The organism is Paenibacillus sp. LT-B23 (genome assembly GCF_059417685.1).
In genome coordinates this window covers 1-55,934 of record NZ_JBSQBM010000029.1, presented here as the reverse complement: position 1 = coordinate 55,934, position 55,934 = coordinate 1, and the positions used below count along the sequence as shown (strand labels likewise).

Annotated in this window: 72 protein-coding genes and 1 other annotated feature (1 of these 73 running past the window's edge); of the genes, 69 read left to right on the top strand and 3 right to left on the bottom strand. The window is 46.2% G+C overall.

Annotated elements, in window-relative coordinates; translation table 11 throughout:
- The 63 genes from radA to rpsI all read left to right on the top strand — a co-directional run.
- Positions 1–864: the 3' portion of a DNA repair protein RadA gene (gene radA, locus ACWXW9_RS26220; RefSeq protein WP_134912279.1), read on the top strand. 510 nt of this gene lie to the left of the window's left edge; only the last 864 of its 1,374 coding nucleotides appear in the window; its start codon lies off the left edge, out of view; the stop codon is at positions 862–864.
- Between the two features lie 12 nt (positions 865–876).
- Positions 877–1,953 (top strand): DNA integrity scanning diadenylate cyclase DisA, encoded by a 1,077-nt coding sequence (gene disA, locus ACWXW9_RS26215; protein ID WP_134912280.1) that lies wholly within the window; start codon positions 877–879, stop codon positions 1,951–1,953.
- A gap of 54 nt (positions 1,954–2,007) precedes the next feature.
- On the top strand, positions 2,008–2,754 hold the full coding sequence (pssA, locus tag ACWXW9_RS26210) for a CDP-diacylglycerol--serine O-phosphatidyltransferase (protein ID WP_494931774.1): 747 nt from the start codon (positions 2,008–2,010) through the stop codon (positions 2,752–2,754).
- A 191-nt stretch (positions 2,755–2,945) separates the two neighbouring features.
- Positions 2,946–4,031 (top strand): PIN/TRAM domain-containing protein, encoded by a 1,086-nt coding sequence (locus ACWXW9_RS26205; RefSeq protein ID WP_431086556.1) that lies wholly within the window; start codon positions 2,946–2,948, stop codon positions 4,029–4,031.
- Between the two features lie 70 nt (positions 4,032–4,101).
- Positions 4,102–4,800, top strand: coding sequence for a 2-C-methyl-D-erythritol 4-phosphate cytidylyltransferase (gene ispD / locus ACWXW9_RS26200; protein WP_494931779.1), 699 nt, complete (start codon positions 4,102–4,104; stop codon positions 4,798–4,800).
- On the top strand, positions 4,797–5,288 hold the full coding sequence (ispF, locus tag ACWXW9_RS26195) for a 2-C-methyl-D-erythritol 2,4-cyclodiphosphate synthase (RefSeq protein WP_134912287.1): 492 nt from the start codon (positions 4,797–4,799) through the stop codon (positions 5,286–5,288). The genes ispD and ispF overlap by 4 nt, the downstream gene beginning before the upstream one ends.
- A 24-nt stretch (positions 5,289–5,312) precedes the next feature.
- Complete coding sequence (gltX, locus tag ACWXW9_RS26190; protein WP_494931773.1) at positions 5,313–6,773, top strand: glutamate--tRNA ligase; 1,461 nt, start codon at positions 5,313–5,315, stop codon at positions 6,771–6,773.
- 218 nt (positions 6,774–6,991) lie between these two features.
- Entirely contained in the window at positions 6,992–7,249 is a 258-nt protein-coding gene (locus ACWXW9_RS26185; RefSeq protein WP_494931772.1) for a hypothetical protein, read from the top strand.
- A gap of 10 nt (positions 7,250–7,259) precedes the next feature.
- Positions 7,260–7,940 carry a serine O-acetyltransferase gene (cysE, locus tag ACWXW9_RS26180; protein WP_494931771.1) on the top strand — a complete coding sequence of 227 codons (681 nt, stop codon included), beginning with the start codon at positions 7,260–7,262 and terminating at the stop codon, positions 7,938–7,940.
- A gap of 24 nt (positions 7,941–7,964) precedes the next feature.
- Positions 7,965–9,368 carry a cysteine--tRNA ligase gene (gene cysS, locus ACWXW9_RS26175; RefSeq protein ID WP_494931770.1) on the top strand — a complete coding sequence of 468 codons (1,404 nt, stop codon included), beginning with the start codon at positions 7,965–7,967 and terminating at the stop codon, positions 9,366–9,368.
- Positions 9,365–9,823, top strand: coding sequence for a Mini-ribonuclease 3 (locus ACWXW9_RS26170; protein WP_494931769.1), 459 nt, complete (start codon positions 9,365–9,367; stop codon positions 9,821–9,823). The genes cysS and ACWXW9_RS26170 overlap by 4 nt, the downstream gene beginning before the upstream one ends.
- A 59-nt stretch (positions 9,824–9,882) precedes the next feature.
- Positions 9,883–10,629 carry a 23S rRNA (guanosine(2251)-2'-O)-methyltransferase RlmB gene (gene rlmB, locus ACWXW9_RS26165; protein WP_494931768.1) on the top strand — a complete coding sequence of 249 codons (747 nt, stop codon included), beginning with the start codon at positions 9,883–9,885 and terminating at the stop codon, positions 10,627–10,629.
- Between the two features lie 4 nt (positions 10,630–10,633).
- Positions 10,634–11,155 (top strand): NYN domain-containing protein, encoded by a 522-nt coding sequence (locus tag ACWXW9_RS26160; RefSeq protein WP_149096353.1) that lies wholly within the window; start codon positions 10,634–10,636, stop codon positions 11,153–11,155.
- 177 nt (positions 11,156–11,332) lie between these two features.
- Positions 11,333–11,977, top strand: coding sequence for an RNA polymerase sporulation sigma factor SigH (gene sigH / locus ACWXW9_RS26155; RefSeq protein WP_016324748.1), 645 nt, complete (start codon positions 11,333–11,335; stop codon positions 11,975–11,977).
- Positions 11,978–12,309: 332 nt separating this feature from the next.
- Positions 12,310–12,459, top strand: a complete 150-nt coding sequence (gene rpmG, locus ACWXW9_RS26150; protein WP_023990562.1) for a 50S ribosomal protein L33 — start codon at positions 12,310–12,312, stop codon at positions 12,457–12,459.
- A gap of 20 nt (positions 12,460–12,479) precedes the next feature.
- Complete coding sequence (secE, locus tag ACWXW9_RS26145) at positions 12,480–12,671, top strand: preprotein translocase subunit SecE (protein ID WP_013312170.1); 192 nt, start codon at positions 12,480–12,482, stop codon at positions 12,669–12,671.
- Between the two features lie 22 nt (positions 12,672–12,693).
- Positions 12,694–13,227: a transcription termination/antitermination protein NusG gene (nusG, locus tag ACWXW9_RS26140; RefSeq protein ID WP_014278324.1), complete on the top strand. Its 534-nt coding sequence runs from the start codon at positions 12,694–12,696 to the stop codon at positions 13,225–13,227.
- Between the two features lie 73 nt (positions 13,228–13,300).
- A complete protein-coding gene (gene rplK / locus ACWXW9_RS26135; protein ID WP_014278323.1) occupies positions 13,301–13,726 on the top strand; it encodes a 50S ribosomal protein L11 in 426 nt (141 codons plus the stop codon).
- Between the two features lie 88 nt (positions 13,727–13,814).
- Entirely contained in the window at positions 13,815–14,507 is a 693-nt protein-coding gene (gene rplA, locus ACWXW9_RS26130; RefSeq protein WP_014278322.1) for a 50S ribosomal protein L1, read from the top strand.
- Between the two features lie 68 nt (positions 14,508–14,575).
- Positions 14,576–14,727: a sequence feature (ribosomal protein L10 leader region), on the top strand.
- Positions 14,728–14,799: 72 nt separating this feature from the next.
- The gene (rplJ, locus tag ACWXW9_RS26125; protein ID WP_134912299.1) at positions 14,800–15,303 is read left to right on the top strand and encodes a 50S ribosomal protein L10; all 504 of its coding nucleotides are present in this window, start codon (positions 14,800–14,802) and stop codon (positions 15,301–15,303) included.
- A 69-nt stretch (positions 15,304–15,372) separates the two neighbouring features.
- Positions 15,373–15,738, top strand: a complete 366-nt coding sequence (rplL, locus tag ACWXW9_RS26120) for a 50S ribosomal protein L7/L12 (protein ID WP_025685943.1) — start codon at positions 15,373–15,375, stop codon at positions 15,736–15,738.
- 147 nt (positions 15,739–15,885) lie between these two features.
- Positions 15,886–16,527: a class I SAM-dependent methyltransferase gene (locus tag ACWXW9_RS26115; RefSeq protein ID WP_494931767.1), complete on the top strand. Its 642-nt coding sequence runs from the start codon at positions 15,886–15,888 to the stop codon at positions 16,525–16,527.
- Positions 16,528–16,841: 314 nt separating this feature from the next.
- The gene (gene rpoB, locus ACWXW9_RS26110) at positions 16,842–20,387 is read left to right on the top strand and encodes a DNA-directed RNA polymerase subunit beta (protein WP_149096350.1); all 3,546 of its coding nucleotides are present in this window, start codon (positions 16,842–16,844) and stop codon (positions 20,385–20,387) included.
- A 144-nt stretch (positions 20,388–20,531) separates the two neighbouring features.
- The gene (gene rpoC, locus ACWXW9_RS26105) at positions 20,532–24,146 is read left to right on the top strand and encodes a DNA-directed RNA polymerase subunit beta' (RefSeq protein WP_494931766.1); all 3,615 of its coding nucleotides are present in this window, start codon (positions 20,532–20,534) and stop codon (positions 24,144–24,146) included.
- Positions 24,147–24,377: 231 nt separating this feature from the next.
- Entirely contained in the window at positions 24,378–24,629 is a 252-nt protein-coding gene (locus ACWXW9_RS26100) for a ribosomal L7Ae/L30e/S12e/Gadd45 family protein (protein ID WP_494931765.1), read from the top strand.
- A 143-nt stretch (positions 24,630–24,772) separates the two neighbouring features.
- The gene (gene rpsL / locus ACWXW9_RS26095) at positions 24,773–25,195 is read left to right on the top strand and encodes a 30S ribosomal protein S12 (protein WP_007432587.1); all 423 of its coding nucleotides are present in this window, start codon (positions 24,773–24,775) and stop codon (positions 25,193–25,195) included.
- Positions 25,196–25,245: 50 nt separating this feature from the next.
- Entirely contained in the window at positions 25,246–25,716 is a 471-nt protein-coding gene (gene rpsG / locus ACWXW9_RS26090) for a 30S ribosomal protein S7 (protein ID WP_007432586.1), read from the top strand.
- Between the two features lie 47 nt (positions 25,717–25,763).
- Positions 25,764–27,842, top strand: coding sequence for an elongation factor G (gene fusA / locus ACWXW9_RS26085; RefSeq protein ID WP_494931764.1), 2,079 nt, complete (start codon positions 25,764–25,766; stop codon positions 27,840–27,842).
- 94 nt (positions 27,843–27,936) lie between these two features.
- A complete protein-coding gene (tuf, locus tag ACWXW9_RS26080; protein ID WP_028542619.1) occupies positions 27,937–29,127 on the top strand; it encodes an elongation factor Tu in 1,191 nt (396 codons plus the stop codon).
- Between the two features lie 339 nt (positions 29,128–29,466).
- Entirely contained in the window at positions 29,467–29,775 is a 309-nt protein-coding gene (rpsJ, locus tag ACWXW9_RS26075; RefSeq protein WP_005544556.1) for a 30S ribosomal protein S10, read from the top strand.
- Positions 29,776–29,807: 32 nt separating this feature from the next.
- Positions 29,808–30,431, top strand: a complete 624-nt coding sequence (gene rplC, locus ACWXW9_RS26070) for a 50S ribosomal protein L3 (RefSeq protein WP_013312161.1) — start codon at positions 29,808–29,810, stop codon at positions 30,429–30,431.
- A 26-nt stretch (positions 30,432–30,457) separates the two neighbouring features.
- Positions 30,458–31,081, top strand: coding sequence for a 50S ribosomal protein L4 (gene rplD, locus ACWXW9_RS26065; RefSeq protein ID WP_025685937.1), 624 nt, complete (start codon positions 30,458–30,460; stop codon positions 31,079–31,081).
- The gene (rplW, locus tag ACWXW9_RS26060; RefSeq protein ID WP_013312159.1) at positions 31,081–31,371 is read left to right on the top strand and encodes a 50S ribosomal protein L23; all 291 of its coding nucleotides are present in this window, start codon (positions 31,081–31,083) and stop codon (positions 31,369–31,371) included. Before rplD ends, rplW begins: the two co-directional genes overlap by 1 nt.
- 30 nt (positions 31,372–31,401) lie before the next feature.
- Positions 31,402–32,232 carry a 50S ribosomal protein L2 gene (gene rplB / locus ACWXW9_RS26055; RefSeq protein WP_134912313.1) on the top strand — a complete coding sequence of 277 codons (831 nt, stop codon included), beginning with the start codon at positions 31,402–31,404 and terminating at the stop codon, positions 32,230–32,232.
- Positions 32,233–32,304: 72 nt separating this feature from the next.
- The gene (rpsS, locus tag ACWXW9_RS26050; protein ID WP_025685935.1) at positions 32,305–32,583 is read left to right on the top strand and encodes a 30S ribosomal protein S19; all 279 of its coding nucleotides are present in this window, start codon (positions 32,305–32,307) and stop codon (positions 32,581–32,583) included.
- A gap of 36 nt (positions 32,584–32,619) precedes the next feature.
- Positions 32,620–32,952 carry a 50S ribosomal protein L22 gene (rplV, locus tag ACWXW9_RS26045; RefSeq protein WP_013312157.1) on the top strand — a complete coding sequence of 111 codons (333 nt, stop codon included), beginning with the start codon at positions 32,620–32,622 and terminating at the stop codon, positions 32,950–32,952.
- A 13-nt stretch (positions 32,953–32,965) separates the two neighbouring features.
- Positions 32,966–33,631 (top strand): 30S ribosomal protein S3, encoded by a 666-nt coding sequence (gene rpsC / locus ACWXW9_RS26040; protein ID WP_014278312.1) that lies wholly within the window; start codon positions 32,966–32,968, stop codon positions 33,629–33,631.
- 2 nt (positions 33,632–33,633) lie between these two features.
- Positions 33,634–34,068 carry a 50S ribosomal protein L16 gene (rplP, locus tag ACWXW9_RS26035; RefSeq protein ID WP_007432576.1) on the top strand — a complete coding sequence of 145 codons (435 nt, stop codon included), beginning with the start codon at positions 33,634–33,636 and terminating at the stop codon, positions 34,066–34,068.
- The gene (rpmC, locus tag ACWXW9_RS26030; RefSeq protein ID WP_014278310.1) at positions 34,058–34,255 is read left to right on the top strand and encodes a 50S ribosomal protein L29; all 198 of its coding nucleotides are present in this window, start codon (positions 34,058–34,060) and stop codon (positions 34,253–34,255) included. The genes rplP and rpmC overlap by 11 nt, the downstream gene beginning before the upstream one ends.
- A 50-nt stretch (positions 34,256–34,305) precedes the next feature.
- The gene (gene rpsQ / locus ACWXW9_RS26025) at positions 34,306–34,569 is read left to right on the top strand and encodes a 30S ribosomal protein S17 (protein WP_025685934.1); all 264 of its coding nucleotides are present in this window, start codon (positions 34,306–34,308) and stop codon (positions 34,567–34,569) included.
- 34 nt (positions 34,570–34,603) lie between these two features.
- Positions 34,604–34,972, top strand: a complete 369-nt coding sequence (gene rplN, locus ACWXW9_RS26020) for a 50S ribosomal protein L14 (RefSeq protein WP_007432573.1) — start codon at positions 34,604–34,606, stop codon at positions 34,970–34,972.
- A gap of 36 nt (positions 34,973–35,008) precedes the next feature.
- Positions 35,009–35,362: a 50S ribosomal protein L24 gene (gene rplX, locus ACWXW9_RS26015; protein ID WP_013312155.1), complete on the top strand. Its 354-nt coding sequence runs from the start codon at positions 35,009–35,011 to the stop codon at positions 35,360–35,362.
- Positions 35,363–35,393: 31 nt separating this feature from the next.
- Positions 35,394–35,939 carry a 50S ribosomal protein L5 gene (gene rplE, locus ACWXW9_RS26010; RefSeq protein ID WP_025685933.1) on the top strand — a complete coding sequence of 182 codons (546 nt, stop codon included), beginning with the start codon at positions 35,394–35,396 and terminating at the stop codon, positions 35,937–35,939.
- Positions 35,940–36,015: 76 nt separating this feature from the next.
- A complete protein-coding gene (locus ACWXW9_RS26005) occupies positions 36,016–36,201 on the top strand; it encodes a type Z 30S ribosomal protein S14 (RefSeq protein ID WP_013312154.1) in 186 nt (61 codons plus the stop codon).
- 32 nt (positions 36,202–36,233) lie between these two features.
- Positions 36,234–36,632, top strand: a complete 399-nt coding sequence (gene rpsH, locus ACWXW9_RS26000) for a 30S ribosomal protein S8 (protein WP_014278308.1) — start codon at positions 36,234–36,236, stop codon at positions 36,630–36,632.
- Positions 36,633–36,665: 33 nt separating this feature from the next.
- Entirely contained in the window at positions 36,666–37,208 is a 543-nt protein-coding gene (rplF, locus tag ACWXW9_RS25995) for a 50S ribosomal protein L6 (RefSeq protein ID WP_014278307.1), read from the top strand.
- Between the two features lie 115 nt (positions 37,209–37,323).
- Positions 37,324–37,692, top strand: coding sequence for a 50S ribosomal protein L18 (gene rplR / locus ACWXW9_RS25990; protein ID WP_025685932.1), 369 nt, complete (start codon positions 37,324–37,326; stop codon positions 37,690–37,692).
- Between the two features lie 27 nt (positions 37,693–37,719).
- Positions 37,720–38,217 (top strand): 30S ribosomal protein S5, encoded by a 498-nt coding sequence (rpsE, locus tag ACWXW9_RS25985; protein ID WP_013312151.1) that lies wholly within the window; start codon positions 37,720–37,722, stop codon positions 38,215–38,217.
- Positions 38,218–38,229: 12 nt separating this feature from the next.
- Positions 38,230–38,415, top strand: coding sequence for a 50S ribosomal protein L30 (rpmD, locus tag ACWXW9_RS25980; protein WP_014278305.1), 186 nt, complete (start codon positions 38,230–38,232; stop codon positions 38,413–38,415).
- A gap of 43 nt (positions 38,416–38,458) precedes the next feature.
- Complete coding sequence (rplO, locus tag ACWXW9_RS25975; RefSeq protein ID WP_494931778.1) at positions 38,459–38,899, top strand: 50S ribosomal protein L15; 441 nt, start codon at positions 38,459–38,461, stop codon at positions 38,897–38,899.
- A complete protein-coding gene (gene secY / locus ACWXW9_RS25970; protein WP_025685931.1) occupies positions 38,899–40,197 on the top strand; it encodes a preprotein translocase subunit SecY in 1,299 nt (432 codons plus the stop codon). Before rplO ends, secY begins: the two co-directional genes overlap by 1 nt.
- Positions 40,198–40,287: 90 nt before the next feature.
- Positions 40,288–40,932, top strand: coding sequence for an adenylate kinase (locus ACWXW9_RS25965; RefSeq protein ID WP_134912318.1), 645 nt, complete (start codon positions 40,288–40,290; stop codon positions 40,930–40,932).
- 5 nt (positions 40,933–40,937) lie between these two features.
- Entirely contained in the window at positions 40,938–41,477 is a 540-nt protein-coding gene (locus ACWXW9_RS25960; RefSeq protein WP_494931763.1) for a M24 family metallopeptidase, read from the top strand.
- A 9-nt stretch (positions 41,478–41,486) separates the two neighbouring features.
- Positions 41,487–41,795 (top strand): KOW domain-containing RNA-binding protein, encoded by a 309-nt coding sequence (locus tag ACWXW9_RS25955; RefSeq protein WP_134912322.1) that lies wholly within the window; start codon positions 41,487–41,489, stop codon positions 41,793–41,795.
- 2 nt (positions 41,796–41,797) lie between these two features.
- A complete protein-coding gene (gene infA, locus ACWXW9_RS25950) occupies positions 41,798–42,013 on the top strand; it encodes a translation initiation factor IF-1 (RefSeq protein ID WP_006212898.1) in 216 nt (71 codons plus the stop codon).
- Between the two features lie 117 nt (positions 42,014–42,130).
- Positions 42,131–42,244, top strand: a complete 114-nt coding sequence (gene rpmJ, locus ACWXW9_RS25945) for a 50S ribosomal protein L36 (protein WP_003333770.1) — start codon at positions 42,131–42,133, stop codon at positions 42,242–42,244.
- Between the two features lie 21 nt (positions 42,245–42,265).
- Positions 42,266–42,634, top strand: a complete 369-nt coding sequence (gene rpsM, locus ACWXW9_RS25940; RefSeq protein WP_007432560.1) for a 30S ribosomal protein S13 — start codon at positions 42,266–42,268, stop codon at positions 42,632–42,634.
- Positions 42,635–42,653: 19 nt separating this feature from the next.
- Positions 42,654–43,049 carry a 30S ribosomal protein S11 gene (gene rpsK, locus ACWXW9_RS25935; RefSeq protein ID WP_013312144.1) on the top strand — a complete coding sequence of 132 codons (396 nt, stop codon included), beginning with the start codon at positions 42,654–42,656 and terminating at the stop codon, positions 43,047–43,049.
- Between the two features lie 135 nt (positions 43,050–43,184).
- Positions 43,185–44,129 (top strand): DNA-directed RNA polymerase subunit alpha, encoded by a 945-nt coding sequence (locus tag ACWXW9_RS25930; protein ID WP_014278300.1) that lies wholly within the window; start codon positions 43,185–43,187, stop codon positions 44,127–44,129.
- Between the two features lie 34 nt (positions 44,130–44,163).
- Positions 44,164–44,529: a 50S ribosomal protein L17 gene (rplQ, locus tag ACWXW9_RS25925; protein WP_013312143.1), complete on the top strand. Its 366-nt coding sequence runs from the start codon at positions 44,164–44,166 to the stop codon at positions 44,527–44,529.
- 150 nt (positions 44,530–44,679) lie between these two features.
- Complete coding sequence (gene truA, locus ACWXW9_RS25920; RefSeq protein ID WP_494931762.1) at positions 44,680–45,465, top strand: tRNA pseudouridine(38-40) synthase TruA; 786 nt, start codon at positions 44,680–44,682, stop codon at positions 45,463–45,465.
- Positions 45,466–45,648: 183 nt separating this feature from the next.
- A complete protein-coding gene (gene rplM, locus ACWXW9_RS25915) occupies positions 45,649–46,086 on the top strand; it encodes a 50S ribosomal protein L13 (RefSeq protein ID WP_354455262.1) in 438 nt (145 codons plus the stop codon).
- Positions 46,087–46,106: 20 nt separating this feature from the next.
- A complete protein-coding gene (rpsI, locus tag ACWXW9_RS25910; RefSeq protein ID WP_013312140.1) occupies positions 46,107–46,499 on the top strand; it encodes a 30S ribosomal protein S9 in 393 nt (130 codons plus the stop codon).
- 365 nt (positions 46,500–46,864) lie between these two features.
- Here the strand turns inward: rpsI and ACWXW9_RS25905 are convergent, their stop codons facing one another.
- Positions 46,865–48,565 carry an NAD-dependent malic enzyme gene (locus ACWXW9_RS25905; protein ID WP_494931761.1) on the bottom strand — a complete coding sequence of 567 codons (1,701 nt, stop codon included), beginning with the start codon at positions 48,563–48,565 and terminating at the stop codon, positions 46,865–46,867.
- A 311-nt stretch (positions 48,566–48,876) separates the two neighbouring features.
- Here ACWXW9_RS25905 and ACWXW9_RS25900 point away from each other — a divergent pair, with 311 nt between their 5' ends.
- From ACWXW9_RS25900 to ACWXW9_RS25885, 4 genes are all read left to right on the top strand, one after another.
- A complete protein-coding gene (locus ACWXW9_RS25900) occupies positions 48,877–49,569 on the top strand; it encodes a phosphoadenylyl-sulfate reductase (protein ID WP_494931760.1) in 693 nt (230 codons plus the stop codon).
- A 51-nt stretch (positions 49,570–49,620) separates the two neighbouring features.
- On the top strand, positions 49,621–50,790 hold the full coding sequence (gene sat / locus ACWXW9_RS25895; RefSeq protein WP_494931759.1) for a sulfate adenylyltransferase: 1,170 nt from the start codon (positions 49,621–49,623) through the stop codon (positions 50,788–50,790).
- Between the two features lie 69 nt (positions 50,791–50,859).
- Complete coding sequence (gene cwlD, locus ACWXW9_RS25890; protein WP_494931758.1) at positions 50,860–51,636, top strand: N-acetylmuramoyl-L-alanine amidase CwlD; 777 nt, start codon at positions 50,860–50,862, stop codon at positions 51,634–51,636.
- Positions 51,637–51,696: 60 nt separating this feature from the next.
- Entirely contained in the window at positions 51,697–52,803 is a 1,107-nt protein-coding gene (locus ACWXW9_RS25885) for an Mrp/NBP35 family ATP-binding protein (RefSeq protein WP_494931757.1), read from the top strand.
- A gap of 34 nt (positions 52,804–52,837) precedes the next feature.
- Here the strand turns inward: ACWXW9_RS25885 and gerD are convergent, their stop codons facing one another.
- Together gerD and pdaB are read right to left on the bottom strand one after the other, a co-directional pair.
- Entirely contained in the window at positions 52,838–53,587 is a 750-nt protein-coding gene (gerD, locus tag ACWXW9_RS25880) for a spore germination lipoprotein GerD (RefSeq protein WP_494931756.1), read from the bottom strand.
- A gap of 106 nt (positions 53,588–53,693) precedes the next feature.
- Positions 53,694–54,473, bottom strand: coding sequence for a polysaccharide deacetylase family sporulation protein PdaB (gene pdaB / locus ACWXW9_RS25875; RefSeq protein WP_494931755.1), 780 nt, complete (start codon positions 54,471–54,473; stop codon positions 53,694–53,696).
- 99 nt (positions 54,474–54,572) lie between these two features.
- On the opposite strand from pdaB, the gene ACWXW9_RS25870 reads away from it, so the two are divergent.
- Both ACWXW9_RS25870 and ACWXW9_RS25865 read left to right on the top strand, forming a co-directional pair.
- Positions 54,573–55,187 (top strand): stage II sporulation protein M, encoded by a 615-nt coding sequence (locus tag ACWXW9_RS25870; protein ID WP_494931754.1) that lies wholly within the window; start codon positions 54,573–54,575, stop codon positions 55,185–55,187.
- 194 nt (positions 55,188–55,381) lie between these two features.
- On the top strand, positions 55,382–55,612 hold the full coding sequence (locus ACWXW9_RS25865; RefSeq protein WP_444956078.1) for a hypothetical protein: 231 nt from the start codon (positions 55,382–55,384) through the stop codon (positions 55,610–55,612).
- The last annotated feature ends 322 nt before the right edge of the window (positions 55,613–55,934 follow it).

The following is a 55,934-nucleotide window of genomic DNA, read 5'->3' as shown; positions in this document are numbered from 1 at the left end:
CTGGTGATTGACTCTATCCAGACTGTATATTTGCCTGAGGTGACGAGTGCGCCGGGGAGTGTAGCACAGGTACGGGAATGTACTTCACGTTTTATGCGGATTGCCAAGGGATTAGGTATTGCAACGGTGCTGGTAGGACATGTGACCAAGGAAGGGGCCATTGCAGGCCCGCGTCTGTTGGAGCATATGGTCGATTGCGTGCTTTATTTTGAAGGAGAGCGTCATCATACGTATCGGCTGTTGCGTGCGGTTAAGAATCGTTTTGGCTCTACGAATGAAATTGGTATTTTTGAAATGGCTGAAAGCGGCTTGCGTGAGGTGTCGAATCCTTCCGAACTGTTCTTGTCCGAACGACCTTTGGGGGTGGCTGGTTCCACAGTCGTCGCCAGTATGGAAGGGACCCGACCTGTATTAGTTGAGCTGCAAGCGCTGATTGCGACTACACACTTTCCTTCTCCGCGCCGAATGGGTACAGGGGTTGACCATCACCGAATGGGATTGATTATAGCCGTGTTGGAAAAGCGGATGGGGATGTTTTTGCAAAATCAGGATGCGTATCTAAATGTGGCCGGGGGCGTAAAACTGGATGAGCCAGCGGTGGACCTGGCTATAGCGGTGAGTATTGCTTCCAGCTTTCGGGATGCGCCTACCAAGCCGTACGATGTGATTTTTGGCGAGGTGGGGTTGACGGGTGAGGTGCGCGCTGTATCTAGAGCGGAGCAGCGTGTGCGGGAAGCAGAGAAGCTGGGTTTTAAACGGGTGATTATGCCGGAGAAGAGTCTGAAGGGCTGGACGCATCCGAAAGGGATACAAATTGTAGGAGTAGGAACGGTGGCAGATGCATTGGCAGCCGCATTAGATTAGGGGGCAATGAGAATGAAAGAAGCGAGCCAACTGGATAAAATGAATGATTTGCTGCGGCTTGTGGCACCGGGAACTCCCTTTCGCGACGGACTGGAAAACGTGCTGCGCGCCAAAACAGGCGCTCTTCTGGTCGTTGGCTATAGCCCGGAGGTAATGGAGGTCGTGGACGGCGGCTTCTCGATTAACTGTGATTTTTCACCGAACTATTTGTATGAACTGGCTAAGATGGACGGTGCCATCATACTGAGTGAGGATTTGAAACGGATTTTATACGCAAATACGCAATTGATTCCTGATTCTTCTATCTCATCGATTGAAACGGGTATTCGTCACCGGACAGCGGAGCGGGTTGCCAAGCAAACTGGCAAGTTAGTCGTATCTATTTCGCAGCGGCGTAATATTATTACATTGTATCAGGGAACGCTGAGATATGCGCTCAAGGAAATCGGAGTTATTTTAACCAAAGCCAATCAGGCCATTCAGACGCTGGAAAAGTATAGATCCGTGTTGGGGCAAGCCTCGACGAATTTGACGGCATCCGAATTTGAAGAATTAGTGACCATGCCCGAAGTGGTAAATGTTATCCAACGGATCGAAATGGTGCTGCGCATCAAAATGGAAATCAAACGATTTATTAACGAGCTTGGGAATGAGGGCCGTTTAATTAGCATGCAGATGGATGAGCTTGTCAGTAATATCGAGGAAGAGGCTTGGCTACTGTATAAGGATTATGCCAAAGACGATAGCGATGAGAAAATTCGTGGCATTATATTGGGTCTCAAGCGTTCCACGGACGATGAGCTGCTGGATGCAAATCATATTGTGCGTTTGCTGGGATACCCGTCTTCGGCTGCGACATCTGAAGAATATATCGTGGCCCGCGGTTATCGGGTGCTGAACAAGATACCACGTCTACCGAATGTGATCATTCACAATCTGGTGGAGCGGTTTGGACGTTTTCCGCATGTTATGACAGCGACGATTGAAGAACTGGATGAAGTAGATGGCATTGGAGAAGTCCGTGCGCGTACCATTAAAGAGGGACTCAAACGATTGCAGGAACAAGTTTTCATTGACAGGCAAATGTAAATGTAATACAGTGAAAGGATTATAATGGAACAATTCATACATTGAGGTGAAGAGATGATTACCAAATCAATTCCGAACATGTGTACCTTAGGTAACTTGTTTCTCGGAATGATCGCCATTTTATTGGCCGTAGACGGAAAATACAGTCTTGCCGCTATTATGGTTATTGTCGCCATGTTGTTGGACGGACTGGATGGACGAATGGCCCGGGCGCTAAATGCCCAGAGCGAATTCGGTAAAGAACTGGACTCCTTATCAGATATGATATCTTTTGGTGTAGCTCCCGCAGTTATTATGTACATGGTTGCTTTTCATGATGCTAATTCGGCTTTGGCCTGGACGGTTACGGCTATTTTTCCGATGTGCGGAGCGTTACGTTTGGCTCGTTTTAATGTACGTCCCGGTGTACCGGGTTATTTTACAGGCTTGCCGATTCCGGCAGCAGGTGGAGTGCTGGCGACTTTATCTTTGTTTCATAATGATGTTTCTATGTTTTACATGTCGGTTGCGATGCTGCTTGTCTCTTATTTGATGGTCAGCTCGATGAAATATCCGAATTTAAAAAAGGTGGGCCTTCCGAAGAAAGCGATCTGGATCGCTCCATGGGTTGTGGTTGCTGCCGTTGTACTGGCAGTTAAATTCCCGGATCAATTATCGAAGCTGATTTTCGTACCGTTGGTGCTGTATGCATTGTATGGCATGAAACTGAATATCCGTAAGCTGTCACGTAGACGCGGGCGCGGACGGGGACGTTCCACTCAGGAAGAACAGGATGACCAATATCGTCATTCACAACATTAGAATTAGGCGAGAAAACAATAAAGCATTTATATCCTTGAATCATTTCAGGGAGATAGATGCTTTTTTTATGCATAAAAAATCAAATACATAGGGTTAGTTGCGTGAGAATTGGATCATACTGGTAAGGAAAGTGATGTATAACCAATAAATACCAGGGTGCAAAAAGAAAACAAAGGAGGTATAGAGACTCGATGTTAAGAAAGGCTATTTTAACTTTTACAGGATTGTGCGGAGCATGGTTCGGCTATACGTTATACCATCGGGTAGGAGGTATCGTATCATGGCTGCCCCAGTGGTTGAGTGATGGTTCTTTACCGGGAATGGCTGTTTGGATGATTGCGGGAGCTGTGTTATTTATGGCTGGATGTTCGCTCGCCGGAACAGCTGTGGCGAATCGTTTACAGCAGGGGATCGAAGGTTTGGTACGGATTCCAATGAACGAGATGATGGCAGGTGCGATTGGATTAGCGGTGGGCTTGATCCTTTCCTTAGCAGTTTACCCGCTCTTGTCATGGCTGGGGGCACCAGGTCAACTGATTCAAACGGCTGTTACCATCGTATGCGGATATGTGGGTGTGATGGTCGGACTGGAAAAGCGGGACGAGCTGTCCTCATTTTGGAGTTCGGGATTTTTTGGTCGAGGTACGGGTGTGGAAGAACGCAAGCTGGAGGAACATAAAATTTTGGACACCAGCGTAATTATAGACGGACGTATTGCGGATATTTGCAAGACGGGTTTTATCGAAGGCACGATTGTTATTCCGGAATTTGTGCTGGAGGAGCTTCAGCATATTGCAGATTCGTCGGATTTGCTCAAGCGTAACCGCGGGCGGCGAGGTCTGGATATTTTGAACAAGATTCAAAAAGAGTTGGATGTAAATGTATTGATTTACGAAGGAGATTTTGAGGAGATTTCAGAGGTCGACAGCAAGCTGGTCAAGCTGGCAAAGGTGCTACAGGGTAAGGTGGTAACGAACGATTTTAACCTGAATAAGGTGTGCGAGCTTCAAGGTGTATCGGTGCTGAATATTAATGACTTGGCAAATGCAGTGAAGCCTGTAGTGCTGCCCGGTGAGGAAATTATGGTGCAGATTATCAAAGACGGCAAGGAGCATGGGCAAGGTGTGGCCTATCTGGATGATGGTACGATGATCGTTGTGGAAGGCGGACGTGACTACATCGGTTCGCTGATGGAGGTGCTGGTTACAAGCGTACTTCAGACCTCTGCGGGGCGTATGATTTTTGCCAAACCGAAATTATTGGAAAAAGCTCAATAAACGCGGTATGATGAAGTAGATGTGTAATCATACGGATCGTCCAGAGGCGATCAAGGCAGGAGTCATTTCAATGAACAATCGGGTAGGAGTCGTCATTGTGGCGGCCGGGCGCGGCTCCCGTATGGGAACGCCGGAAAGCAAGCAATTTTTGCTTTTGCGGGACAAGCCCATCTTCATACATACACTTGAAATATTCGCAGCCATACCCGAAGTGGATGAAATGGTGATGGTGACGGGGGCAGAAGATGTCGAGCGCTGCCAAGAATGGATTCGTCAATACCGGATCGGCAAGGATGTACAGGTGGTGGCTGGTGGCAGTGAACGCCAGCATTCGGTATATCGCGGTTTGAGCCACCTGCAAGCAGATTGGGTGATGGTGCATGATGGTGTACGTCCACTCATTCAGCCTGAGCTTATACGTTCATGCTTGGAGACAGCTATGCGTACCGGTGCTTCTGTAGCGGCGGTGCCTGTAAAGGATACAGTCAAGCAAGTGAACGGGGATGGTATCATTACAGCAACGCCGGATCGCCGAAGTCTGTGGAGTATTCAAACGCCACAGACTTTTCGTCTTTCCGATCTGCTGCGGGCCTATGAGAAAGCGGACCAGGCGGGATTTTTGGGGACAGACGATTCTATGCTGGTGGAGCGATTAGGGATTCCGGTGACTGTCGTTCAGGGCAGCTACAAAAACATCAAAATTACCACGCCTGAGGATTTGGATATGGCGGCGTTATGGGTAAAGACAGAGGGAGAGGATATCAGATGATCAGAGTGGGACAAGGGTTTGACGTCCACCAACTGGTGGAAGGAAGGCCGTGCATTATCGGGGGCGTGAATATTCCTTATGAAAAGGGATTGCTGGGTCATTCCGATGCTGACGTGCTGCTGCATGCGGTTAGCGACGCTATTCTGGGCGCGCTCGGTCTGGGTGACATCGGGAAGCACTTTCCAGATAACGATCCCGAATTCAAGGATGCCGACAGTCTCAAGTTGCTGGAGCATGTATGGAGTTTGGCCAAAGAGCGGGGATACCGCTTGGGGAATATTGATTCTACGATTATTGCGCAAAAGCCCAAAATGGCATCTTACATCCCGCAGATGAATGAAGTTATCGCTCGTGCGTTGGAAGCAGAAGATCCTTCCCAAGTAAACGTTAAGGCAACTACGACGGAGCAGCTTGGCTTTGCCGGGCGGGGTGAAGGAATCGCGGCTCAATCGGTTGTCTGTCTTGTAAAGGGTATGCTATCATCTTGAGAACTTAGATTTGGAGGAGATTTTATGAGCACGGAAGTTCGTGTACGTTATGCCCCAAGCCCAACAGGGCATCTGCATATTGGAAATGCCAGAACGGCATTATTTAATTATTTGTATGCTCGGAACCAAGGTGGCAAATTTATTATTCGTATTGAAGATACAGATGTGAAACGCAACATTGAAGGCGGGGAAGAAAGCCAGCTTAAATATCTGAAATGGTTGGGTATGGATTGGGATGAAAGCGTGGATGTCGGAGGCGAGTATGGACCTTACCGTCAGACTGAACGTTTGGATATATACAAAACCTATTGGCAGGATCTGCTGGATCGTGGCCTGGCTTACCGCTGTTACTGCACCGAAGAAGAACTGGAACGCGAACGTGAAGAACAGACGGAACGTGGGGAGACACCACGCTACTCCGGGAAACACCGTGATCTGACGGAGGAACAGTGTCAGGCATTCGAAGCGGAGGGTCGTGTACCAAGTATCCGTTTCCGCGTACCAGAAGATCGCGAATATACGTTTAATGATATGGTCAAAGGCCAAATTACGTTTAATTCGAAGGAAAGCGGCGATTTTGTTATCGTCAAAAAAGACGGTATTCCGACATATAACTTCGCTGTAGCAGTAGACGATCATTTGATGAAAATATCGCATGTGCTGCGGGGTGAGGACCATGTCTCCAATACACCGCGACAATTGATGATCTTTGAAGCGCTTGGATGGGAGCCTCCAATCTTTGGTCATATGACACTGATCGTGGGCGATGATCACAAAAAGCTTAGCAAACGCAACGAGTCCATTATTCAGTTCATGGAGCAGTACGACAAATTGGGCTACTTACCAGAAGCTATATTCAATTTTATTGCGCTGCTGGGTTGGTCCCCGGAAGGCGAAGAAGAAATTTATGACCGGGAACAATTGATTTCGATTTTCGATCCCAACCGTTTGTCCAAAAGTCCGGCTGTCTTTGATACCAACAAGCTGGCTTACCTGAACAATCATTATATTAAAAAAGCCGATCCTGAGCGGATTGCTGGTATGGCGATTCCTCATTTGCAAGCAGCGGGGCTGTTACCAAATGAATTATCGGAGGAACAACAGAATTGGGCTAAGGCTCTTGTTCGCTTATATCAGGAACAAATGAACTCTGCGTCCGACATTGTGGCTTTGTCTGAGCTGTTTTTCCGTTCGCATCTGGAGCTTGATGCTGAAGCGGCGGCAGTGTTGGCCGAAGAGCAGGTTCCTGAAGTACTTAAAGCCTTTGCTGGCAAGGTTGAAGTGAGCGAGGAATTTACCGCTCCACAAATGGCCAAGCTGATCAAGGAAGTTCAAAAGGAAACCGGCTTTAAAGGGAAACAGTTGTTCATGCCGATTCGTGTGGCCCTTACAGGTCAAACTCATGGACGCGATTTGAACGAAACGATCTTCCTGCTCGGACGTGACAAGGTCCTGGACCGTCTCAAGGCACAAATTAAAGGCTGATATTTCTTGTCAATTTGTTGTCTTTTCGCTATAATGACTCCATTGATACGGATTGATATTTACGTGTAAAGGCTGAGAACAGGAGAAGTACACTGCATAAGGGCATTTGCCAGAGAGGACGGCCGAGGGGAACCCCGGGGCTGGAAGCCGTCCAGATGACCTGCGGAGGAAATGCGCCTGGGAGCCGTGCGCCCGATCCCAATTAGCGTCGACTGCTGATGTGGCAAGGGTGTGCCGAATCGTTCTCGTTACCGGACGCCAAAGACGGGCTTCTCTGCTTATATGCAGCAGGTATGCCCGAAGCAGAGTGGGACCACGTTCATGCGTCTCTGCAGCTTAGGCTGCGGAGACGCTTTTTCATTTTTATCAGACTCAAACATGTTAAAGGTGAAAAATGTCGAAGTGTGCTGACGAATGCGAAAATTGGCGAAAACGCGGAGTGGTGTGGAGATGCGGCAAGGAAATGGGGGAAATAGGAGGGGCGACATGTTCAGACATATCAAATCCGACATTCAGACTGTTTTGGATAATGATCCGGCCGCCCGGAGCAAGCTGGAGGTTATTTTTACTTATTCCGGCGTTCATGCACTTTGGGCACATCGAACCGCACATTGGTTTTATCTGCGAAACTGGTGTACTCTAGCCCGTGTTATATCGCAAGTATCGAGATTTATGACAGGGATTGAAATCCATCCCGGTGCTCATATTGGAGATCGGCTGTTCATTGACCATGGCATGGGAGTTGTCATTGGGGAAACCTGCGAGATTGGTGATGATGTCGTATTATACCAGGGGGTCACTCTTGGAGGGACGGGTAAAGAAAAAGGGAAGCGCCACCCTACGATTGGGAATAATGTGGTTATAGGCTCTGGGGCCAAGATATTAGGCTCTTTTACGATTGGGGCGCAGTCCAACATTGGCTCCAACTCGGTTGTGCTAAAAGAGGTACCGCCAAACAGTACGGTGGTGGGTATCCCGGGACGGGTTGTCAGACAGGACGGTAGACGTCCAGATCGACTTAGTCACCAGTTACCCGATCCGGTCGTAGATTCTATGCGGGAGCTTCAACTGGAAATAGAACGATTGCGTGCAGAAATATCTGATTTGAAGGATGGGCGATCCGCTCAGAAACATCAGGTGGCCCAAGAGAATAAAATACAAGGATGATTTTCATTAGGGAGGAACATAACGATGCCGCTTCAAATTTATAATACAATGACGAGGAGCCGGAAGCCATTTGTGCCACTCGAGCCTGGAAAGGTTAAAATGTATGTATGCGGACCTACCGTGTATGATTACATTCATATCGGCAACGCACGACCTGTTATTGTGTTTGATGTGGTGCGCAGCTATCTGGAGTATTTGGGCTTTGACGTGAATTATGTGGTGAATTTTACGGATGTCGATGATAAATTGATCCGCAAGGCTCGGGAACTGGGTATGGATGTTTCGGCCGTTGCCGAAAAATTTATTGCGGCCTATCATGAGGATTTGGCAGGATTGAATGTCCCTGCTGCCAGCATGAATCCTCGTGTAACCGAGAGTATGGATCTGATTATCAATTTTATTAAGCAACTGGTAGATAAAGGATATGCCTATGAGAATGATGGCGATGTGTTCTATCGTACTAAAAAATTCAAATGCTACGGTCAGCTGTCGGGTCAGAATCTGGAGGAGCTTCAGTTTGGGATTCGCATTAATGTGGATGAACGCAAGGAAAATGCTGAGGATTTTGTACTCTGGAAGGCTGCCAAGCCTGGAGAAATTTATTGGTCAAGTCCTTGGGGCAACGGCCGTCCGGGCTGGCACATCGAATGCTCGGCCATGGCTCGCCACTATCTGGGGGATACACTGGATATTCACGGGGGCGGACAGGATTTGCAATTCCCGCATCATGAATGCGAATGCGCACAATCCGAGGTCATTACGGGCCAACCGTTGGCCCGCTACTGGATGCATAACGGATATATTCGCATTGATAATGAAAAAATGTCGAAATCACTCGGTAATGGTATTTTGGTAAAAGATTTGCGCGCTCGTCACAAGCCGGAGGCTTTACGCTATTTTATGCTTTCGACTCATTACCGGAATCCGTTGAACTACAACCAAGAGACGATGAGTCAGGCGGAGAATAGTGTCGAACGGATTGCCAATGCAGTTACCAACGTGAAGCATCGTTTAGCCAATGCGCTGGAAGGCAACGGGGAAGTGTCAGTGGAACTGCAAGCCAAGCTTGACGGGATCTTGCAGCAGTTTGGCGAAAAAATGGATGATGATTTCAATACACCTGACGCGATTACTGCTGTATTTGACTGGGTTAGCGAAGCGAATCATCTGTTGCAGTGCGATGTCGTAAATCAGGCGGAATTGAAGGCTGTATTGCATACCTTTCATACGATGAACAACGTACTTCGTATTTATGCGGAACCGAGAGAAGAATTGTTGGATGATGAAATTGAACAATTGATTGCGGAACGTGTCGAGGCACGCAAAACCAAGAACTGGGGCAGAGCCGATGAAATTCGCGATCTGCTGGCTGCCAAAGGAATCGTGCTTGAGGATACAGCACAGGGCATGCGGTGGCGGCGAAAATGAGTGATAAGCCATTGAACACGGGAGCTTCGGAAGGTGCGGGAAACTGGTTCCCGTATCCTGCCTCCAAGCCGGCCCGCCTGATGCCGCCGATTGCGCTGGCTTACATTGGCGATGCCGTGTATGAGGTCGCGGTGCGGCAATATTTGCTGGCGCAGCCCAATCTGCGCCCGAACCATTTACATCGGCGAGCCACAGGGCTAGTCTCTGCCAAGGCGCAGAGCCGTATGCTCACGCTACTGGAGACGGTATTGACGGAGGAAGAACGTGATATTGTTAGACAAGGAAGAAATGCCAAGTCAGGGAGCCTGCCCAAAAATGCTGATGTGCTTGAGTATCGTCATGCTACTGCGCTGGAGGGACTGTTCGGTTTTCTTTATTGTGACGGACGTTTGGACAGAATGAGAGAATTGATTACGTACGGCATTGCACGAATGGAAAATACAGGAAAATCTTAATTGGGAACGAGCGGATCAAATGCATTGAGCATTGGCCGTTTCCCGGGAGGAAGCTAGATATGGAAGAAGAATGGATTGCCGGTAAGCATTCGGTAACGGAGGCGCTTCGCTCAGGCAGAACGATAAATAAAATATGGATTGCGGATAATGCACAAAAGCACCTGACATTGCCCATTACGGCTGAGGCTAAAAAAGCGGGGATCATTGTGTTACAGGTGGACAAGCGTAAGCTTGATCAAATGGTTCCGGGAATACAGCATCAGGGAGTGGTTGCACAGGTTGCACCTTTTGCTTACGTTGAAGTGGAAGAACTGCTCGCAACTGCTCGTAGCAAGGGAGAGGAGCCGTTTTTAATCCTATTGGATGAGATTGAAGATCCCCATAATCTGGGGTCTATCCTTCGGACAGCGGACTGCACAGGTGCACATGGCGTAATCGTGCCCAAAAGACGTTCGGCGGCAGTAACTGTAACGGTGTCCAAAACATCGGCGGGGGCGGTTGAGTACGTTCCAGTGGCGCGTGTGAACAATTTGGGGCAAACGATCGACCGCCTCAAAGAGGAAGGTGTATGGGTAGTCGGCACGGATGTGACAGCTACGGACCCGGTTTTTGGAAATGGTGTATTCACGGGGCCAGTGGCTATTGTCATTGGTAACGAAAATAAAGGGATAGGCCGTTTGATCCGTGAGAAATGTGACGTACTCGTTAAGCTGCCGATGGCTGGGGAAATCAATTCCCTGAATGCTTCTGTAGCCGCAGGTGTCGTGATGTACGAAGTGTTGCGCGGACGACAGGCACGGGGCTGATGATATGGCTGACACGCGGGATGTTCTGCTTGTGGACGGTTACAACATGATTGGAGCCTGGCCCGAACTTTCCGCACTGGTACAATCTGGTATGCAGGAAGCGAGGGACAGACTGCTTGAACGACTCGCGGATCATCAGGCGTATTCCGGCAGAAGAGTCATCGTCGTATTTGATGCTTACCGGGTGCCAGGATTGGGTAAAACGTATGCCCAGAGTAAAGTCCAGATTTATTTTACAAAAGAAAAAGAGACCGCTGACGAGTGTATCGAGCGATTGGTTCGGGAGCTAAGCAGCCGAAGAAGAAGCATTTATGTAGCAACAAGTGATCAGGTGGAACAACATGTCGCTTTTGGACAAGGAGCGCTAAGGGTGTCGGCGCGTGAACTTTTGATTGAGATTGAGGAATCTGAAAAGGAAGTGAAAAAGCGGATAGAGCAGGATAGTGCCAAACTGTCCCGCAATTCGCTGGATGCCAAGCTAAGCCCGGAGCTTCGAAAGCTGTTCGAGCGCTGGAGAAGAGAATAGTCCAGAGAAAGAAAATCCAGTAATTGGACAGTTCCCCATTTTGAAACCATTGACAATTTTGTTAGTGCTCTTCTTTTTTAGGCTGTTGTGGTTGACGGTATCAGGTTACATCGCGTATACTTGTCCTATATTTGAGAGAGTAACGGGTATCTTGCGTTGCAGCCGGAGGGATTGTTAGTGAGTGTGGACCTCAAGGATATCATGTTGTCAAAGTTTGATTACAAAAATGATGAAGACATTGTCGGAGCAGTCCATGAAGGTGATGGGGAGGCACTGGAGTTTCTGATTAATAAATATCGGAACTTCGTGCGGGCCAAGGCCAGATCCTACTTCCTGATCGGCGCTGATCGCGAGGATATTATTCAGGAGGGCATGATTGGTCTCTACAAATCTATTCGTGATTTTAAGGGAGACAAGCTTGCTTCGTTCAAGGCCTTCGCCGAGCTGTGCATTACAAGACAGATTATTACGGCAATCAAGACGGCCACACGACAAAAGCACATTCCTCTGAATTCCTACGTATCTCTGGACAAGCCCATTTATGATGAAGAGTCGGATCGGACGCTACTGGACGTGATTTGCGGAACACAGGTAAGTGATCCTGAAGAACTGATTATCAATCAGGAAGAGTTTGTAGGCCTTGAGGACAAAATGTCCGAGATTCTGAGCGAGCTGGAACGGAAGGTACTTATGCTGTATCTGGACGGACGTTCATATCAGGAAATTGCCGAGGATCTTGACCGCCACGTGAAATCTATTGATAATGCGCTGCAACGGGTCAAGCGCAAACTTGAAAAGTATTTGGAAGTAAGGGATAGCTGAAAGTAGAGGCTGGCAGGGAAAAGGCTCGAGTCCGAGTCTTTTTTTATTCGTTAAGGGCAGGATATGCAGGTTTATATGTGTGAAGAATGATTTATACTAAAAAGATAAATAATAGATATCGCATGGATCTTGGAGAGGTTTTTCAGAGATGATTTTACAAGGATGAACAGATGTTAAAATGCACCACAGCCGGGACTGCGAAATGTATGCAAACATTCGTTGACATGGAAAACCGCGTGTGATAAAGTGTTTTAGGTAGGCCTAAATTCGCGGTTTTTTTTAGGATCAATTATGAGACTTCCGGTGTTGGATGTCTTCGGGAGGTGCACATCATGCGGGTAATTATTACTTTGGCTTGTACAACATGCAAACAAAGAAATTACACAACGACTAAAAACAAGCGTAATCACCCCGACCGCATGGAGATGAAGAAATTCTGTAAGTCCTGTAACGAACAGACTTCTCATCGGGAAACCAGATAGTTTTTGGAGGTGTAGTCGGCGTGAAACGCAGTTTCAAGTCTCTGTTTTCCTTTTTCTCTGAAAGCTGGGCTGAACTCAAGAAGGTTCGCTGGCCCAATCGTAAAGAACTGACCAACTATACGCTGATTGTCATTGGGACGATTGCGTTTGTCACGATTTATTTTTGGGTTCTCGATATCGGCATTTCCGCTGTGATCGAAGCGATTATCTAGGAAGGGTTCCAGGTGGCTTGATATGGAAAAAAGATGGTACGTCGTTCATACCTATTCAGGGTATGAGAACAAAGTCAAAGCCAATTTGGAGAAACGCGTTGAGTCCATGGGCATGGAGGACAAGATTTTCCGCGTTCTTGTTCCAATGGAAGAAGAACTGGTAACCAAGGACGGTAAGAAAAAGACCGTTATGCGTAAAGTATACCCTGGTTATGTCTTGGTCGAAATGGTTCAAACCGACGACTCTTGGTATGTTGTGCGCAACACACCAGGTGTTACGGGATTTGTAGGATCAACAGGCTCGGGTTCCAAACCGACAGCTTTGCTTCCAGAAGAAGTTGAACAGATTCTGAAGCATATGGGCATGGTAGAGCCGAAACCGAAGATTGAATTCGATGTTAAGGAATCCGTGCGAATTAAAGTTGGTCCTTTTGCGAATTTTGTGGGCTCCGTGGAAGAAATTTTGGTTGAGAAGAGCAAGCTTAAGGTTCACGTCAACATGTTTGGACGGGAAACCCCGCTTGAGTTAGATTATACTCAGGTGGAGAAAATATAGATTTTTCTTACAGGTTTCTTGTGGGAGGATCATTAGGTCCGTCTACCACTATTGAGTCAAGGAGGTGTCATCCGTGGCAAAAAAGGTAATCAAAATGGTAAAACTGCAGATCCCTGCAGGTAAAGCTAATCCAGCGCCTCCAGTAGGTCCAGCTTTGGGTCAAGCAGGTGTCAACATCATGGCATTCTGTAAAGAGTTCAATGCTCGTACTGCTGATCAAGCAGGCCTGATCATCCCGGTTGAAATTTCGGTGTTTGAAGATCGTTCTTTTACGTTCATCACCAAAACTCCACCGGCTGCTGTGCTGTTGAAAGTTGCTGCTAAAATCGAAAAAGGTTCCGGTGAACCGAACAAAACGAAAGTTGCAACTGTAAATCGCGCTACCGTTCGTCAAATTGCTGAGCAAAAAATGCCTGACCTTAACGCAGCTTCCGTAGAATCGGCAATGCGTATGGTTGAAGGTACTGCTCGCAGCATGGGTATCACCATCGTAGATTAATTTATATTAGTCTTCGTGTGCCGGCAGTTTGACTGTCCGGCAAGTGTGGGAGGAATATCCGCTAATACCACATAAGGAGGAAAAGATTATGGCTAAACATGGTAAGAAGTACTTGGAAGCCGCTAAGCTGATCGACAGCGAAGCGACTTATGAGCCTTTAGAAGCCGTTGAATTGGTGAAAAAAGGCGCAACTGCTAAATTTGACGAAACTGTTGAAGCAGCAGTCCGTCTGGGCGTAGATTCCCGTAAACAAGACCAGGCTGTCCGTGGTGTTGTTGTCCTGCCACATGGTACGGGTAAAACACAACGCGTTCTGGTATTTGCAAAAGGTGACAAAGTGAAAGAAGCCGAAGCGGCTGGCGCTGATTTTGTTGGCGATCAAGATATGATCAACAAAATTCAACAAGGCTGGTTCGAATTCGACGTCTGCGTTGCGACACCTGATATGATGAGTGAGGTTGGTAAACTGGGTCGTTTGCTCGGTGGTAAAGGCTTAATGCCAAACCCTAAAGCAGGCACAGTTACTTTCGACGTTGCCAAGGCTGTTCAAGAAATCAAAGCTGGTAAAATCGAATACCGTCTCGACAAAGCGGGTCAAATTCATGCGCCAATCGGCAAAGCATCCTTCAGTGCTGAACAACTGAACGAGAATCTTAAAGCTTTGATCGAAGCCTTGAACCGTGCGAAGCCAGCGGCTGCTAAAGGTGTTTACCTGAAAAACATCGCTATTTCTTCGACTATGGGACCAAGTGCTCGTGTGAACGCATCTGTTTACAAATAATATTTTGATTGACACGTTCAATTGATTTTGTTATTCTGTAAAAGTTGTGAGTCCGTGTGACTGACCATTAAAGTTGAATATGCTTACCGTAGACAGTAGGGGCCTTCGGGCTTAATCTCCTACCGAGGTGTTATGATAGAACGTTTCATGTGACGGGCTTATCCCGTTCATGTAGATTTATCAAGCCTTCGTACTCTACGGAGGCTTTTTTCATGCTCATGAAGGTAGCTTTGTGCGACCGCCGGATAGGTCGGTCGAGCAAAGCGGATAAATTGATCAGGAGGTGTACAGTTTGGCAAATGCAAAAGTGATTCAAGCAAAACAAGAAGCTGTTGAAGTTGTAGCTGCAAAATTGCGCGAGAGCGTAACAACTGTGGTTGCTGACTATCGCGGTCTGAATGTTGCCCAAGTAACTGAGCTGCGTAAGCAGCTTCGCGAAGCCGGAATCGAATTTCAAGTGCTGAAAAACACGCTGCTCCGTCGTGCAACTGCGGCAGCAGAATTGACTGAACTGGACGCAGTATTGACAGGTCCTACTGCAATCGCGTTCGGCAAAGATGATGCAGTGTCTGCAGCTAAAATCTTGAATGATTTCGCTAAGAAAAACACTGCGCTGGAACTGAAAGGTGCAGTTGTAGAAGGCCGTGTTATCGGTGTTGAGGAAATCAAAGCGTTGGCAGAACTGCCATCCCGCGAAGGTCTCCTTTCCATGCTCCTCAGTGTGCTTCAAGCTCCTGTGCGCAACTTCGCGCTTGCAGTTAAAGCTGTTGCGGAAAAAGAAGAGCAAAGCGCATAAGTTAGGGATTAAAGCTGCTGTATAGCAGATTGAAAACAAAAAAATAAGAATTTAAATGGAGGTTCAACCATGAGTAAAGAGCAAATCTTGGAAGCAATTAAAGGTATGTCCGTATTGGAACTGAACGATCTCGTTAAAGCAATCGAAGAAGAATTCGGCGTAACTGCAGCAGCTCCAGTAGCTGTAGCAGGTGGCGCAGCAGGTGGCGCAGCAGAAGCTGAGCAATCCGAGTTCGACGTAATTTTGACAAGCGCTGGCGCTTCCAAAATTAACGTTATCAAAGCAGTTCGCGAAATTACAGGTCTTGGCCTGAAAGAAGCAAAAGAACTGGTTGACAACGCTCCAAAACCACTGAAAGAAAAAATCGCGAAAGAAGAAGCTGATTCCCTGAAAGCAAAATTGGAAGAAGCAGGCGCTTCCGTAGAAGTGAAATAATTGACTGCTATCTAGCAGACAATGCACTAAAACAAACCCCTTGAGGTGATCTTCAAGGGGTTTGTTGCTGTAAAACGGCAGTACAAGCATGTCTGAAACATTTTAGTGAAGGCTATGATGGTATTACAACCAAGGAGGTGGTCATGAATGTCTGATCATTATTACTCCAAACGGCCAGAGACGGCGCACGAACGGCGGAGCCTGGAAACAGTGCTGCGGGGGCGGACATACCGTTTTGCCAGCGATTCAGGCGTTTTCTCGAAGCAGGGAATTGATTACGGTAGCCGTGTGTTGATTGAGGCGATGCAGCTTCCTGCGCAGGCTTCAGTGCTGGATGTAGGGTGTGGCTATGGACCGATTGGTTTGACGGCAGCTACGCTTGTACCGAATGGTCACGTTACAATGGTGGATATTAACGAGCGAGCCGTTCAACTGGCTATAGAGAACGCGGAACGGAATGGAATTACCAATGTGACGATAAAGCAAAGCGATCTATTTGAGGAAGTAAAAGATGATCGGTTTGACGTGATTCTAACGAATCCACCTATACGCGCGGGTAAGGAAACGGTGCATACCATTTTCGAGCTTGCTTATGAACATTTAAATGAAGGTGGAGCTTTGTGGGTGGTTATACAGAAAAAGCAGGGTGCCCCTTCGGCAAGCGCTAAAATCGAGAGCCTTTTCGGACGTGTGGAGGAAGTTACGAAGGATAAAGGTTACCGTATTTTGAAGGCGAAAAAAGTTTTAGAAAAATGCAATAGGACCATTGACTTGAATCCTGGTCTGTGATATTATTATAAAATGTCAGTATTAGGATGCCCTCCATGGCTTTAGTTTGTTGAAATGTCAATAGGTTTATGCGTAGAAGGGTATAGTATTTATACCTATTACGTATAATACAATCATTTTGGGCAAATCTACAAGTGATGAAGATCTTCCGGTAAGAGGATTCTGCAGATACGTCGCTCTTTTTTCGAATGCATTCGAGTAAGGGCTTTTCTGTATTTGTGGATTGAATCTTCTGTCTGTGTCTTATTATAAGGTCACAAACAAAGGTTCGCAATGAATTTTTAAAGTGAGTAGACATGAGGGGTGAGTTTAAGTTGGCAGGACATCTTGTTCAATATGGTCGACGCACTCGGCGCAGTTATGCACGTATTAACGAGGTACTCGAGGTTCCGAACCTGATTGAGATCCAGCAAAAATCCTATGATTGGTTTTTGGAGGAAGGATTGCGGGAGATGTTTCGGGATATTTCTCCAATTCAGGATTTCACAGGAAACCTGATTTTGGAGTTTATCGATTATTCTCTCGGAGAACCCAAATATACCGTTGACGACGCAAAGGAACGCGACGTAACGTATGCAGCACCGCTTCGGGTAAAAGTCCGGCTTATTAATAAAGAGACCGGGGAAGTGAAAGAGCAGGAAGTATTCATGGGAGACTTCCCGCTGATGACTGATACGGGTACGTTTATTATTAACGGTGCGGAACGGGTTATTGTCAGCCAGTTGGTTCGCTCTCCCAGCGTCTATTTCAGCACAAAAGTCGACAAGAATGCGAAAACAACATACACCGCAACGGTAATTCCTAACCGGGGGGCTTGGCTCGAACTGGAGATGGATGCGAAGGACATTATCTATGTCCGGATTGACCGTACCCGTAAAATTCCGGTTACGGTGTTGCTGCGTGCGCTTGGCTTTGGCACTGATGCTGAGATTCTGGATTTGCTCGGCAATGACGAATATATCCGTAACACGCTTGATAAAGACAACACAGACTCTACGGAAAAAGCGCTGATTGAGATTTATGAGCGTCTTCGTCCGGGTGAGCCACCTACACTGGACAATGCAAAGAGCTTGCTCGTTGCACGTTTCTTTGATCCAAAACGTTATGATCTGGCCAACGTAGGCCGTTACAAAATCAATAAAAAGCTTCACATCAAAAACCGTCTGTTCAATCAACGGCTTGCTGAGACTTTGATTGATACGACAACCGGTGAAATCATCGCTGAAGCAGGACAAATGGTGGATCGCCGCTTGTTGGACGAGATTTTGGCCCAACTTGAGGAGTCGGTAGGACACCGTACGTATCATGTTGCTACTGGCGTGCTGGAAAGCAACGATATTCCTCTTCAAACAATCGACATATTCTCGCCGATTGAGGATGGTAAAGTTGTAAAGCTGATTGCCAACGGAAATATTGATAAATCGGTTAAAAATATTACGCCTGCCGATATTATTTCCTCCATCAGTTATTTTATTAACTTACTTCACGGAATCGGAAGCACGGACGATATTGACCATTTAGGTAACCGTCGCTTGCGCTCTGTAGGTGAATTGCTCCAGAACCAGTTCCGCATCGGTTTGTCCCGTATGGAACGTGTGGTGCGCGAAAGAATGTCAATTCAGGATGCGAATGTGATCACGCCACAGGCGCTGATTAACATACGTCCGGTAATTGCTTCAATTAAAGAGTTTTTTGGTAGTTCCCAGCTCTCCCAGTTTATGGATCAGACGAATCCGCTTGCCGAATTGACACACAAACGTCGTTTGTCCGCACTCGGACCCGGCGGCTTGACACGCGAACGCGCGGGCATGGAAGTACGTGACGTCCATCCGAGTCACTACGGCCGTATGTGTCCTATCGAGACACCAGAGGGACCAAACATTGGTTTGATCAACTCCTTGTCTACCTTCGCGCGTATCAATGAGTACGGATTTATCGAAGCTCCTTATCGTTGGGTAGATCCGAAAACCGGAAAAGTTACAGACCAAATTGATTACCTGACGGCTGATGAAGAAGATAACTACATCGTAGCCCAGGCAAATGAGGAACTGACAGAGGACAGCACCTTTAAGGAAGAAGTCGTCATTGTCCGTTACAACAAGCAGTCTGATAACATCATTCCAATGGCAAGTAGCCGTGTTGACTATATGGATGTATCGCCTAAACAGGTCGTGTCCGTGGCAACTGCACTGATTCCGTTCCTAGAGAACGATGACTCCAACCGTGCGTTGATGGGTTCCAATATGCAACGGCAGGCCGTTCCATTGTTGATTCCGAAGTCTCCTTTGGTCGGAACAGGAATGGAGCACAAGGCTGCGAAAGATTCCGGGGTATGTATTGTATCCAAGTACGACGGTGTCATCGAACGTTCTTCAGCTAACGAAATTTGGCTGCGTCGTATCGAAACGGTAGATGGTTCCGAAGTGAAGGGCGACATAGTTAAGTATAAATTACACAAATTTATGCGTTCGAACCAAGGAACATGCATTAACCAACGTCCAATTGTTAACAGAGGCGATGTGGTGAAGGCTGGTGATATTCTCGCAGATGGTCCTTCCACAGAGATGGGCGAGTTGGCATTGGGACGTAACGTTGTCGTTGCCTTCATGACTTGGGAAGGTTACAACTACGAGGATGCGATCTTGCTGAGTGAGAAGCTGGTTAAGGAAGACGTATACACTTCCATTCATATTGAGGAATACGAATCCGAAGCCCGCGACACGAAGCTTGGACCGGAAGAAATCACCCGTGATATTCCGAATGTTGGTGAAGAAGCGCTCCGTAATCTGGATGAGCGTGGAATTATCCGCATCGGTGCCGAAATCGGTGCAGGTGACATTCTCGTTGGTAAAGTAACACCTAAGGGTGTAACGGAGCTGACAGCCGAAGAGCGCCTCTTGCATGCGATCTTTGGTGAGAAGGCACGCGAGGTTCGTGACACTTCTTTGAGAGTTCCTCACGGAACAGACGGGATTGTTGTGGACGTCAAAGTATTTACACGTGAGAATGGCGACGAACTGCCACCAGGCGTAAACCAACTGGTTCGTGTATATATTGCTCAAAAACGTAAAATTTCCGAAGGCGATAAAATGGCCGGACGTCACGGTAACAAGGGTGTCGTTGCCCGTATCTTGCCTGAAGAAGATATGCCGTTTCTGCCGGACGGTACACCAGTACAGGTCGTTCTTAATCCACTGGGCGTACCTTCACGGATGAACATCGGACAGGTGCTTGAAATTCATCTGGGTATGGCTGCAATGCGTCTTGGTATTCATGTGGCAACCCCGGTATTCGATGGTGCCAAGGAGTATGACGTGTTCGATACGATGGAAGAGGCAGGCATGCAGCGCAATGGTAAGACGGTGTTGTATGACGGACGTACAGGTGATCGTTTTGAACGTGAAGTTACTGTCGGTGTCATGCACATGATCAAACTGGCGCATATGGTTGACGATAAAATCCATGCTCGTTCTACAGGTCCTTACTCTCTCGTTACGCAACAGCCGTTGGGTGGTAAAGCTCAATTCGGTGGTCAGCGCTTCGGGGAGATGGAAGTATGGGCGCTGGAAGCCTACGGCGCGGCTTACACGCTTCAGGAAATTTTGACTGTCAAATCCGATGATGTGGTTGGACGTGTTAAAACTTACGAATCCATCGTCAAAGGTGAAAATGTTCCTGAACCGGGTGTGCCTGAATCATTCAAGGTCTTGATCAAAGAGCTGCAAAGCTTGGGTATGGACGTGAAGATTCTGTCTGGAGACGAGCAAGAGATCGAAATGAGAGAGCTTGATGATGAAGATGATACAACCAGCGACAAGCTGAGTTTAAATCTGGAAGGCTCTGAGGTTGGCGTAGAGTAGTCTGTCTGCTGACTGAATCATATCAGCTTTGTTATATGCCTCGATCCATTCTCTACAGGATGGATCGAGCTTCTTGATACCGCCCGGTGCTGCCGGGCGGTATCAAACCTAAAAACTCAGGATTTGGTTAAGGAGGGTTGCTCCTTGTTGGACGTTAACAATTTCGAATATATGAAAATCGGGCTTGCTTCCCCCGAAAAGATTCGTTCTTGGTCCCGCGGAGAAGTCAAAAAACCGGAGACGATTAACTATCGTACGCTTAAACCGGAAAAAGAAGGACTATTTTGCGAGAAAATTTTCGGACCTACGAAAGACTGGGAATGTCATTGCGGTAAGTACAAGCGCGTGCGCTATAAAGGTGTTGTCTGTGACCGTTGTGGCGTAGAGGTTACCCGCGCTAAGGTTCGTCGTGAGCGTATGGGTCACATCGAGCTGGCTGCCCCTGTATCGCATATTTGGTACTTTAAAGGCATTCCGAGCCGTATGGGTCTTGCTCTTGATATGTCTCCAAGATCTCTGGAAGAGATCATTTACTTCGCATCTTATGTTGTAACTGATCCAGGAGATACGCCATTGGAGAAAAAGCAACTCCTGTCCGAGAAAGAATACCGCAGCTACCGTGAAAAATACGGCTACGGATTCCAGGCAGGTATGGGTGCTGAAGCGGTTAAGAAGCTCCTTCAAGATTTGGATATAGACAAAGAACTGGAATTCCTGAAAGAAGAGCTGCGTACAGCTCAAGGACAACGCCGCAACCGTGCGATCAAGCGTCTTGAAGTGATTGAGGCGTTCCGTAACTCCGGCAACCAGCCAGACTGGATGATCATGGACGTGCTGCCTGTTATTCCTCCGGAGCTTCGTCCGATGGTACAGCTGGATGGTGGACGTTTTGCTACCTCTGACCTGAATGACTTGTACCGCCGTGTTATTAACCGTAACAACCGTCTGAAACGCCTGCTAGATCTGGGTGCTCCGGATATTATCGTACAAAATGAAAAACGGATGCTGCAGGAAGCTGTTGACGCCCTGATCGATAATGGTCGTCGTGGCCGCCCTGTTACAGGTCCGGGTAATCGTCCTTTGAAATCGCTCAGTCATATGCTGAAAGGTAAACAAGGACGTTTCCGTCAAAACTTGCTCGGAAAACGTGTTGACTACTCCGGTCGTTCCGTTATCGTTGTAGGTCCGTACTTGAAAATGTACCAATGCGGTTTGCCGAAAGAAATGGCATTGGAACTGTTCAAACCTTTTGTCATGAAAGAACTGGTGAACAAAGGTCTTGCACACAACATCAAGAGCGCGAAACGTAAAGTAGAGCGCGTGAGCGCAGAAGTATGGGATGTACTCGAAGAAGTAATCAAGGAGCATCCGGTTCTTCTGAACCGTGCCCCTACGTTGCATAGACTCGGTATTCAGGCGTTTGAACCGATTTTGGTTGAAGGTCGTGCAATCCGTTTGCATCCGCTCGTATGTACGGCATATAATGCCGACTTTGACGGTGACCAAATGGCGGTTCACGTTCCGTTGTCTGCGGAAGCCCAGGCAGAAGCACGTTTGCTCATGCTGGCCTCCGGTAACATTTTGAATCCGAAAGATGGCAAGCCCGTTGTTACTCCTTCCCAGGATATGGTCCTTGGTTCTTTCTATCTGACTATGGATAACAAAGAAGAAGAAGGCAGCAACATGATCCTTCGCAATATGAACGAGGCTATATCGGCTTATCAGCGCGGTACAGCGGGTCTTCATGCTCGTGTAGCTATTCCGGTTAAAGCTTTGAATAAAACGAGCTTTACGGAAAAACAACAGGATGCAATGCTGATCACAACGGTTGGTAAAATTATCTTTAATGAAATTTTCCCGGCCAGCTTCCCGTACATCAATGATGCTACCCGTGCCAACCTGCTTTATGGTACTGCTGAGGAGTTCTTTGTTTACGAGAAGGGTGTAAACCTTACAGAAGCGATTCAAAATGCTCCGCAAGCTGGCGGGGTGGGTAAGGATTATCTTGGTAACATTATTGCCCGTTGCTTTGAAACTTACCATACAACAGAAACAGCTGTGATTTTGGATAAAATCAAACAGCTTGGCTTTACGTATTCTACTCGTGCAGGTGTAACTGTTGCTGTATCGGACGTTATCGTGCCAGTGGAAAAACAAGAAATTCTTAAAGGTTCTGAGGACAAAGCGCAAGTCGTAACGAATCAATACCGTCGTGGTCTGATTACGAACGAGGAACGCTATGACCGGATTATTGATATTTGGTCCAAAGCGAAAGATGATATTACCGAAGTGCTGATGAAGTCTATGGATCGCTATAACTCCATCATGATGATGGTAGACTCCAAAGCGCGGGGTAACAAATCACAGATTACCCAGCTCGGCGGTATGCGTGGTCTGATGGCCAATCCATCCGGTCGCATTATCGAGCTCCCAATTAAATCGAACTTCCGTGAAGGTTTGACAGTACTCGAGTACTTCATCTCCACTCACGGAGCGCGTAAAGGTTTGGCGGATACAGCGCTTCGTACGGCTGACTCAGGTTACCTGACTCGTCGTCTTGTCGATGTGGCGCAGGATGTTATCGTGCGTGAAGAAGATTGCGGAACTGACAAAGGCTTTACAGTAAGCCGTATTCAGGACGGTAAAGAAGTTATTGAGGATCTGTATGACCGCCTGGAAGGTCGCTATTGCTTTGAAACGGTACGTCATCCGGAGACTGGCGAGATTTTGGCTGGCCGTAACGAATTGATCGATTCCGACAAAGCTGAAGCAATTGTTAAAGCCGGTGTACAGAAGGTTCAAATTCGTTCTGTACTGAGCTGTCGTGCCAAACATGGCGTCTGCAAGAAATGCTACGGTCGCAATCTGGCTACTGGCAAACACGTTGAGATTGGTGAAGCAGTTGGTATTATCGCGGCACAATCCATCGGTGAACCAGGAACCCAGCTTACAATGCGTACATTCCACACAGGCGGTGTAGCGGGCGACGATATTACACAAGGTTTGCCGCGTATTCAGGAGCTTTTCGAAGCACGTAATCCTAAAGGTCAGGCAACCATCAGTGAAATTGACGGTACAGTTAAAGAAATTCGTGAAGGTAAAGATCGCCGTGAGATCGACATTCAGGGTGAAGCTGAAACGAAAACTTATTCGGTTACGTATGGTTCTCGTCTGCGCGTAAGCGAAGGCATGACTGTTGAAGCTGGGGATGAACTGACAGACGGTTCAATCGACCCTAAAGAAATGCTGCGCATTAAAGGTATTCGCGGAGTACAGAACTATATCCTTCAAGAAGTTCAACGCGTATATCGGAATCAGGGCGTAGAAATCAATGATAAGCACGTGGAAGTTATGATCCGTCAAATGTTGCGTAAAATTCGTATCCTTGATGCGGGGAATACCACGCTGCTTCCAGGCTCCTTTGTTGATGTACACGAGTATGAGAATGCGAACAAGACAGCAATTCTCAGTGGCCAAGAGCCAGCGGTAGCCAAACCAGTTCTGCTTGGTATCACCAAGGCATCTCTGGAAACTGACTCCTTCTTGTCAGCAGCATCTTTCCAAGAGACCACTCGCGTGCTGACCGATGCGGCTATAAAAGGCAAAGTCGATCAGTTGCTTGGTCTGAAAGAGAACGTCATTATTGGTAAGTTGATCCCTGCGGGTACAGGTATGAATCGTTACCGCAGTGTGAAATTTGCCCAACCGGAAGGGGAGCAATCCTCTTCCGAAGAACTCGAACCGATTTCGGCCGAGTAATATAACGTTAACAAATGGCATGATGGGCCCGGAACATTCGTTCTCTGATGGAGCTTTTAGATTATGCTCTATCAGACGGTGTTCCGGCGCTTTTCTCTTGAAATGAAATGTATTGCTTTGTTAAGTAGACTATAGTCGATAATTTTCTTGACATTGCTTATAGTCAATGCTAATATAGCAAAGGTGCGTGAGTAGCCTATATGCTATTGTGTCTTTTCGGAGGAATGAGATATGTCTAAAGAACAGGGACTGCAAGATGCTCATGTCAAAATCGGTACCAAACAAACCATTTGTATGGTTGAATTGGGCTTCGCCTCTGAAGTATATGTGGCGGAAGACGCAGATCCACGTCTCACTTCCAACATCATTGCTTTGTGCAACAAGCAGGGAGTCAAGGTGACTTTTGTAGATACAATGAAAAATCTCGGAGCTGCATGTGGGATTGAAGTGGGAGCCGCTATGGCTGCTATCGTAAAACAATAGGGTAAGGAACGTTTTTGTCTAAGAGAATGAATTCTTGGCGGCAAAGACTTTTCATTTGTTCTTTTATGAACCGCCTGGGTCTGTGGGCTTAGAAATGGTTTGTGAAGCAACAGGAAAAATTGAGGAAGGGGGTGGCAACCACAATGCCAACTATTAACCAACTGGTTCGTAAAGGACGTCAAGCCAAAATCGAGAAATCGAAATCACCGGCTTTGCAAAAAGGTTTTAACGCCTTGAAACGTGAAGCTACCGACATCAGTGCCCCGCAAAAACGCGGAGTATGCACTCGTGTAGGTACTATGACTCCAAAAAAACCAAACTCCGCACTTCGTAAATATGCTCGTGTTCGTTTGACGAACCGTGTAGAGGTGACTGCTTACATTCCGGGTATCGGACACAACCTGCAAGAACACAGCGTAGTGCTGATTCGCGGCGGTCGTGTAAAAGACCTTCCAGGTGTACGTTACCATATCGTTCGCGGTGCTTTGGATACTGCAGGCGTAAACAACCGCATGCAAGCTCGTTCCAAATACGGCGCAAAACGCCCTAAAGCTAAAAAATCCTAATGAATATAAACCGAATAAATCGGTTTAACATGTAAGAAAGGGGGATATCCATGCCACGCAAAGGTCCAGTTACCAAAAGAGACGTGTTGCCAGATCCGGTATATAACAGCAAGTTGGTTACCCGCCTGATCAACCGCATCATGCTCGACGGAAAACGAGGCGTTGCTCAAAGCATTCTGTACAATGCGTTCAAGCTTATCCAAGAACGTACGGGGAATGACCCGATGGAAGTTTTTGAAGCAGCTATCAAGAATATCATGCCAGTCCTGGAAGTTAAAGCACGCCGTGTCGGCGGTGCCAACTACCAAGTACCAATCGAGGTAAAACCAGAAAGACGTACTTCCCTGGGTTTACGTTGGCTCGTAAACTACTCCCGCAACCGCGGTGAGAAAACTATGGAAGAGCGTTTGGCGGCTGAAATTATCGACGCTTCCAACAACACAGGCGCTTCCGTGAAAAAACGCGAAGATACGCACAAAATGGCTGAAGCAAACAAAGCGTTTGCTCACTACCGTTGGTAGGATTCAGCTCAAAAAAATAACTTCAATTTTGAAGGGAGACCCATTTCATGGCAAGAGAGTTCTCCTTGACGAATACACGTAATATCGGGATCATGGCTCATATTGACGCGGGTAAAACCACAACAACAGAGCGGATCTTGTTCTACACAGGACGTACGCACAAAATCGGTGAAGTTCACGAAGGCGCTGCGACAATGGACTGGATGGAACAAGAACAAGAGCGCGGAATCACGATTACTTCCGCTGCGACGACCGCTGCCTGGAAAGGTCACCGCGTCAATATCATCGACACCCCGGGGCACGTTGACTTCACTGTTGAAGTTGAACGTTCCCTTCGTGTATTGGACGGAGCAGTTGGTGTTTTCAGTGCGAAAGAAGGCGTTGAGCCTCAGTCCGAAACCGTATGGAGACAGGCTGATCGCTACGGCGTTCCGCGGATCGCATATGTAAACAAAATGGATATCATTGGTGCCGACTTCCTGAATGTTGTCTCCGACATGCGTGATCGCCTTCAAGCGAACGCAGTTGCGATTCAATTGCCAATCGGTGCAGAAAATGATTTTACTGGTATTATCGATATCGTTGAACAAAAAGCTCATATGTACAAAGATGATCTTGGTCAAGATATCGAAGAAGTCGAAATTCCTGCGGAATTCAAAGATCAAGTTGAAGAACTTCGCAATGAATTGATCGAGAAGGTTGCTGAACTGGACGAAGAATTGACAATGAAATACCTGGAAGGCGAAGAAATTTCGGTTGCCGAAATTAAAGCCGCTCTCCGTAAAGGTGTTGTAGAAGTTAAAATCTTCCCAGTTATCTGTGGATCTTCTTACCGTAACAAAGGTGTTCAGCTGATGTTGGATGCTGTTCTCGATTACTTGCCGGCTCCTACTGACGTGCCAAGTATTCAAGGGCATTTGGAAGACGGTACGGAAGTTGAACGTCACTCTTCCGATGAAGAGCCATTCTCGGCATTGGCCTTCAAAATCATGACGGACCCTTACGTTGGTAAGTTGACATTCTTCCGCGTATACTCCGGTGTTCTTCAATCCGGTTCATACGTATTGAATGCAACAAAAGGCAAACGCGAACGTATCGGACGTATTCTTCAAATGCATGCGAACAGCCGTCAAGAAATCACTGTAGTCTACTCCGGTGATATTGCGGCAGCTGTAGGTTTGAAAGATACAGGTACAGGTGATACACTGTGTGATGAGAAGAATCCAGTTATTCTCGAGTCCATGAATTTCCCTGATCCGGTTATCGAAATCGCGGTTGAGCCTAAAACCAAAGCTGACCAAGATAAAATGTCTGTTGCTCTCGGTAAATTGACCGAAGAAGATCCAACTCTTCGCGCTCATACTAACGAAGAAACAGGCCAAACCATCTTAGCAGGTATGGGTGAGCTTCACCTTGATATCATCATCGACCGTATGCGTCGTGAGTTTAAGGTGGAAACCAATGTGGGTAAACCACAGGTTGCTTACCGTGAAACGTTCCGTGCTCCAGCACGTGTCGAAGGTAAATTCGTTCGTCAATCCGGTGGTCGTGGTCAATATGGTCACGTATGGGTTGAGTTCGAACCGCTTGAGCCAGGTACTGGTAGCCAATTCGAAAGTAAGGTAGTCGGCGGCTCTGTTCCTAGAGAGTACATCGCTCCTGCTCTTGCTGGTATTGAGGAACAAATGAAAAACGGCGTTATCGCAGGCTTCCCGCTTGTGGACGTTAAAGCTACAATTGTGGACGGATCATACCATGATGTCGATTCCAATGAAATGGCGTTTAAAATTGCCGGATCAATGGCGCTGAAAGCAGCGAAAGACAAATGTAAACCAGTATTGCTTGAGCCGATTATGAAAGTTGAAGTAACGGTTCCTGAGGAATACATGGGTGACGTAATGGGTATGTTGAACTCCCGTCGTGGCCGGATTGAAGGTATGGATTCCCGTAGTGGAGCTCAAATCATTCGTGCGAAGGTGCCTTTGTCCGAAATGTTCGGATACTCGACTACACTTCGTTCTGGTACACAAGGACGCGGCGTGTTCTCCATGGAGCTTTCTCATTATGAAGAAGTTCCGAAGAGCATTGCTGAAGAGATCGTTGCCAAAACCAAAGGCGGCGAGTAATACAATGTATCAGCTGACTGGTATAATCAAGGTTTTTCCAAGAGGAAACCGGCAGCCTAAAAATAAAACAAGTTATTGAGGAGGAATTGTTCAAATGGCAAAGGCTAAGTTTGAACGTAACAAACCGCACGTTAACATCGGTACTATTGGTCACGTCGATCATGGTAAAACTACTTTGACTGCTGCAATCACAACTGTATTGTCCAAAACTTACGGTGGTGCTGCTGTAGCATTCGACCAAATCGATAAAGCTCCAGAAGAGCGCGAACGCGGTATCACAATCTCCACAGCACACGTGGAATACGAAACACCTAACCGTCACTATGCACACGTTGACTGCCCAGGTCACGCCGACTATGTTAAAAACATGATCACTGGCGCTGCACAAATGGACGGAGCGATTCTGGTTGTATCCGCAGCTGACGGCCCAATGCCGCAAACTCGCGAGCACATCCTGTTGTCCCGCCAAGTAGGCGTACCTTACATCGTTGTATTCCTGAACAAATGTGACATGGTTGAAGACGAAGAGTTGTTGGAATTGGTTGAAATGGAAGTTCGTGACTTGCTGAGCGAATATGACTTCCCGGGCGACGACACTCCAATCATTCGCGGTTCCGCTCGTGAAGCTCTGCAAAACCCAGAGGGCGACTATGCTAAGAAAATCGTTGAAATGTTCGAAACAATCGACACTTACATCCCAACTCCAGAACGCGACACTGACAAGCCTTTCTTGATGCCTGTCGAGGACGTTTTCTCCATCACAGGTCGTGGTACAGTTGCTACAGGCCGTGTAGAGCGTGGTACTGTTAAAGTGGGCGACGAAATCGAAATCATCGGTATTCAAGAAGAATCCCGTAAATCCGTAGTAACAGGCGTAGAAATGTTCCGTAAATTGCTTGACTCTGCTCAAGCTGGCGATAACATTGGCGCATTGCTTCGCGGTGTAGATCGTGCACAAATCGAGCGTGGCCAAGTATTGGCTAAACCAGGTTCTGTTAAACCTCATACAGAATTCTCTGCTCAAATCTACGTTTTGACTAAAGAAGAGGGTGGACGTCACAAACCTTTCTTCACTGGTTACCGTCCACAGTTCTACTTCCGTACAACTGACGTAACTGGTATCATCACTTTGCCAGAAGGTTCCGAAATGGTAATGCCTGGTGACAACATCACAGTTACTGTTCAACTGATCAACCCAATCGCTATCGAAGAAGGAACTAAGTTCTCTATTCGTGAAGGTGGACGTACAGTTGGCGCCGGTGCGGTAGCAACAATCTCTAAATAAGAAGGCTTTGGCCTTTAAATAAAGCAACATTGTACTGGAACGAGTAACATTGTATTGGAACGGAGCTAAAAGAAGCCCCTGCCCTAGTGCGGGGGCTTTTCTCTTGAATAAATCGCGAGCTGCGAGTGCAATTGTATCTTTTCAAAATAAGATACATTGTTTTTTCATTTTTGCTTGCAATAGGCAGAACTATTAGATATAATAACTAATGTTGTTTGTGACTGTGCGATGATGTGAGAGGTTACTGACACACCCGGCCCCTTTGCCATGGGAGGGATGTCGGAAAATTTTCACGGAGTATGTCCGATACCAAATTGGGCGATAGAAGGAGGGACTAAAATGGCAAAGCAAAAGATTCGTATTCGTTTGAAAGCTTACGACCACAGAATTCTTGATCAATCCGCTGAGAAAATTGTTGAAACAGCTAAACGTTCGGGCGCAGGTGTATCCGGACCAATTCCGCTGCCAACTGAAAAACAAATCATTACTATTCTCCGTGCGGTACACAAGTACAAGGATTCCCGGGAGCAGTTCGAAATGCGCACACATAAGCGTCTGATCGACATTGTTAACCCGACTCCACAAACTGTGGATGCCTTGATGCGCTTGGACCTGCCGTCCGGTGTAGATATCGAAATTAAATTGTAATTTGTGATTAGGAAAAGAAAAGAGGTGTCAACATGAAAGGTATCTTAGGAAAAAAACTCGGAATGACTCAAGTGTTTACCCCTGAAGGTAACGTACTTGCTGTTACGGTTATCGAAGCGGGCCCTTGTGTTGTTCTGCAAAAGAAAGATCTGGAAAACGATGGATACGAAGCTATTCAACTCGGTTTCTCTGATAAAAAAGAAAAAAGATCCAATAAACCTGAAGCAGGACATGCGAAAAAAGCAAATACTGCACCTAAGCGCTACGTTCGTGAACTTCGTGGCATCGACCTTGCTGCGTACGAGGTTGGCCAAGAACTGAAGGCTGATGTCTTCACAGAAGGCGAATTCGTTGACGTAACAGGTATTTCTAAAGGTAAAGGTTTTGCCGGCGTTATCAAACGTTGGGGACAAAGCCGCGGACCAATGGCACACGGCTCGCGTTACCACAGAGGTCCAGGTTCGATGGGCTCCATTCAAGCTAACCGCGTTCCTAAAGGTAAACACCTGCCAGGACACATGGGGCATGAAACGGTAACGATCCAACGCCTTGAAGTTGTTAAGATCGATACAGAACGTAATGTATTGCTCGTGAAAGGCTCCATTCCGGGACCTAAAAACAGCTTCGTTAAAGTACTAGAAACGGTGAAAAAATAAACAACTGAAGAAAGGAGGAACACGAAATGCCAAAAGTAGCACTTTTTAATATTAGCGGCAGCCAAGTTGGCGAAATTGAATTGAACGACGCAGTATTCGGTATCGAACCGAATAAACACGTTCTTCATGACGCTGTTGTTATGCAATTGGCTTCCCTGCGTCAAGGTACTCACAAAGTAAAAGGACGTTCTGAAGTACGTGGTGGCGGACGTAAACCTTGGAAACAAAAAGGTACTGGCCGCGCTCGTCAAGGTTCGATCCGTGCACCGCAATGGGTTGGTGGCGGTACTGTATTTGGTCCGACTCCACGCAGCTATGCTTACAAATTGCCTAAAAAGGTTCGTCGCTTGGCGATCAAATCGGCTTTGTCTTCTAAAGTGATTGAGAATGAAATCATCGTATTGGACGCTCTTACACTGAACGGACCTAAAACGAAAGAATTCGCAGCCATTTTGAACAACCTTAAAGCTGACCGTAAAGCATTGATCGTAGCTCCTAGCTATGATGATAATGTTGCTCTGTCCGCTCGTAATATTCCTGGTGTGAAGTTTGTATCCGCAGACGGCATTAATGTTCTTGACGTGCTTGGACACGACAAACTGATCATTACGAAGGAAGCAGTTCAGAAGGTAGAGGAGGTGCTCGCGTAATGAAGGATCCTCGTGATATTATCAAACGTCCGGTAATCACCGAACGTACGGCTGGTATGATGAATGACTTGAAATACGTTTTCGAGGTAGACATTCGTTCCAATAAAGTCGAAGTTAAAAAAGCAATCGAAGCAATCTTTAACGTGAAAGTAAGTAACGTAAACACGCTTCGTGTTCCTGCAAAACCAAAACGCTACGGCCGTCATTCCGGCTATACGAGCGAGTGGAAAAAAGCGTTCGTAACGCTGAGCAAAGACAGTAAGCCGCTTGAGTTTTTTGAAACGGTATAATTGAAACTGTAAAGTAAGGAGGGAAACTCAGTGCCAATTAAAAAGTATAAACCGACGTCCCCGGCCAGACGTGCTATGTCTGTATCTACTTTCGAGGAGATCACAACTAATCAGCCCGAGAAATCGTTGCTGGCGCCTCTGAGCAAGCAAGCTGGACGTAATAACCAAGGTAAAATTACGGTTCGTCATCATGGCGGTGGACATAAACGTAAATACCGTATTATCGACTTCAAACGTAACAAAGATGGAATACCGGGCCGCGTTGCTACGATCGAATATGATCCGAACCGTACGTCCAACATCGCACTTATCCACTATGTGGATGGTGAAAAACGTTACATCATCGCTCCTAAAGGCTTGAAAGTAGGAGACGAAGTGGTATCCGGTGTAGGTTCCGATATCAAAATCGGTAACTCTTTGCCTTTGGAAAACATTCCAGTAGGTACGGTTATCCACAACATCGAATTGAAACCGGGCAAAGGTGGTCAACTCGTTCGTGCTGCCGGTACGGAAGCCCAACTTCTTGGTAAAGAAGAGAAGTATGTAACTATTCGTTTGACTTCTGGTGAAGTTCGTCGCGTTCTGAAAGTTTGCCGCGCTACAATCGGTTCTGTTGGTAACGAAGACCATGAATTGGTGAAGATCGGTAAAGCCGGACGTAGCCGTTGGTTGGGACAACGTCCTGAAGTTCGCGGTGTTGTTATGAACCCTAACGATCACCCACACGGTGGTGGTGAAGGTCGCGCTCCAATCGGACGTAAATCTCCGATGTCTCCATGGGGTAAACCAACCCTTGGTTACAAAACACGTAAAAAAGGTAAAGCATCTGATAAATACATCGTTCGTCGTCGTACTAAGTAATAAGACGTGCGCTTAAGTCGCACGTTAACATATTAAGGAACGACAACGTTTTAACGAAGGGAGGATTCATACATGGGTCGCAGTCTCAAAAAAGGACCATTCGTTGATGGTTACCTGCTGAAAAAAGTAGAGGTTTTGAACGAATCGGACAAGAAAGTCGTGATCAAAACTTGGTCCCGTCGCTCTACGATTTTCCCACAATTTATCGGACATACGTTTGGTGTATACGATGGTCGTAAACACGTGCCAGTATACGTAACGGAAGATATGGTCGGACACAAATTGGGCGAATTCGCTCCAACACGTACCTATAAAGGCCATACGGATGACGATAAGAAAACAAGAAGATAATCAACACAGCGTAGTGTTTGAGAGGAGGTAAACTCAATGGAAGCAAAAGCACATGCTAAATCCGTACGGATTTCTGCTCGTAAAGTTAAACTCGTTATCGATTTGATCCGCGGTAAGCAGGTTGGTGAGGCGATCGCAATTCTTCGTCACACTCCGAAATCCGCTTCACCAGTCGTTGAGAAGCTGTTGAACTCTGCTATTGCAAATGCAGACCACAACTACTCTTTGGACGTGAACAAGTTGGTAGTATCACAAGTTTTTGTAAACCAAGGTCCTACAATGAAACGGTTCCGCCCGCGTGCAATGGGTCGTGCAAGCCGCATCAATAAACGCACCAGTCATATTACTCTGGTGGTATCTGAAAAATAAGGAGGGAAAACGTGTGGGCCAAAAGGTAAATCCCGTCGGACTCCGAATCGGTATTATCCGTGATTGGGAATCCAAATGGTATGCAGGCAAAGATTTCGGTGATCTTTTGCTGGAAGACGTTAGAATTCGTGAACATCTGAAAAAAAGATTGAAAGATTCCGCTGTATCCCGTGTTGAAATCGAGAGAGCAGCTAACCGCGTCAACGTAACGATTCACACTGCGAAACCTGGTATGGTTATCGGTAAGGGTGGTTCCGAAGTTGAAAACTTGCGTAATGAAATCACTAAAATCGCAGGCGGTAAAAAGGTACACATCAATATCTCTGAAATTAAAAATCCTGAGCTGGATGCAATCTTGGTTGCAGAGAGCATTGCACAACAATTGGAACGTCGCGTTTCTTTCCGTCGTGCTTTGAAACAAGCGATCCAAAGAACTATGCGTTCCGGAGCAAAAGGAATTAAAACTCAAGTAGGCGGACGTCTTGGCGGTGCCGAAATCGCTCGTTCCGAAGGGTACAGCGAAGGAACAGTTCCACTGCATACGCTTCGTGCCGACATTGACTACGGTACAGCGGAAGCTCATACTACTTACGGGCGTATTGGCGTAAAAGTATGGATCTATCGTGGAGAGGTTCTTCCTCCAGCCAAGAAACAAGCTCCTCAGGAAGGAGGCAACTAATCATGTTGGTACCAAAACGCGTAAAACATCGTAAGCAACAACGTGGTCATATGAAGGGTCGTGCAAAAGGCGGCACTACACTGAACTTTGGTGAGTATGGTTTGCAAGCTACTGAACCTGCATGGATTACTAACCGTCAGATCGAAGCTGCTCGTATTGCGATGACTCGTTACATCAAACGTGGTGGTAAGGTTTGGATTAAAATTTTCCCTGACAAACCAATTACTCAGAAGCCTCTTGAGGTTCGTATGGGTAGTGGTAAAGGTAACGTAGAAAAATGGGTTGCAGTAGTGAAACCAGGTAAGATCATGTTCGAACTTGCTGGTGTTCCGGAAGAGATTGCTCGTGAAGCAATGCGTCTTGCCGCTCACAAACTGCCAATCAAAACTAAGTTTGTGAAACGTGAAGAATTGGGTGGTGAAGCAAATGAAGGCTAGTGAATTTCGCAACCTAACCACTGCTGAAATTGAACAAAAGATCTCTGGGTTCAAAGAAGAACTCTTTAACCTTCGTTTTCAACTCGCTACCGGTCAGCTTGATAACCCGACTCGGATCGGCGATGTACGTAAGGAAATTGCTCGTGCTAAAACCGTGATCCGTGAAAGAGAACTTGGGATTAGCTAAGATATCAGACCGGGTGGAGATTCCGCCTGTAATTAGGAAGGAGGCCAACAATGAGCGAACGTAATGCCCGTAAAGTGTTAGTCGGTAAAGTAGTCAGCGATAAAATGGACAAAACGATTGTGATTGCTGTAGAAACTTACAAAAAACATGATCTCTACCATAAACGTATCAAAGTAACAAAGAAATTCAAAGCTCATGATGAAAACAACACCGCACAAATCGGTGATACTGTTAAAATCATGGAAACTCGCCCTTTGTCCAAAGACAAAAACTGGAGACTGGTCGAAATCATTGAAAAAGCTGTTATAATTTAATGTAGCGTAGTTTTTCCGAAAGGAGGATAAATAAATGATTCAACCATTTACACGTTTGACTGTAGCTGACAATTCCGGCGCGAAGGAACTGATGTGTATCCGTGTGCTCGGTGGTACGGGACGTCGTACAGCTCAAATTGGTGACCTGATCGTTTGTTCCGTAAAACAAGCAACACCAGGCGGCGTTGTCAAAAAGGGTGATGTAGTAAGAGCGGTTGTCGTTCGTACTAAACGTTCTATCCGCCGTAAAGACGGTTCCTATATCGGATTTGACGAGAACGCAGCAGTGGTCGTTAAAGAAGACAAGAGCCCACGTGGTACTCGTATTTTCGGACCAGTTGCTCGTGAACTTCGTGACAAGGACTTCATGAAAATCGTTTCCTTGGCTCCGGAAGTGATCTAAATTCACCTTAAAATGTGCCTGTAGGAGGTGTACGAAATGCCAAAAGTGAAAAAAGTTCTGGAATCCCATAACAACAAGCTGCACGTCAAAAAAGACGACACTGTTCTGGTGATTACTGGTAAAGATAAAGGTAAAAAAGGTCGCGTTATCGCTGCTTACCCTCGTCAAAACCGTGTGCTTGTGGAAGGTGTTAACATGATTAAAAAACACCAAAAGCCTAATCAGTTGAATCCACAAGGCGGCATCATCGAGAAAGAAGCTCCGATTCACGTTTCCAACGTTATGCACATTGATCCGAAGAGCGGAAAAGTAACTCGTGTTGGTTACAAAGTATTGGACAACGGAAAAAAAGTGCGCATTGCAAAACGTTCTGGCGAAGTGATCGACTAATTAATTTTCAAAGAAAGGAGGTCTATGATTCATGGCAACAACAAGAATGAAAGAGCGTTTCTTGAAAGAAATCACTCCTGCCTTGATGCAGAAGTTTAGCTATACATCAGTAATGCAAGTGCCTAAAATCGAGAAAGTTGTAATCAACATGGGTGTTGGCGACGCAGTCCAAAACTCCAAAGTGCTCGATTCGGCTGTGAGCGACATGCAGTTGATCGCTGGTCAAAAACCAGTAATCACTCGCGCAAAAAAATCTATTGCAGGTTTTAAATTGCGTGAAAACATGCCAATCGGTGTTAAGGTAACACTTCGTGGCGAGCGTATGTATTATTTCTTGGACAAATTGTTCAATATCACGCTTCCTCGCGTACGTGACTTCCATGGTGTTTCAACAAAAGCTTTCGACGGACGTGGTAACTACACACTTGGTCTGAAAGAACAATTGATCTTCCCGGAAATCGAGTACGATCAAGTTGATAAAGTTCGTGGTATGGACATCGTTATCGTAACGACTGCCAAAACTGACGAAGAGTCCCGTGAGCTTCTGACTCAACTGGGCATGCCTTTCGCAAAGTAATGTTGGCATAACGTTTTGGGCGTCTGATATAAGAGACACCCTGTTCTCCGAAACTATTTAGGAGGTGTCAGGCTAAGTGGCAAAAACTTCAATGAAAGTCAAACAACAACGCACACCAAAGTTTAAAGTTCGTGCTTATACTCGTTGCGAGCGTTGTGGTCGTCCACATTCGGTACTGCAAAAGTTTAAGATCTGCAGAATTTGCTTCCGTGAATTAGCTTATAAAGGCCAGATTCCTGGCGTGAAAAAAGCAAGCTGGTAAAAAGTCCTGTTTGGGAAGGAGGTTTATACACAATGACTATGTCTGATCCAATTGCAGATATGCTTACTCGTATTCGTAACGCGAACACAGTTCGTCACGAAACAGTAGAAATGCCTGCATCTACAATGAAAAAACAAATCGCCGACATCCTGAAACGTGAAGGATTCATTCGTGATGCGGAATTTGTTGAAGATAGCAAACAAGGGATCATCCGTGTTTTCTTGAAATACGGTGCAAACAACGAACGTGTTATTACAGGTTTGAAAAGAATCAGTAAACCAGGTCTTCGTGTTTACACGAAGAGCAACGAAATTCCACGCGTTCTGGGTGGACTCGGGATCGCGATCATTTCGACATCCAAAGGTATCATGACCGACAAAGAAGCACGTCAGTCTAAAGCCGGCGGAGAAGTGGTTTGCTACGTTTGGTAAGATAACGTTTAAAAGATAGGAGGTGCAACAGATATGTCCCGTATTGGTCGTAAGCCAATCACAGTACCAAGTGGTGTTGACGTAACTTTGAACAACACAGCGATCACAGTTAAAGGTCCTAAAGGAACATTGACTCGTGAGCTTCATAAAGACATGTCCGTTACTGTGGAAAACAATGAAATCAACGTAATTCGTCCTTCGGACAACAAACTTCACCGCTCTTTGCATGGAACAACCCGCAGCGTTGTCAACAACATGGTAAGTGGTGTAACTGAAGGGTTTTCAAAATCTCTGGAGCTGGTTGGGGTCGGATATCGTGCAAGCAAATCCGGAGATAAAATCGTTCTGAACGTTGGATACTCTCACCCGGTTGAAATCACACCGGAAGCGGGCATCGAATTCGAAGTTCCTTCGAACACTAAAATCATCGTTCGTGGAATTGATAAAGAGCGTGTAGGTGCCTATGCTGCTAAAATTCGTTCCGTTCGTGAACCTGAGCCCTACAAAGGTAAAGGGATTAAATACGAAGGCGAGCGCATCATTCGTAAAGAAGGTAAAGCCGGTAAGAAGAAATAAGTTTCTTACCGACTTTGTGCGGTCTTTCTGCAGGAAAGACTTCGTGCTTCTTTTTTACCCAGTGCGTCTTAGTATAAAGCTTTAAAAGGCAAACTGAAGGGAGTGAAAACTTAAGATGATTACAAAACAAGATAAAAATAAAGCACGTGTCAGAAGACATCTGCGTGTACGTAAGAAAATCGAAGGTACGGCTTTGCGTCCTCGTTTGAACGTATTCCGGTCTTCCAAACATATCTACGCACAATTGATTGATGATGTAGCTGGTGTAACATTGGTATCTGCATCCACTATGGATAAAGAACTGAGCAGTGAGATCAAAAACGGTGGTAGCGTAGAGGCGGCTCGTAAGGTTGGCGAACTCGTTGCTAAACGTGCAAAAGAAAAAGGTCATGCTAACATCGTATTTGACCGTGGTGGATACTTGTATCATGGACGGATTCAAGCTTTGGCTGATGCAGCTCGCGAAGCAGGCCTTGAATTCTAAGACATTTCTCAAAAGGAGGTTAACGACTTGCGTGTAGATCCGAACACTTTGGAACTGACTGAAAGAGTAGTAAATATTAATCGTGTAGCTAAAGTTGTCAAAGGCGGACGCCGTTTCAGCTTTAGTGCTCTGGTAGTAGTAGGCGACGGTAACGGCTGGGTAGGCGCCGGAATCGGTAAAGCTGGCGAAGTACCTGATGCGATTCGCAAAGGTATTGAAGATGCTAAGAAAAACTTGGTTCACGTTCCGCTCGTAGGAACAACTATTCCTCACCTTGTTACAGGTAAGTTCGGTGCTGGCCGGGTTCTGTTGAAACCGGCATCGGAAGGTACTGGAGTTATCGCTGGCGGTCCGGTTCGTGCTGTACTGGAACTTGCTGGTGTAGGTGATATCTTGACAAAATCTCTGGGTTCTTCGAATTCCATGAACATGGTCAATGCGACATTGGAAGGTTTGTCCCGCTTGAAACGCGCTGAAGAAGTTGCAAAATTGCGCGGCAAATCCATCGAAGAGCTGCTGGGCTAAGGAGGGAATGTCATGGCGAAATTAGAAATTACCCTCGTTCGTTCGTTGATCGGTCGTCCTGGTACTCAAAGAACGACTGTTAAAACGCTCGGCTTGCGTAAAATCAACCATAAAGTAATTCAACCCGACAATCCAGCGATTCGCGGGATGATCAATCAAGTTAGCCATTTGGTTTCTGTTAAAGAAATCGAGGCATAGGAAATAAAGCATTTTAACAATAATCAAGGAGGTGCAACGAACGATGAAGTTACATGAGCTTTCCCCAGCTCCAGGCTCCCGCAAAGAACGTAAACGTTTGGGTCGTGGTCCTAGTAGCGGTACGGGTAAAACTTCTGGTCGTGGTCATAAGGGTCAAAACGCTCGTTCCGGCGGTGGTGTACGTCCGGGCTTCGAGGGTGGTCAAAACCCACTGTATCGTCGCTTGCCTAAACGCGGTTTCGTAAATCCTACTCGTAAAGAGTATGCGGTTTTGAATATCGAAGATTTGAACAATTTTGCAGCGGGTACAGAAGTAAGCCCTGAGTTTTTGCTGAACAATGGCATTGTGAAAAACGCGAAATCCGGAATTAAAATTCTGGGTAACGGTGAAATCACTGTAAAATTGACAGTTAAAGCGAACAAGTTCTCTCAATCTGCGGTAGAGAAAATTGAAGCTGCCGGCGGTAAAACCGAGGTGATCTAATGTTCAAGACCCTGAAAAATATATGGCGGGTTGAGGATCTTAGAACCCGAATCCTGTTTACCCTGTTTATACTGTTTGTATACCGTATTGGCTCCTTCGTGCCGGTTCCCGGCGTGAACAAGCAAGTCTTTACTTCTCAGGATCAGGCAGGAAGCGAGTTGTTTGGACTCCTTAACACCTTCTCAGGGGGCGCTTTATATCAGTTCTCGATCTTCGCCCTCGGGATTATGCCATATATTACAGCGTCCATCATTGTACAGTTGCTGTCAATGGACGTTATTCCGAAACTTGCGGAATGGGCTAAACAAGGAGAGCATGGTAAAAAGAAGTTGGCTCAACTTACACGGTATGGTACGGTAATACTGGGCTTGATTCAAGCATTCGGAACGTCGATCGGCTTTAACCGACTGTATGGTGCAGCGATGATTCCAGGAGCCACTTTTGCAGATTATCTGGTAATAGCTATTGTGCTTACAGCAGGAACTACGTTCCTTATGTGGCTAGGTGAGCAAATTACCGAAAAGGGAATCGGCAACGGTATCTCTATCGTTATCTTTGCAGGGATCGCGGCAGGTATTCCAAGACATATCCGGACGGTTGTAGAATCCCAGTTTATTCAGGCAGATCAGCTGTTTATGAATATTCTGAAGGCAATTATTATTGCCTTGGTGATTATTCTGATTATTGTGGGTGTTATCTACATCCAGCAAGGTATTCGGAAAATCCCGGTACAATACGCCAAACGTGTAGTTGGTAACAAAATGTACGGTGGCCAGAATACGCATATTCCGATGAAAATTAATGCGGCAGGCGTTATTCCGGTAATCTTTGCGGTATCATTGCTGCAATTCCCGACAATTATTGCGAGTTTTTGGGCAGACCATGCTTGGGCGAAGTGGATTACCACTTACTTGTATTATGACAAGCCGCTGGGTATGGTTTTGTATGTCGTAATGATTATCGGTTTCACATTCTTCTATACCTTTGTACAGATGAATCCGCAGCAAATGGCCGACAACATGAAGAAAAACGGCGGTTATATTCCGGGAATTCGCCCGGGTAAAGCCACGGAGAAATACCTGACACGAGTAATGTCACGTTTGACAATGACAGGAGCTTTGTTCCTGGCAGTCATATCCGTATTGCCGGTATTCTTCGGTTCGCTTTCGGGCTTGCCTCGTTCCGTGCAAATTGGCGGTACTTCATTGCTCATCATTATCGGTGTAGCATTGGATACGATGAAGCAGATCGAAAGCCAACTGATCAAACGCCATTACAAAGGCTTCATCAACAAATAGGCAACAGGTTCCGGCTTAGGATGTTCGCATACTTACCGGCACCTTTTGTGCTGTTTCTTGTGTAGGGGTCGTCTTGAGGAGTGACAGATTGTGAATATTTTAATCATGGGCCCTCCGGGGGCTGGTAAAGGTACACAAGCAGATGTCATTGTGAAGGAATTCGGCATTCCTCATATCTCGACAGGTGATGCGTTTCGCCTGGCGATGAAACAGGGAACACCTATTGGCATTAAAGCCAAGGAATATATCGACAAGGGTGAACTTGTTCCGGATGATGTAACGATTGGTATCGTTGAAGAGCGGCTGCAACAGCCGGACTGTAAGAAAGGTTTCTTGCTGGACGGTTTTCCTAGAACTTTGGCTCAGGCTGAAGCCTTGGATCAAATTTTGGGTCGTTTGGATACGAAGCTTGATGATGTCATCAACCTGAAAGTGGATCGTGACAAATTGTTGGTACGAATCACAGGACGGCGAGTTTGCAAAATCTGTGGAACTAGCTATCATGTTGTCTTTAATCCTCCGAAGGTTGAAGGCATTTGCGATAAAGATGGCGGGGAGCTCTATCAGCGCCCTGACGATAACGAGGATAGCGTAAGAACACGACTTGACGAATATAGTAATAAAACAGCACCACTCCTCACGTTTTATGAGAACCAGAATCTTCTGCGTCATATTGACGGAGAACAGGATATTGATGTGGTTTCCAAAAATATCGTGTCCTTGTTGCGGGGTTAGCTGTAATGATCATTTGCAAGTCGGGGACGGAATTAAGCTTTATGAGGAAAGCTGAGAGAGTGGGTACGGAAACGAATCATTTCTTGGTGGAACACATCGAGCCCGGTATGACGACCGGTGAACTTGATCATTTAGCTGATCGGTATATTCGCAGTCAAGGAGCTGTGCCGTCTTTTAAAGGTTATAACGGTTTTCCTGCCAGCATTTGCGCTTCAGTCAACGAACAACTGGTGCACGGATTTCCCGGCAAACGCAAGTTAAACAAAGGCGATATCATCGCGAAGACTCGCCAGTTTACAATGTCGCATGCCATTCGGCAATATATTGAGAATCCAAACCGTGGTATTCCCGAACAGGGGCCGAGGCTGAAAACCGGCATGGTGCTGGCTATTGAACTCATAGTTCATATAGGTTCTCGCCATGTGGGGGCGCTGGAAGACAACTGGACGGTCGTAACGGTGAACGTGGCCTCTCGTGCTCGTAACGAGCAAGCGGTGGCGGTCACAACGGACGGCATGGACATTTTCACGAAACTGAGTGCGTAGGTGATTTGAATGATTCAGCAAGGAAACCTGCAAATCGGTCAGCTGGTGAAGATTCTGAAAGGCAGAGATGTCGGACAGATTGCGGTTGTCGTTTCTATAGCGGACAGCAGGTTTGTATATATTGCGGATGGGGACAAACGAAAGTTTGATCAGTCGAAGAAGAAAAACGTTCTTCATCTGATGCCTCAGCCCAAGATTAGTAGCGAGGTTGTAAACAGTTTAAACGAAAGCGGTCGGGTGACAAATGGAAAGCTGCGTCATGCAGTGAAAACTTTCTTGGAGTCGTCCGAATACCAAGCTGAAGAGAAAGGAGACTGACTTTGGCCAAAGAAGATGTCATTGAGGTTGAAGGTACGGTAATCGAGCCACTGCCGAACGCTACGTTCAAGGTAGAGCTGGAGAACGGTCATCAAATTCTTGCACATGTTTCCGGAAAACTGCGGATGCACTTTATCCGTATTTTGACAGGCGACAAGGTGGTTGTACAGTTATCGCCTTACGATTTAACTAAAGGCCGTATTACGTACCGCAAGTAATTCATGCAGGTTTAATTAAACGTACGTCATTTAAAAAAACTTGTTTTGCTCGGCAAAACGATGTGAATGTTCACGAAGCGAGTTTTACCAGGGTAAAGCTTGGAGGAGGTAATCAACATGAAGGTAAGACCTTCTGTAAAACCTATTTGCGAGAAATGCAAAGTCATTCGCCGTAAAGGGAATGTAATGGTTATTTGCGAAAATCCGAAACACAAACAAAAACAAGGTTAATAGAAGGGGGTGTAGCGTAAAATGGCTCGTATAGCTGGTGTGGATTTGCCACGTGACAAACGCGTTGAGATCGCCTTGACTTACATTTTCGGAATCGGTAAAACGACTTCTCAGAAAATTTTGAAGGAAACAGGCATCAGTGCAAACACGCGTGTTCGTGATTTGACTGAAGATGAAGTGAGCAAATTACGTGAAACGATCGACAAAGAAGTTAAAGTAGAAGGCGATCTGCGTCGTGAAATTTCCTTAAATATTAAACGTCTGACTGAGATTGGCTGCTACCGTGGTGTTCGTCACCGTCGTGGATTGCCTGTTCGCGGACAACGTACCAAAACTAATGCTCGTACCCGTAAAGGTCCTCGTCGGACTGTAGCGAACAAAAAGAAATAAGAAGGGAGGATAACATTCAATGGCTAAACCGAAAAAAGTTGTACGTACAAAACGCCGTGACCGTAAAAATATCGAGACTGGCGTGGCACACATCCGTTCCACGTTCAACAACACGATCGTTACGATCACAGATCCACACGGTAACGCAATCTCTTGGGCCAGCTCAGGCGGCATGGGATTCCGTGGTTCCCGTAAATCTACTCCATTCGCAGCTCAAATGGCCGCAGAAACTGCTGCTAAGGCTGCAATGGAACACGGCATGAAGACTGTCGAAGTCATGGTTAAAGGACCAGGCGCAGGACGCGAAGCAGCAATCCGCTCTTTGCAAGCAGCTGGACTGGAAGTTAACCTGATTAAAGACGTAACTCCGGTACCTCATAACGGATGCCGTCCTCCAAAACGTCGTCGCGTCTAATGAGATTTCTCCTCTGCGTGTAGTATAAATCCGGCGCAAACTGCCAAGAATGGATGTTTAGGCATACTGCATGATAGACTATGGATAAGGTGAATGTTTCATATAGGAGCGACGTTTTGAAGGAGGGATATTGCAGTGATAGAAATCGAAAAGCCGAAAATTGAGACGGTAGACGTCAATGATGATGGCACCTATGGAAAATTCGTAGTAGAACCGCTGGAACGCGGGTACGGTACGACGCTAGGAAACTCGCTTCGCCGTATTCTGTTATCCTCGTTACCGGGGGCAGCAGTCACATCGGTTCAGATCGATGGAGTTTTGCACGAATTTGCAACGGTTCCCGGTGTGAAGGAAGACGTAACGGAGATCATACTGAACCTGAAAGCTTTATCGCTTAAAATCCACTCGGATGAAGAGAAGGTACTCGAAATCGATGCGGAAGGCGAAGGAGTTGTAACGGCAGGAGATATCCGTGCGGACAGTGATGTGGAAATTCTTAATCCGGATCTTCACATTGCTACGCTCGGACCGGGTTCGAGACTTCACATGCGTATTTTCGCCAATCGCGGTCGCGGTTACGTTAAGCAGGATCGGAATAAACGTGATGACCAGCCGATCGGCGTCATTCCCGTCGACTCCATCTACACTCCGATTTCACGCGTGAACTATGGCATAGAAAATACGCGTGTCGGCCAGGTTACGAATTATGACAAGCTGACACTTGAGGTTTGGACTGACGGAAGTATCCGCCCTGAGGAAGCAGTAAGCCTTGGAGCAAAAATTTTGACCGAGCATGTGATGTTGTTCGTGGGTCTAACCGATGAAGCAAAAGATGCGGAAATTATGGTCGAAAAAGAAGAAGACAAGAAAGAAAAAGTTCTTGAAATGACGATCGAAGAGCTGGATCTCTCCGTCCGTTCCTATAACTGCCTTAAGCGCGCTGGTATCAATACGGTACAAGAACTCACTACTAAATCTGAAGAAGATATGATGAAGGTCCGCAACCTGGGCCGCAAATCTTTGGAAGAAGTACAAGAGAAGCTCGAGGAACTTGGTTTAGGACTTCGTACGGAAGAATAGTACAGCAACGTTTTTGTGAAGGAGGGGAAACTACATGGCATACCAAAAATTGGGCCGTAACTCCAGTGCCCGTAAAGCTTTGTTTCGTGATTTGGTAACCGATTTGTTCTTGTACGAGCGTATCCAAACTACTGAGGCTAAAGCGAAAGAAGTTCGTTCTATTGCTGAAAAACTGATCACCAAAGCGAAAAAAGGAGATCTGCATGCACGCCGTCAAGTGGCTGCGTTCGTTCGCCGTGAAACTTTGGATGGTGAGCAGGATGCAATCCAAAAGCTGTTTAGCGAATTGGCTACACGTTACACCGAGCGTCCAGGTGGATACACACGTATCCTGAAATTGGGACCTCGTCGTGGCGATGCCGCTCCAATGGTATATCTGGAACTGGTTGACCGCGCGTAAACAGGCGAAGATGAGGGAAGGGTGGACAGAATCAGCTTGATTCTGAACAACCCTTTTTTTCTCTTGGAGGAGTCCTTGAGGGGCTTCTCCTTTGTTATGTACGGTTATTCCTTATAAGACCAGTGAATACCCCGCAAAGGTGTGAGAGACATGCGGAACTTGTGCATGAAGGTGAACTATGACGGAACCCGCTATGATGGCTTTCAGACGCAGCCCAGTGGTAATACCATTCAGGACTATCTTGAAAATGCTATTTACTCATTGACGGGCGAACGTCTTAAAATCACAGGCTCAGGCCGCACAGACGCAGGTGTACATGCATATGGACAGGTATTCAATTTTCATACTGAATCACCGATCCCGATACAGCGCTGGTGTCTGGCACTCAATGCCTGGCTGCCTCGTGATATCATCGTTACGGATGCGAAAGAGGTGCCGTTGTCCTTTCATGCACGCCGTATGGCGAAGCGGAAGACGTATCGGTACAGCATTAATGCGAACCGGTTTCCGGACATCTTTCACCGTCGTACACAGGCACATCACCCGACGAGTTTGGATATACGAGCGATGGAGGAAGGGCTGGCCCATTTGATCGGCACTTTTGACTATACATCGTTCGCATCCCGACGTTCCCAGAAAACGAACCATGTCCGTACAATTTACGAAGCCTACATGACGGTAGACCATTCCTTTTCACGTCCGGGTTCGGATGATCAGGGAATTATTCATACGTATATTACTGGCAGCGGTTTTTTGCAGCACATGGTTCGGATCATTATGGGGACTTTGCTGGAAGTGGGGGAAGGCAAAAAATCGGTGGATGATATTCCTTCCATTTTGGAGGCTAAAAATCGCTCAAAGGCCGGTCCTACGGCTGTTGGACATGCTTTAACCCTCTGGAATGTGGAGTACGACGAAAACATCAAAAAACATTGATTTTACCCTTGCAGAATTGATGGTTATCCTGTAATATAAAAGTTGTGTTTTCTTAATGGCTTTCCCACAGCCCCAATTAAGATGATCACTTTCAAACAACATCTAATCCATCAATAATGCAGCAACTTAACGAACGAAGATAAATGATGATTTCTGTTAACGAACTTAAGGAGGAAACTTTTCATGCGTACTACGTATATGGCGAAGCCAAATGAAGTTGAGCGCAACTGGCACATCATTGATGCCGAAGGCAAAACGCTCGGCCGTCTGGCAAGCGAAGCGGCTGCGTTGATTCGCGGCAAACACAAGCCACAGTTTACACCACATGTGGACACAGGTGATTTTGTTGTTGTAATCAATGCGGAGAAAATCGTATTGACTGGTAAGAAAATGGAGAACAAAAAATACTATCGTCACTCCCTGCATCCGGGTGGTCTGAAAGTAACGGTTGCACAAGACATGGTTAAGAACAAGCCTGAGCGTATGCTGGAATTGGCTGTTCACGGTATGCTTCCTAAAACTCGTCAAGGCGAGAAAATGAAGCTGAGACTTAAAGCTTACAAAGGCGCAGAGCATCCACATGCAGCACAAAAACCTGAAGTTTACGAACTTCGCGGATAATTAAAAGGGAGGACAGTTTCATGGCACAAGTACAATACTATGGGACAGGTCGTCGTAAACATTCGGTAGCTCGTGTTCGTCTCGTACCGGGTGAAGGACGCATTGTCATCAACAAGCGTGATATTAATGAATATTTCGGTTTAGAAACACTCAAACTGATCGTAAAACAACCTTTGAACCTGACTGAAACAGTAGGTAGCTATGACGTACTCGTTATCGCTCATGGTGGTGGTATCTCTGGTCAAGCAGGCGCAATTCGCCACGGTATTTCCCGTGCTCTGCTGAAAGCAGATCCGGAATTCCGTCCAGCTTTGAAAAAAGCAGGATTCCTGACTCGTGATCCACGTATGAAAGAACGTAAAAAATACGGTCTCAAAGCCGCTCGTCGTGCTCCACAGTTCTCGAAACGTTAATATTTCGAATACAGAAGAACCTTTTCCTTTATGGAAAGGGTTCTTTTTTTGCTTTTATAAATATTTTTTAAAAAATATCCACATGTGGATAAGTGCTACAGTTGCCCTAACTAGAACGTTTGATTCATCCTCAACCCTTCATGTAACCAGATAGTAAAGTGTAGGAGTGAATTATAAAGCCGTATGGGTACAAAATAACCGCCTTGATTGCAAGGAACACTCGAAGTTGTCCACGTTGTGATCAAAGGCAGTTACGTTATGCACAATTTTATTTGTTTTTTTAACTCAGTTTATCCCGTTATGTTCATAACTTGTGACTAAATACAACAAGAAGTGAATACTCAACATACTTCCGTATAATCGTCTTAGCTTAGCGCAGTTACACGTCTATAGTTCGGTTTCCACATGAGTTCACGAAGCGACTGCTCTATATGATCTGGTTGGACACTGGCTATACCGTCCTGTATAGCTGCTTTGGCCACAGCTAAGGCTACAGCAAAGGATACCTCTTTCAGCTTGTGTACACTGGGGAGAAGGGCGCTTCCGGGTTTAGTGCTGTCCACCATCTCGGCTACAGCATTTGCAGCGGCAGTAAACATACTTCCAGTGATCGTCTTGGCCTGTACTGCAATCGCGCCAAGCCCCAATCCTGGGAACACAAATGCATTGTTCGATTGTCCAATCTCATAAACCGTCCCTTCATAGGTGACAGGCTCAAAGGGGCTTCCAGTAGCGATAAGCGCCCTACCTTGTGTCCAGCGGATTAGATCCTCTGGAATTGCCTCTGCGAGCGCTGTAGGGTTAGACATAGGCATAATGATAGGCCGTTTAACGTGGTTAGCCATTTCTTTTATAATTTTCTCTGAGAAAGCCCCGTGGACACCTGAGGTGCCGATCAGTATAGTAGGCTTAATCTGACGAATGACCTCAAGCAGAGTAATTTTACCGTCATCGGACCGTGCCCATGAACGTACTTCGTCTTCGGAACGTAGATAGGGCTTTTGAAAATCGAATATATTCTCCATCCCCTCGATTAACAGCCCTCGGTAATCATAAGTCCAAAAACGTTGGCTGCTTTCCTTCTCAGATAGTCCTTGCTTCATCATAGCATCTCGAATCTGGTCGGCATTTCCAATCCCTGCAGCACCGGGGCCAAAAATAAGAATACGTTGCTTATGCAACGGAATTCCCGTCACCTTTAACGCCGAAATAACAGCTGCTAATGTAACCGCACCCGTTCCTTGTATGTCATCATTAAACGTGAGAATATGTTCTCCGTACTTTTCCATAATATTGCGGGCATTAACATTGCCCATATCTTCCCAATGAAGAAGTGCCTTCGGGAACTGTCCCCATGTATGCTGTACAAACGCATCAATAAAACGGTCATACTGCTCTCCACGCACCCGCTGTTGTCGATTACCGATGTAGAGAGGGTCTTGTAGCAGTTTTTCATTGTTCGTCCCAACATCTAAAACGATAGGTAGCACACGCCCCGGATTAATACCAGCTGCCGCTGTATACACCGCTAACTTACCTATGGCGATGTTAATGCCTCCCACACCCCAATCCCCGATACCGAGTATGCTTTCGGAGTCAGTAACCACGATTAAGTCTACATCGTCAGCGCTCAATTGCGTGTTGGCAAAAGCCTGTGCGATGCCGTCCACATTATTAATGGAAAGATATACCCCACCGGGACGATGATACTCATGGCTGTATTCCTGAATAGCTTGACCTACGGTCGGTGTATAGACAATCGGAAGCATTTCGCTCAGGTGATCCGTAAGGAGACGATAGTATAAGACCACATTCCGATTATACAAGTCATTCAACGAAGCATTCTTACGCAGCGTGGTTGGTTGAGCGAGAAACTGCTTGTACGCACGTTCGGCCTGCTCTTCCAAGGTCAGGACTGTCGGAGGCAGTATACCTTCAAGCCCCAACTCCTTCCGTTCATTCGGTGTAAAGGCGACACCCTTGTTTAAAAGCGGATTGGCGAGTACATCTTTTCCTTTGAGCGGAGTAGCGAGCGAACCGTCTTTGTTGACGTAAAAAGCTTCCATTCAAGCGAACCTTCTTTCTATGACTGATTACTTTTAGTTACCAAGTAACTTTAGGATGATTCCCAAATGTATTGTATAAGAATATTTTATATAAAGTCAATGAACTTGGTCGGATACGGAGGATAGGGTTATAGAATGCTTGCAGGGCAACGATTCTGCATTTTTAGGGCCAAAGATTGTATGCATAAGGACACAATCCCTTGGATTGACAATGCACATGAAAGTTTTATACTTTATTTATTCTTATTAGTTTAGTCGGTATTGGAATGCTGGAATTTATTTATGAATCTTCATATGGAGGCGCATTGATAATGAACTTGTTGGAGAAAGAAGAGTTGATCAAAGTCAAGGCAATTGAGCTGGAAGAGGCTACGCCTGAGGAAATTATTCAGTATGCTGTTCATACGTTTCCGAATCTTACCTTTGCTTGTAGCTTTGGGGCGGAGGATGTAGTGCTTGTAGATATGCTGCAAAAAATTAGTCCCTCCAGTGATATTTTTTATTTGGACACTGACTTTCATTTTCAAGAAACGTACGATACGCGTGATCAGATGAAGGAAAAATACAACATGGATTTTGTGCGGGTATCTCCCTTAATTACTCCGGAAGAGCAAGCGGCCAAGCATGGAGAAGAGCTTTGGAAATCAGATCCCAACACATGCTGTGGTATACGTAAAGTAGAGCCGCTGACACGTATTTTATCGCAATACGATGCATGGATTACCGGGATCCGCCGAGATCAGGCTCCTACCCGTGCAAATGCAAAAAAGATAGAGTATGACGAAAAGTTCGGTCTCGTTAAATTCAACCCGTTGGCGAGCTGGACATCAGAGGACGTGTGGAACTATATTCATACACATAAAGTGCTGTATAATCCGCTACATGATCGTAACTATCCCAGCATCGGTTGTGAGCAATGTACGCGTCAAGTCCTTCCAGGCGAAGATCCTCGTGCTGGTCGCTGGTCAGGCAGTGAGAAAACGGAATGTGGACTCCATCAATAACGATAAACAAGTAGCTGTCAATCTCATTTATGAACAGAAAGGAAGTGCATTATGGCTGCAATTCTTCCACATGGTGGAACGCTTGTCGATAGAATCATTACAGGCCCAGAGCAAAAAACACTTTTGCAGGCCGCCCGTGAATTGTTTCCTATCCGTGTAAACTCGTGGACTATTTCCGATCTGGATTTGATTGGAGTGGGGGCATTTTCTCCGCTGACAGGGTTTATGAACGAAGTCGACTATCGGTCGGTGGTAGCGGATATGCGTCTTGCCGATGGTACAGTCTGGAGTATCCCCATTACGCTTGCGGTTACGGAGATCATAGCCGGGGAACTTACATTGGGTCAACAGGTCGCTTTAGTGGGTGAAACGGACGGTACCATATATGCTGTACTTGATATTGAGAGTATATATCAGGTTGATCAGGCAGAGGAGGCCAGACGTGTATTCAAGACAAATGATCCGGCGCATCCTGGCGTTAAAAAACTTTTGGAGCGACCAGCTACTTATGTAGGGGGATCTGTGCAGGTGCTGAATCGGCCAGAACCCGCGCAATTTGGTGAGTTTTATTACACACCGACGCAGACACGCAATCATTTTGCTGAAAAAGGCTGGAAAACAGTAGTCGGATTCCAAACACGTAATCCCGTACACCGGGCGCATGAGTACATCCAAAAAAGCGCGATGGAGATTGTCGATGCGTTATTTCTGAATCCGCTCGTGGGTGAAACCAAGTCAGATGACGTTCCAGCAGATGTGCGTATGAAGAGCTATCTGGTGCTGCTGGACAACTATTATCCGGCTGACCGTACCTTTTTGGGCGTGTTTCCTGCTGCTATGCGATATGCTGGCCCGAGAGAGGCTATTTTTCATGCCATTGTGCGGAAGAACTACGGGTGTACCCATTTTATTGTAGGAAGGGACCATGCGGGTGTAGGAGACTACTACGGTACGTACGAAGCTCAGGATATTTTCAAAAACTTCACACCTGAGGAACTGGAGATTACCCCGTTGTTCTTCGAACACAGCTTTTATTGTACCCGATGTGGAAATATGGCCTCTAGCAAAACATGCCCTCATCCCAAGGAACATCATTTGACGCTTTCAGGCACCAAAGTGCGGGAATTGTTACGTTCAGGGGTTTGCCCGCCACCTGAATTTACACGACCGGAAGTCGCCCAAGTGTTGATTGAAGGTATGAAAGAATTTGTTCATTCCTGAGTTGTACTATTTACGCGCCTCGTCCCATATAGATCATTAGTATCTGTATAGGGACGGAGGCGTTTTGTTATGCAAAAAAACAATCGTAAACACGAGGTTACACTGTGGATTCGCTATCGGACGCTGAAAAAAATACTGCTGGGCTGCTGTCTCGCCGTTCTGTTTATCACGCTGACTTTATATGAGATACCTGCTTCGAAAGCCTGGACCCATTGGAGTCTTCCACTTAACGGTAAAGTAATTGCCATAGATGCAGGACATGGAGGACCAGATGGGGGGGCTGTCAGCAAGGAAGGCGTCATTGAGAAGGACATTAATCTGGCGATTGCCTTTTATTTGCGAGATTATTTGCAGCAAGCAGGGGCCATTGTCGTCATGACCCGGGAGGCTGACCGTGATTTGGCGCAGCAAGAAACCAAGGGCTATGCTAAAAGAAAAACGGAGGATCTGAAGCAGCGTGTACGCATGATTGAGGAGCATAAAGCGGATCTCTTTTTAAGTATTCACATGAACAGCATCCCGTCGAGCCGCTGGAGTGGAGCCCAAACCTTTTACGTCCCTAATCATGCGGATAACGAAAATTTGGCCTCCCTCATTCAGGAGGAGATTAAACGCAACCTGGAGAACACAGACAGAGTGGCCAAGACGGTGAACACGGTATATTTACTCAAGGCTCTCAAAATGCCATCAGCTCTCGTAGAAGTCGGCTTTTTGTCCCATCCGGAGGAAGCCAGACGACTGAGTGATGAAACCTATCAGAGACAGGTAGCGGCAGCGATTTATAAGGGAGTGCTTCGTTATAGCGCTGGGGAAAAGGGAGTCTCGTCAGCACCAGAGGTCAGATAGTGGTATACTGTAAGTGTTTACAACTACGTAAATTCATTGAAGCAGAGGTGCTGATTATTCATGCAATCCAGAGAGCAAGTTATAGAGCTACTTCAACAGGTACGAGAGCCTCATACAGGTCATCGTTTGGTCGCTCTTCATTTTATTCGGGATGTAGTTATTAAAGAGGATCGTGTATCCTTGACCGCGATTAGTCTGAATCCGGAGGAAGGAGCACGGGCAGAGCTGGAGCGGGAAATCAGGCAGACGTTGGAAGAAGCGGGGCTGAACCATATTCATATTCGTATTCGTGAAGCGTCTGAGCATGAAAGATCCGCCATTCAGACGGGAGAGAATGCGGAGGAAGCGGCCGACCCGGTTTTGACCAAGGGACATGCTGCTGGTATGGAAGAACATGAGCTGCTGAATCCGGCATCTGGCGTACGGTTTATCGCCATTGCCAGCGGAAAAGGCGGTGTCGGGAAATCGACGGTGGCTGTAAATCTAGCGGCTGCCTTGGCTAGACAGGGCAAACGTGTAGGTTTGATTGATGCGGACATTTATGGATTTAGCGTACCGGATATGATCGGGGCCGAGGACGTTCCTACCGTAGAAGACGGCATTATTCAGCCGGTGGAGCGATTCGGCATCAAGATTATGTCTATGGGCTTTTTTGTCAGGGAGAACAACCCCGTGATCTGGAGAGGACCCATGCTGGGAAGAATGCTCAGACAGTTTTTTAGCGATGTGGAATGGGGCAAGCTGGACTATATGATTCTTGATTTACCGCCGGGAACCGGGGATGTAGCGCTTGATGTACACCAGATGATCCCGCAGAGTGAAGAAATCATTGTGACTACTCCTCATGCAACCGCAGCCTTTGTGGCCGCCCGTGCAGGAGCAATGGCGCTCCAAACGGATCATAAGGTCATTGGCGTTGTGGAAAACATGTCCTATTATGTATCTTCTACTGGAGAGAAGGACTATGTTTTCGGCCGTGGGGGTGGGGCTATGCTGGCGGACACTCTTCATACAAAGCTGCTGGCGCAAATTCCGTTGGGTATTCCGGATAATCATCCGTCAGAGGCGGATTTCTCACCATCTGTATATAAATCCGAATCGGCAACGGGAGCAATCTATAACGATATCGCCACTCAAATTACGACGCTACACGCCGAATCTGAATAAGAAAAAAAGGCTGGTTGCTGAACCAGCCTTTTTGTTATTGACCTCCTTGTCCGCCGCTGCTATCACCACTACCGCCACCTTGTTTTTGACCGCTTGATCCGTCTTGACCACCACTTTTTTTCTCAACCTTGGGTTGAAGCTCTTCTTGTACGACAGTTTTGAGTAAATTCATGACCTCAAGTCGGAAAATAGGATTCTGCATCGCATCATGCATAACCGTCATAGATTGTTTGCGGTATTCAGGGGTTTTAGTTAAATCCATATACATTTTGGTCAGTTCTGGCGATTTGAGCATCGCCTCAATAGATTTTTGATAAGAAGGGTCTTTAATAAGTTGCATATGAAGTTGCTTACTTTGGCTGTTGATGGCCTTGGCAAATTCACCGGCAAAGCGCGGATCAGTCATAATTTTCTCGATTTCCTTTTTGTATTCCGGAGAAACCAGAGTATCCTTGACTGCGATCTTCATCTGTTCTGCTGACTGTGTGGGCATAATCATTTTCATTCCCATACTGCCGCCGGAGCCTCCGCCAGATCCACCTCCAGATCCACCACCTTCGCTGCCTTGATCGGATTGTCCATCTTTCGATGAGCTGCTTTCCCCGGTCAAAGCTTCCTCCACTGCTTTTTTCCCGTCATCGCTTTTTAAAATATCGACAACCATCGTTTTCATTTCTTTATAGCTGTTCTGGGGAGGCGCCGAGCTCTGGTCCGAACCACAGCCAGTTAGCGCAACGCCCAGTACGCATATCATGCTGACTAATCGCAAACGAGTCCAATTCATGGCCGTATTCCTCCTTCATCATGAATGTGGATAGTATGCGATTGGATGAGGTGAAATATGTTGTCTGAATTTTGGTTTTTTGTTGAGAACGTTGTAAAATAACTCCTTAAAGACCCAGGGCCTGATCACGAACCTCTTTGCCTTTTACTGTTCCCTGTTGAAGCAGTTCGGATACAGTTACAAATTCATAACCTTGTGCACGCAATTTGTCGATAATGACGGGCAGCGCTTCATGAGTTTGTTTACAGGAATCACTGGCATGCAGAAGAACAATGTCACCGGGATGTGCTTTTTTCACAACACGGTCAATAATGACCTGAGTACCTGGGTTCTTCCAATCTAAAGAATCAGTGTCCCACTGGATTGTTTTGTAGCCTAAAGTGCTGGCGACCTGAAGAACCCTTTTGTCGAAATCGCCATTAGGCATACGGATCAACTTCGGCGACTGCCCGGTCAGCTCGGTCAACGTGGTGTGGGCTGTTGAAATCTGCTTACGAATGTCCTCATCACTTAGACTGCTGTAATTTTCATGTTTATGTCCATGGCTGCCGATCTCATATCCACGATCTTTTATCTGATTCACAAGCTCCGGGTGTGTTTTGCTCCATGGGGAGGAAAGAAAGAAGGTGGACTTGTTCACTTTTTTATCCTCAAGAACCTTTAGGATGGGTTCAGTACGCTTATCTCCCCAACTAATGTCAAAGGTAAGAGCGATCAGCTTTTTGTCTGTGGGTACACTATAAATAGCCGCTGGTACTTCCTCGGAAAAAACGGTGACATTATCAGTTTCTACATAAATGACCCCAATAGCGAAAATGGCTGCCGCCGCTACGATAAAGAACCGTTTAATTTTTTTGCCATTCAGTACATAAAAAAAAGAATTCATGGTTAATAACGCCCCTTTCATCATAGAAGTGCTTGTTTACTTAAAGCTATGCCTGGGGTTGTCAATTATGCCATTGGACTAACAGGAGGGACTGATCTGATGGGATTAAAAGCATTTCTACATGATTTACACACGACAAGACGGTTGACTTTAGTTTCCGCATTTCTGTTTTGCATAAGTATTGTGGTGGGCTGGTTAAGTACAGGGGCTATTCAATCTATATTGGCTCAACAATTGTCAGGATTGGGGGAAGTGGCTCAGCGTTTGCAGCAGACTGAACATCCTCAATGGAGTTTTTTTGTGTTTATCTTTTTCAATAATGCTATCAAGTGTGTGCTGGTTATATTTGTAGGGGCTTTATTTGGAATCGTACCGTTTGTATTTTTAATTATGAATGGGATGGTTTTAGGGTTTGTCGTACACTTACAGGCGGATACGGGCAGAAGCTTGTATGAGATTATTGTAAAAGGACTGCTTCCGCATGGTGTAATTGAATTACCTGTTTTAATTATCGCCTGTGCTTTCGGTTTGAAGTTTGGGGGGCAGGTGATGTCCTCGATCGGTGCAGGCATAGGGTTGAAACGAAAAGGGCTTGCCCAAACGTGGGAGTCGTTTATGAAACAGACGTTGAGGGTGTCTATATGGTCCGTTGTTCTGCTGCTTATTGCTGCTGCAATCGAGAGTGGAATAACGTATCGTTTATTGTCACATTAAAATATTATGGTCGGTTATTTATATTTTTCCTGAAAATTGAACATAACAAAGGGGAGAGCCCAAAGAGAAAACATGGAATTAAATCGGAATAAGTTTGAAACCTTAGCAGTTGAGTTTAAAAACAGGTAAAGACTGGAACAATAGTTGAACGAATATAAGCACTATATAATAAGCTGATAAGGGAGTATGGTCATATGCTGGGAATGCTGTTTAACGAAAAAGAATGCAAGGAACTGGATTATGTTCTTCGTAAGGAACTTGATGAAATGCTGCTTGATATGAGCGATACCCGATTGGATCAGGATATTCGTTATGCGATAGCACTTCGGTATAAAACAGTTTTCCGCATGTATGCCCGCTTTGCCCCCCCCAAGGAACTATCCAAATATGCCCGCAGAGGGCGCGTCCCCCAAACCAAACAATAAAAGATATAAGAGCCAATTATAAAAACAGAGATATCAGGAAGTTAACCCTCAAGAAGTTTATACTTTCTGATATCAAAATAAGTGTTGACTCTATTTAGGATTCATGGTAAATTAATTTTCGTTCCTTTTTGAGGAATTTGCTCGAAAAAAAGAAATTAAAAAAACTCTTGCAAATCTCATAAAGTAATGATATATTATAAAGGTCGCCACTGAGACGCGGTGATGAAACAAAGCAAGAACGATAGCAAGATATAATGCAGGTTTGATCTTTGAAAACTGAACAACGAGTGAGTGAACCGCGAAGGTTTCGGACATGCTGCAA

Coding starts and splice junctions, on each gene's coding strand:
- tuf (WP_028542619.1), top strand. CDS start 27,937: ATGGCAAAGGCTAAGTTTGAACGTAACAAACCGCACGTTAACATCGGT.
- rplC (WP_013312161.1), top strand. CDS start 29,808: ATGAAAGGTATCTTAGGAAAAAAACTCGGAATGACTCAAGTGTTTACC.
- ACWXW9_RS25885 (WP_494931757.1), top strand. CDS start 51,697: ATGCAATCCAGAGAGCAAGTTATAGAGCTACTTCAACAGGTACGAGAG.
- nusG (WP_014278324.1), top strand. CDS start 12,694: ATGGAAAAAAGATGGTACGTCGTTCATACCTATTCAGGGTATGAGAAC.
- ACWXW9_RS26170 (WP_494931769.1), top strand. CDS start 9,365: ATGAGTGATAAGCCATTGAACACGGGAGCTTCGGAAGGTGCGGGAAAC.
- rpsG (WP_007432586.1), top strand. CDS start 25,246: ATGCCACGCAAAGGTCCAGTTACCAAAAGAGACGTGTTGCCAGATCCG.
- ispD (WP_494931779.1), top strand. CDS start 4,102: ATGAACAATCGGGTAGGAGTCGTCATTGTGGCGGCCGGGCGCGGCTCC.
- ACWXW9_RS26160 (WP_149096353.1), top strand. CDS start 10,634: ATGGCTGACACGCGGGATGTTCTGCTTGTGGACGGTTACAACATGATT.
- rpsL (WP_007432587.1), top strand. CDS start 24,773: ATGCCAACTATTAACCAACTGGTTCGTAAAGGACGTCAAGCCAAAATC.
- secY (WP_025685931.1), top strand. CDS start 38,899: ATGTTCAAGACCCTGAAAAATATATGGCGGGTTGAGGATCTTAGAACC.
- rpsJ (WP_005544556.1), top strand. CDS start 29,467: ATGGCAAAGCAAAAGATTCGTATTCGTTTGAAAGCTTACGACCACAGA.
- rpsQ (WP_025685934.1), top strand. CDS start 34,306: ATGAGCGAACGTAATGCCCGTAAAGTGTTAGTCGGTAAAGTAGTCAGC.
- ACWXW9_RS26205 (WP_431086556.1), top strand. CDS start 2,946: ATGTTAAGAAAGGCTATTTTAACTTTTACAGGATTGTGCGGAGCATGG.
- rpmC (WP_014278310.1), top strand. CDS start 34,058: ATGAAGGCTAGTGAATTTCGCAACCTAACCACTGCTGAAATTGAACAA.
- cysS (WP_494931770.1), top strand. CDS start 7,965: ATGCCGCTTCAAATTTATAATACAATGACGAGGAGCCGGAAGCCATTT.
- rlmB (WP_494931768.1), top strand. CDS start 9,883: ATGGAAGAAGAATGGATTGCCGGTAAGCATTCGGTAACGGAGGCGCTT.
- ACWXW9_RS25865 (WP_444956078.1), top strand. CDS start 55,382: ATGCTGGGAATGCTGTTTAACGAAAAAGAATGCAAGGAACTGGATTAT.
- fusA (WP_494931764.1), top strand. CDS start 25,764: ATGGCAAGAGAGTTCTCCTTGACGAATACACGTAATATCGGGATCATG.
- pssA (WP_494931774.1), top strand. CDS start 2,008: ATGATTACCAAATCAATTCCGAACATGTGTACCTTAGGTAACTTGTTT.
- ispF (WP_134912287.1), top strand. CDS start 4,797: ATGATCAGAGTGGGACAAGGGTTTGACGTCCACCAACTGGTGGAAGGA.
- rpsM (WP_007432560.1), top strand. CDS start 42,266: ATGGCTCGTATAGCTGGTGTGGATTTGCCACGTGACAAACGCGTTGAG.
- rpsK (WP_013312144.1), top strand. CDS start 42,654: ATGGCTAAACCGAAAAAAGTTGTACGTACAAAACGCCGTGACCGTAAA.
- rplM (WP_354455262.1), top strand. CDS start 45,649: ATGCGTACTACGTATATGGCGAAGCCAAATGAAGTTGAGCGCAACTGG.
- rplD (WP_025685937.1), top strand. CDS start 30,458: ATGCCAAAAGTAGCACTTTTTAATATTAGCGGCAGCCAAGTTGGCGAA.
- rpsH (WP_014278308.1), top strand. CDS start 36,234: ATGACTATGTCTGATCCAATTGCAGATATGCTTACTCGTATTCGTAAC.
- ACWXW9_RS26115 (WP_494931767.1), top strand. CDS start 15,886: ATGTCTGATCATTATTACTCCAAACGGCCAGAGACGGCGCACGAACGG.
- rplF (WP_014278307.1), top strand. CDS start 36,666: ATGTCCCGTATTGGTCGTAAGCCAATCACAGTACCAAGTGGTGTTGAC.
- cwlD (WP_494931758.1), top strand. CDS start 50,860: ATGCAAAAAAACAATCGTAAACACGAGGTTACACTGTGGATTCGCTAT.
- rplP (WP_007432576.1), top strand. CDS start 33,634: ATGTTGGTACCAAAACGCGTAAAACATCGTAAGCAACAACGTGGTCAT.
- ACWXW9_RS25960 (WP_494931763.1), top strand. CDS start 40,938: ATGATCATTTGCAAGTCGGGGACGGAATTAAGCTTTATGAGGAAAGCT.
- ACWXW9_RS25900 (WP_494931760.1), top strand. CDS start 48,877: ATGAACTTGTTGGAGAAAGAAGAGTTGATCAAAGTCAAGGCAATTGAG.
- truA (WP_494931762.1), top strand. CDS start 44,680: ATGCGGAACTTGTGCATGAAGGTGAACTATGACGGAACCCGCTATGAT.
- sat (WP_494931759.1), top strand. CDS start 49,621: ATGGCTGCAATTCTTCCACATGGTGGAACGCTTGTCGATAGAATCATT.
- ACWXW9_RS26100 (WP_494931765.1), top strand. CDS start 24,378: ATGTCTAAAGAACAGGGACTGCAAGATGCTCATGTCAAAATCGGTACC.
- disA (WP_134912280.1), top strand. CDS start 877: ATGAAAGAAGCGAGCCAACTGGATAAAATGAATGATTTGCTGCGGCTT.
- gltX (WP_494931773.1), top strand. CDS start 5,313: ATGAGCACGGAAGTTCGTGTACGTTATGCCCCAAGCCCAACAGGGCAT.
- rpmJ (WP_003333770.1), top strand. CDS start 42,131: ATGAAGGTAAGACCTTCTGTAAAACCTATTTGCGAGAAATGCAAAGTC.
- rplO (WP_494931778.1), top strand. CDS start 38,459: ATGAAGTTACATGAGCTTTCCCCAGCTCCAGGCTCCCGCAAAGAACGT.
- rpsS (WP_025685935.1), top strand. CDS start 32,305: ATGGGTCGCAGTCTCAAAAAAGGACCATTCGTTGATGGTTACCTGCTG.
- rpmG (WP_023990562.1), top strand. CDS start 12,310: ATGCGGGTAATTATTACTTTGGCTTGTACAACATGCAAACAAAGAAAT.
- rplR (WP_025685932.1), top strand. CDS start 37,324: ATGATTACAAAACAAGATAAAAATAAAGCACGTGTCAGAAGACATCTG.
- ACWXW9_RS25870 (WP_494931754.1), top strand. CDS start 54,573: ATGGGATTAAAAGCATTTCTACATGATTTACACACGACAAGACGGTTG.
- cysE (WP_494931771.1), top strand. CDS start 7,260: ATGTTCAGACATATCAAATCCGACATTCAGACTGTTTTGGATAATGAT.
- rplN (WP_007432573.1), top strand. CDS start 34,604: ATGATTCAACCATTTACACGTTTGACTGTAGCTGACAATTCCGGCGCG.
- ACWXW9_RS26185 (WP_494931772.1), top strand. CDS start 6,992: ATGTGGCAAGGGTGTGCCGAATCGTTCTCGTTACCGGACGCCAAAGAC.
- rplW (WP_013312159.1), top strand. CDS start 31,081: ATGAAGGATCCTCGTGATATTATCAAACGTCCGGTAATCACCGAACGT.
- rplQ (WP_013312143.1), top strand. CDS start 44,164: ATGGCATACCAAAAATTGGGCCGTAACTCCAGTGCCCGTAAAGCTTTG.
- gerD (WP_494931756.1), bottom strand. CDS start 53,587: ATGAATTGGACTCGTTTGCGATTAGTCAGCATGATATGCGTACTGGGC.
- pdaB (WP_494931755.1), bottom strand. CDS start 54,473: ATGAATTCTTTTTTTTATGTACTGAATGGCAAAAAAATTAAACGGTTC.
- ACWXW9_RS25955 (WP_134912322.1), top strand. CDS start 41,487: ATGATTCAGCAAGGAAACCTGCAAATCGGTCAGCTGGTGAAGATTCTG.
- rplE (WP_025685933.1), top strand. CDS start 35,394: ATGGCAACAACAAGAATGAAAGAGCGTTTCTTGAAAGAAATCACTCCT.
- rplV (WP_013312157.1), top strand. CDS start 32,620: ATGGAAGCAAAAGCACATGCTAAATCCGTACGGATTTCTGCTCGTAAA.
- rpsI (WP_013312140.1), top strand. CDS start 46,107: ATGGCACAAGTACAATACTATGGGACAGGTCGTCGTAAACATTCGGTA.
- rplL (WP_025685943.1), top strand. CDS start 15,373: ATGAGTAAAGAGCAAATCTTGGAAGCAATTAAAGGTATGTCCGTATTG.
- rpmD (WP_014278305.1), top strand. CDS start 38,230: ATGGCGAAATTAGAAATTACCCTCGTTCGTTCGTTGATCGGTCGTCCT.
- ACWXW9_RS25905 (WP_494931761.1), bottom strand. CDS start 48,565: ATGGAAGCTTTTTACGTCAACAAAGACGGTTCGCTCGCTACTCCGCTC.
- rplA (WP_014278322.1), top strand. CDS start 13,815: ATGGCTAAACATGGTAAGAAGTACTTGGAAGCCGCTAAGCTGATCGAC.
- rplX (WP_013312155.1), top strand. CDS start 35,009: ATGCCAAAAGTGAAAAAAGTTCTGGAATCCCATAACAACAAGCTGCAC.